This window comes from Arthrobacter koreensis, from assembly GCF_035792275.1.
Taxonomy (GTDB): Bacteria; Actinomycetota; Actinomycetes; order Actinomycetales; family Micrococcaceae; genus Arthrobacter_B; species Arthrobacter_B koreensis_A.
Genome location: NZ_JAMWKK010000003.1, coordinates 1 through 55,577 on the forward strand (window position 1 = coordinate 1; position 55,577 = coordinate 55,577).

The following is a 55,577-nucleotide window of genomic DNA, read 5'->3' on the forward strand; positions in this document are numbered from 1 at the left end:
CGTGGCCCAGAAGCTCAACGGACGCCCACGTAAAACGCTCGACTGGGACAGCCCAGCCGAGCGTTTACGTGATCTACTTCTAAGCACCTAACAACCCAAGGTGTTGCAACCACCCCCAGAATCCGCCAGTCTCATACGGGCAGTTTCTGTATGTTCGGGATGTGGACAGACGCTAGCGGTCGTCGCCGGACTCATTCGGAGCGTCCTCGCGGGGAGCGCTGTCCCCCTCGGCGGGCTGCCGGCGCGTTCCTGCCTGCGGAGCCTGTTCCGGAGCGGGTCCGGCCGGTTCCTGGCCCTGTGGAACCGGCTGGCCCTGTGCAACCGATTGCTGCTGGGGGGCTGACTGCTGCTGGGGGGCTGACTGCTGCTGGGCCGCAGGAAGCCGCACGCCGTAACGCGGGCGTCCGTCGGGCAAGTCGGGGAACTGTCCCCGAGGGGTGCCCGTCGCTGTGGCAGCAGGCTGCGGTGCCTGCTGCGCCGGACCGGCGGCAGGCTGGCCGGATACGGGCTGATCGGCAGGCTGTCCGGATACGGCATGCGCACCGGGCTCCCCGGCCGCCGGAGCAGCACCAGGGCGTGACGCCCCGCGGGTTCCGTAGGGATCAGCCCAGGTGGAGGGCCGCTCGGGCGCCTGACCGGCGTAGGGCGGCTGCTGCTGGTAGGGCGGCTGCTGCTGGTACGGCGGCTGTCCCGACGGCGGAGCCGGGTGCCCGCTCTGCCCCACCATGGGGAGCTGCGACAGCAGGCGGCGCGCCTCATTGGCCGCCTCCGGTGCCACGACGACGTCGTAGCTGGTGGCGATCACCTGGCTCGTGGACGTGAAGTCGCGGCGGCCGCGCTGGAAGGCGTAGGCCAGGACGCCGAAAAGCAGCCAGAAGATGGCGCCCAGTGCCATGGAAGGGATCAGCGAAAGATAGGAGTCGCCGCCGCCGAAGAGCATGAGCGCCAGGCCCACGAACAGGCCGAACCACGCACCGGTGGCAGCGCTGGACATGGCAACGCGCGGATAGGTCAGCCGGCCGGTTACCCGTTCAACGGACTTCAGCTCATTGCCCACGATGCTGACCAGGTGGACGGGGAACTTCGAATCCGCCAGGTAGTCGACCGCCTTCTGGGCGTCCAGGTAAGCCGTGTAACGGCCCACCAGCTCACCCCTGGGAAGAGTTCGTCCGGGGTCCCGCTGCGATGAGGCGCCAAATAGGTTCGACATTCCCCTATTCTTTCGCAGTTAGGGCGTTAATGGGCCTATGTATCGCTGGCAGTGAACGTCCCGCGCCTGTGCGGCCGTTCGAATGCGCCGAAGACGCTGCCGCCAAGTAGCCTAAGTAGGGTGAGCACTAATCCTACGCGCGTCTTTATTGCACGGCTGCTGGGCCTGGATGTCTTCGACCCCCTTGGCGACAGGCTTGGCCGCCTCCGGGATGCCGTGGTGCTGGACCGCGGGGCCGGCCGCCCGCCCCAGGCCGTCGGCATCGTCGTCGAGGTGCCCGGTAAGAAACGCGTCTTTGTGCCCATCACCCGCATCACCTCCATGGACCCCAGCCAGATCATCTGCACCGGCCTGGTCAACCTGCGGCGGTTCCAGCAGCGCGGTGCCGAGATGCTGGTGGTTGCCGAGCTGTTCGACAGCCGGGTGGTGCTGGCAGACGGCAGCGGCGAGGCGACGGTGGAGGACATCGCCATTGAACAGAACCGCGCCGGAGACTGGCATGTCTCAAGCCTCTTCGTGCGCCGCGGAGGCGGCGGGTCCCGCCTGCGCGGGCTGCGCCGGCGCGGCGAACTGCTGATCATCGAATGGTCCGAGGTGGGCCACTGGGACATCACCGGCCCGCAGGCCGCCACACAGTTCGTTGCCCAGCACGACGACCTCAAGGCCGCCGACTTCGCTGAGGCCCTGCACGAAATGAGCGGCAAGCGCCGCATCGAGGTGGCCAGCGAACTGCAGGACGAACGCCTCGCCGACGTGCTGCAGGAACTGCCCGACGACGACCAGGTGCAGATCCTGCAGTCCCTTGACGTTGAGCGTGCCGCGGACGTCCTGGAGGAAATGGATCCCGACGACGCCGCTGACCTGCTCAATGAGCTCCCCGAAGAGCAAAAAGAGGAACTCCTGCAGCTCATGGAGCCGGAAGACGCCCGTGACGTGCGCCGGCTCCTGCAGTACGAGGAGGACACCGCCGGTTCGCTGATGACACCGGTCCCCGTAATCCTGCCTCCTGAGGCGACTGTCGCCGAAGCCCTGGCCCACGTGCGGCGGGAGGAACTCACCCCTGCCCTCGCGTCCTCCATCTATGTCTGCCGGCCTCCGCTGGAGACGCCCACGGGACGCTACCTCGGCGTCGTCCACATCCAGCAGCTGCTGCGCACCGCTCCCCCGGAAGCACTGGGCAACATCCTGGATACCGATCTCGAGCCCGTGCGGGACTTCGCCAACATCGCGGAAATCTCCCGGATGCTGGCAACCTACAACTTGAACTCGCTGCCGGTGGTCAACGACACCGGACGCCTGGTGGGTGCAGTGACAGTCGACGACGTCCTGGACCACCTGCTCCCGGATGACTGGCGTGCCTCCGAAGACACCGGCCCCATAACGTGGCAGGGAAGGAAGAATGGCTGAGAAGAACCGCCCCCGTACTGACGGCCTCGACACTCCGCGCACCGCCCGAACCAGGTGGTTCCCCCGGCTGAGTCCAAACCCTGACGCCTTCGGCCACGCTACGGAGAATTTCGCCCGGTTTATGGGCACCCCGCAGTTCCTGCTGTACATGACGGTTTTCTGCGTTGTGTGGCTTGTCTGGAACACCTGGGGACCCGAGCCGCTGCGCTTCGACAGCGTGGCCCTGGGCTTCACGCTGCTCACGCTGATGCTCTCCCTGCAGGCTTCCTACGCCGCTCCCCTGCTGCTCCTGGCGCAGAACCGGCAGGACGACCGGGACCGCGTGTCCATGCGGCAGGACCGCGAACGCGCTGAACGGAACCTGCTGGACACCGAATACCTCACCCGGGAGATCGCCGAGCTGCGCATCGCTTTGCGGGAAGTCGCGACCCGCGACTATGTCCGTTCGGAAATCCGGGGCCTCCTCGAGGAACTCCTCGAGGCCAATGACAACCGTGACGACGGCCAGCGGCGCAGCACCCGCCGCCGCGGCCAGGACGGCAGCACGCCGCCGCCGTCCAAAGCCACCTCAGGTGCAGGAGAAGACTAGGCAGTGCCGGAAACACAAGAACACCTGGCCCAGCTGGCCCGTGCGGCCATGGAACGGGTCATCGACCCCGAGCTGCGCCGCCCCATCACCGAACTCGGCATGCTGCGCAGCGTGGAAGTCGACGGCGCCGGCAGCGCCCGGATCGGTGTCCTGCTCACCATCGCCGGCTGCCCGCTGCGCGGAACCATCACCGCCGACGTCGAACGCGAGCTGGCCGCCGTGCCGGGAATTACGTCCGTGCACGTCGACCTGGACGTCATGAGCCAGGAACAGCGCGAGGAACTCAAGGAGAAGCTGCGCGGGCCCGGCGGTGCCCGCGGCGTCCCGTTCAGCCGGCCGGGCTCGCTGACGAAGGTCTACGCCGTTGCCAGCGGCAAGGGCGGGGTGGGCAAGTCCACCGTGACCGTAAACCTGGCCGCGGCGATGGCTGCCTCCGGCCTGCGCGTGGGTGTGGTCGACGCCGATGTGCACGGCTTCTCCGTCCCGGGCCTGCTGGGCATCACGGCACCGCCCACCCGGGTGGATGAAATGATCCTGCCGCCGGTCGCACACGGCATCAAGACAATCTCCATCGGCATGTTCCTGGACAAGAACCAGCCGGTGGCCTGGCGCGGTCCCATGCTGCACCGTGCCCTCGAGCAGTTCCTCACCGACGTGTATTTCGGTGACCTGGACGTCCTGCTGCTGGATCTGCCTCCGGGGACGGGAGATATCGCGATTTCGGTCGGGCAGCTGCTGCCGTCCTCGGAAATCCTGGTAGTCACGACTCCGCAGGCTGCCGCGGCTGAGGTTGCTGAACGCGCCGGGACAGTGGCAGCGCAGACCGGGCAGAAGGTGGCCGGTGTCATCGAAAACATGTCCTGGCTCGCTTTGCCCACCGGGGAACGCATGGAACTCTTCGGCTCAGGCGGCGGCGCGTTGGTATCCAAACGCCTGGGATCGGTCCTGGGTTATGACGTTCCGCTGCTGGGCAGCATTCCGCTGGATGTACGCCTCCGCAAGGGCGGGGATGCCGGACTTCCCGTGGTCCTGGATGAAGCAGCTGCCGGGCCGGACACTGCCGGGGGCGAACTCCGCCGGATTGCAGCGGAACTGGCGGGACGGCCGCGGGGCCTGTCCGGGCTTAGCCTTTCGGTGACTCCGCGGAGCTAGACGCCAACGGGGCCGGGCACAGGATCTAGGTGGCCTCGACGTCGAACGGTGCCCGTTCGCCTGCGCCAAGACGCTCAATGCGCTGGACAGGAGGAGGCGGAGCGGCGGCGGTCCGTGCAGGTGCGGGGGCCGCATCAGTTCCGGTGCGGGCAGGGGCGGGACGCGCGGATCCGTTACTGCGCGCAGTCGCCGGGCGCACCGCTTCCTCGACGTCGTCGAGCAGGGCTTCCTTGATAATCCGCCGGGGATCGTACTGGCGGGGATCCAGCTTCCGCCAGTCCACCTCATCGATTTCCGGGCCCACCTCTTCGCGCAGCTGTTCGCGGGCTCCGGAGGCCATTCGGCGCAGCTCGCGGACCAGGCGGGCCAGCTGGGAGGCGTATTCGGGCAGGCGTTCGGGGCCAAGAATGGCCACGGCGAGGATCGCCAGGATGATCAGCTCATAGCCGTTAATTCCGAACACTTTTGAAGGGTACCTTTTCCGGCTGGATTAGGGCCACTTTGGGAACGGGCTCAAAGCGAACGCCCCGTGCCGGCCAGGAGCGCGAGTCCGTGGAGAACACGGTCAACGGCGCCGGAATCCGGGTCCCTGGCGGGAACCAGCAGGCGCGCGGACTCGCTGATGGAGAGTTCGCCCACTACGGATGAGAGGGTTTCTTCGGGCACCGAGGACTTAAGGGTGTAAGTAACATTGCGTGCAGAGAGCACAACTTCACCGGGCCGGGCTTCATCCCGCCAGATCCTCGGGGTGGTTGCGGGCGCACCGGAAGGGGTGCTGAAACCTTCGCTGCCTACCGGCTCTCCGCTGACTGCATGCAGGACTTCGGGGCTGGGGCCGCCCTGGCGCGGACGCTGCTCATAGACGGTGAGGCTCTGCCCGTTGCGGGTCAGCTCCATGGCCACTGCCGGGTGCCCGGCCACCTGCAGGGTCCGGGCCGAGACGAGCGTGAAACCAAGCGCACCGAGTTCCGGACAGGACCATCCTGCGTCCCGGAGTTCCTGGACGTCATCCGGCGTCAGGTTCCCGGGGCGCTGTTCTGCCAGCTGGTTCCAGCCTGCAAGCAGGTGTGCCTGCTGCGGGGCCGAAAGCGGTTCCTCCGCGATGCTCCCTAGGATGTACGCACCGGCCAGGACAACGCCGGAAACCAGCGTCAGGATTCCCCCGACCGCAACGGCGTACCGTCCCCGGCTACGGCCGGCGGCAGATTCCGGACGCCCTGCTGCCGCATTGTCTGCGACGATCCGGCTTGCGAGGTCTTCCCTCGGTGCCGGCACCCTCATGGCCTTCAGCCTGCTGCGGAGGCGGCGCTCTTCTTCCACGGTGCAGCGGCAGGCAGCGCAGCGTGAAAGGTGGGCCTGGACGGCGGCACGCCTGCGGGCCGGCAGTTCTTCGTCCAGGAACTCACGAAGGTGGCGTTTGGGGTGGCGCATATGCTCTAGCTGGCTCCTGCCACGCGGGGAAGCTTCAGGCTGACGGAAGGCGTTCGGCGCTGGGCCGGATCGCGGTGCGCCAGCTTCTCCTTCAGCATGCTCCGGCCCCTGTGGATGCGGGAGCGGACCGTGCCCAGCTTCACGCCAAGGGCGTTCGCCACTTCATCGTAGGAGAGGCCTTCCAGGTCACAGAGCACGACGGCGGCACGGAAGTCGGGCGGCAGTTCCTCCAGCGCCCGCTGGATGTCCACGTCAAGGTTGTTGAATTCGAAGCTGCGTTCCGGGCCCGGCCCCTGGCTGGGCAGCCTGCTCTCGGCTTCCTCGCTCATGCCGTCGAACCGGATGCGGCTTCGCCGGCGGGCCTGGTCCAGGAACAGATTGGTGGTGATCCGGTGCAGCCAGCCGTCCAGCGTTCCGGGCTGGAAGTTGGCAAGGGAGCGGAAGACGCGGACAAAGACTTCCTGGGTGAGGTCTTCAGCGTCGTGTTTGTTGCCGGTCAGCCGGTAAGCCAGCCGGTACACCTTGGCAGAGTGGGTTTCCACCACTTCCTGCCAGGTCGGACGCACCCAGTCAGTTCCCGCGGATGCTTCAGCAGCAACGTCAAGTGTCCCCGTCACGGTCTTCCTCCCTTCGTAACGTATTCCTGCCTCCCGCAGCGCAAGGCTGTGAACGGTGCGGGCCGGCGATCGTCAGTAGGTTCACCATCCATGTTTGCGCATATTTCTGGGAGTTCGCTGTTAGCACGCCCTGCGCAGGGAGACAAGTGCGTCCCGGGCATTGCCCCGGTCCGGGTACGCCGCGCACGGAGTCAGGCTGGCGGCAAACGGGCACTCGTGGCCTTAAGCTTGTAATGCCGCAGTGCCCGCCGCGGAAACCGCAGCACCTCGCGGCTGGCGGCCCGGTTGTTGAGCCGGGCCAAGGCCACGATCCGCCCGGACGCGGAACCCCTGGATTATTTGAGTGAAAGAGACTGTGCACCCATGAGCGCCGACAAGCAGAGCACGTGGTCCTACACGGAGGCGCTGCCCTTCGAGGACGAAGTCCTGCTCCGCGCGCGGGAACGTTCCCACGAGCTGGGTGTTACCCCGGTCAGTACCGGCGTAGGCGCGGCACTGACCGTGCTGGCGGCGTCGTCGAAGGCACAGACAGTGGTGGAGATCGGAACCGGCGCCGGAGTATCGGGTGTCTGCCTGCTCCGCGGTCTGGGCCCGGGCTCGGTGCTCACCACCATCGACTCCGATGTGGACCACCTCCGGGCTGCGCGCCAGGCATATTCGGAAGCGGGGATTCCGGGCAACCGGACCCGCACCATTTCGGGCAGGGCCGCACAGGTCCTGCCGCGGCTGACGGACAACGCCTACGACCTCGTTTTCATCGACGCGGACAAGCCGTCCTTCCTCCTGTACGCTGAGCAGGCAGTACGCCTGCTCAAGGCCGGAGGACTGATGATCATCAACGGCGCCCTGGACAACGGGCGGGTTGCCGATCCCGCTGCCCGCGAGCCGCTGACCGTGACCATGCGCCAGGTGGGCCGGTTCATCCGGGACAACGAGTCCCTGGTGTCGTCCCTGCTGCCTACCGGCGACGGCCTCCAGCTTGCCGTAAAGACTGTCCCCGGGCGCTAGGCGCTCTGCGCGCGTGCCCGTGCAGCCCGCGCGCGGAGGAACGCAATCAGCAGACGGGCACCGAATCCCGTAGCCCCCTTGGAGTATTCGTGGGTGTCCGAGGACACTTCCATGGGACCGGCAATGTCCAGGTGGATCCAGGGCGTTCCGTCCACGAACTTTTCCAGGAAAAGGGCGCCCAGGATCGCTCCGGCGCCGGCCTTCGCGCCAACCGGGGCAACGTGCGCCAGGTCCGCGGAAGCGGACTCAAGCAGATAGTCGTACTCGGGAACCAGCGGCAGCTGCCAGAGCGGTTCACCGCTGCTGCTGGCGGCGGCTTCCAGTGCGCTGAGCAGCTGGGGGTCGTTGCCGAAAAGCGCCGCATGGCGCTTGCCAAGGCCAAGTGCGGCCGCGCCGGTGAGGGTCGCGACGTCGATCAGCGCTGACGGATGAAGATCCTGCACTGCGTAGGCCAGTGCATCGGCAAGGACCATCCGCCCCTCGGCATCCGTGTTCCCGATCTCCACCGTGGTGCCGTTGTAGGTGCGCACAATGTCGCCGGGTCGGTAGGAAGCTCCGCCCAGCGCGTTTTCCGCGAGGGCCAGGAGTCCGGTCACTTCGAAGGGCACCTGAAGTTCCGCTGCGGCCTGCACTGCGGCAAGAACGACGGCGGAGCCCGCCATGTCCATCTTCATCGCAGGCATTGATTCCCGCGGCTTCAGGGAGATCCCGCCGGAGTCGAAGGTGATGCCCTTTCCTACGAGCACTACGCGGTCCTCCACGGCACCGGCACCCGGCCGGTAGGTGACCCGTACCAGGCGCGGACCATTGGCGGAACCGGAGCCGACGGCGCTTAGCCCGCCGAATCCTTCGGCTGCCAGCCGCTGCGGGTCCCAGACTTCAATGTCCAGGCCGTGGCCGGCAGCGACGGCTGCGCCCTGGGCTGCCATCCATTCCGGGGTTGCGGTGTCCGGCGGGGTGTTGGTCAGGTCCCGTGCCAGCCATGCGGCCCGCGCCGAGATTTCCGCTAGTTCCAGTGCCTGCGGCACCAGTCCCGTGACTTCCATGTGGGCAGCCATCGGCTTTCCGGCAGCATTCAGCCCGGTCCGCGGCGCGCGGTATCCGCCCAGGAAGAAGCCTTCGAGGAACGCCTGCTGCGCCTGTGCAGTCAGTGAATCAATGACGCTCATGCGGATTTTCTGTGCGCCGGATGTTGCGCGGGCCAGGGTTGCGCCGGCCCGCCTCATGCTCTGGTGGGATTCATCCCCTACCCCGAGGTAGATGAGTTTGCCGGGAAGATCCGTGGACCCCCGGGGCGGTTCGACAACCAGGTGTTCGCCGGCCTTGCCGGTGATGCCCGCAGCTTCGGCGCGGGCAGCGACGTCGATCCCGTAGCGCACTGCAGCTTCCACTGCCCCGCGCCTGGGTTCAGGAACCGTCCGGTCCCCGGGCGGCCCGGGAGCTATGGCAACGGCCAGGACGTCGACGCCTTCGCCCGGGAGAGCCTGCAGGCCCTGAGCCGGGTCTCCGGGGCGCTCCGCCAGCGGAGCGAGCCCGGATACCGTCGTCATGGACAACCTGCGGGTAGCCTGCGGGGCACCCGCAGGCTTGGAGTTCTGCCTGGAAGGACGCATGCTTCCAGCCTAGCTGGTGACGCCGAGGAGGCATTCCTTGAGCTTGCCCGCTTCTTCGGCATTCAGTTCAACGACCAGCCGTCCGCCGCCGTCGATGGGCACCCGCAAGATAAGGCTGCGCCCTTCTTTGGTGACCTCCATGGGTCCATCACCCGTACGCGGTTTCATCGCAGCCATATTGAAGTTCCCCTTTCAAAAGTGCACTGCGGGGTTATTCCCCGAGTAATCACCGTCCCTGCTGCAGCCGGTTCCCGATTGTTGTTAGGGTGCCGAGCCGCATTTGGTGCCATTATTCCGTACAACCGTAAGCAGGCGAAATTTCGGTGTGTCTGAGGACACACCGGTGCGGTCGGGCTAGCCCCGTGACCTGAATTCGCAGTCCGCCAGGTGATCATTCACGTACCCGGTGGCCTGCAGCATTGCATAGGCGGTCACCGGGCCCACGAAGCGGAACCCGCGGCGCCGAAGCTCCTTGGAGAGGCTGCGGGATTCCCCGGTCTCTGCCGGGACCTCCGCCAGTTCCTTTGGGGCGGATTTCCCGGGCGGCCGGTGCTTCTCCAGCAGCGCATGGAGCGACTCCCCCTCCGGCAGCGCCAGCAGCGCCCGGGCATTGCCGATCGTGGCGCGGATCTTGGCCTCGTTGCGCACAATGCCCGGGTTGCCCATCAGCGCGGCGACGTCGTCCTCGCCGTAAGCTGCTACCCGGTGCGGGTCGAAAGCCGAGAAGGCCTCGCGGAAGGCTTCCCGCTTACGCAGTATCGTGATCCAGCTCAGCCCGGCCTGGAAGCCCTCAAGACACAGCCGCTCAAACAGGGCCGCCTCGCCGCTCACAGGCCGGCCCCATTCGGTGTCGTGGTAGGCCAGGTAGTCCGCGCTGCCAAGCGCCCAGGGGCAGCGGAGGCGCCCGTCAGGCCCGGGGAGCGCCGTCACGGTTCCTGCCGTCCGGCCGGGTCCTCTGGCGGAACCTGCGCGTGGCGGCCGGTTCCCGGCTGCGTGGCGCCGTGGCTCCGGAGCTGGGCCAGGGCGGCGTCCCGCTCCAGCAGCGCCTGCGCCAGCCGCGCAAGGACTGCGTCCACTTCATCCATGCGGTATCCGCGCAGCGCAACGGAGAACTTCAGGTCCGCTATGTCTGCGGCGCCGGGCTGCTCCGGAAGAAGCACCGGCGGAAGCCGGGGGTCAGGCTCGCCGAGGGCAGCTGCCGGCCCCGGGAGGTACGGTTCCGCTGCGCCGGCCCCGCGCGGGCGCAGCCCGGCCCACCCGGCCGCAAAAACGGCTGCCGCGCCCACGGCGGCTATGGCAAGGAACGCAAGCAGGATCATCACGGCACCATCGTCGCAGATCCCCGCCTTCAGTCAGAGCGAGAGATGCCCGGCGCTGTCGGCAATGATGAGTTTCACGGCCTCGGCCGGATCATCCACCACGTGGACCAGTTCAAGGTCCTTGGCGGAGATCATTCCTTCCTTCAGCAGCGAACCCCGGACCCAGTCCAGCAGCGGGATCCAGAATTCGGTGCCAATGAGCACGATTGGGAAAGACGTGACTTTCTGGGTCTGGACCAGCGTCATTGCTTCGAAGAGTTCATCCAGTGTTCCAAAACCGCCCGGAAGGACAATGAATCCCTGGGCATACTTCACGAACATTGTCTTCCGCACGAAGAAATAGCGGAAGTTGATGCCGAGGTCCACCCACTCGTTAAGTCCGGTTTCGAAGGGCAGTTCGATTCCCAGGCCGACTGACACTCCCCCGGCTTCCACTGCACCCTTGTTTGCGGCTTCCATGGAGCCCGGGCCGCCGCCGGTAATCACGGCCAGCCCTGCTTCTGACAGCAGCCTGCCCACCGCCTCGCCGGTCTCGTACCAGCGGGATCCGGGAAGGGTGCGCGCCGAACCGAACACGCTGACGGCCGGACCGAGTTCCGAGAGCGTTCCAAAGCCTTCCACGAACTCGCTCTGGATGCGCAATACCCGCCACGGGTCGGTATGGGTGAAGCTCGTTCCGTCTGCGGTGTCCAGGAGGAACCGGTCCGACTGCGGTACGCGGGCCTGCCCGCGGCGCAGTTCCACCGGACCCCGCCGTTTAGCGGATGCGGGACGGTTGAAGCCTTCTTCGCCGCTGATAGCCATCTACCAAGGCTAGCGTCACCGGCGTGATGGGCACCGCATCACGGCACGGCCGGTACGGGTCATTTGGTTTCTCTTGAATCACGATTTGTCCACGTCGGAGTGATCGGGGACACGGGGGGTTGATTTGTTCGCTATCTTCTTCCTATGACCAGTGACACAACATCAGGGCAGCCGGTGCCTGAGCAAGCAGCACCCCTCGTCTCGCTGAAGAACGTAAACAAGCACTTCGGGGACCTCCATGTGCTGCGGGACATCAACCTTGATGTGGCGCGCGGCGAAGTGGTGGTGGTGATCGGCCCGTCCGGGTCCGGCAAGTCGACTCTGTGCCGTGCCATCAACCGCCTGGAGACCATCGACGACGGCGAGATCACCATCGACGGCAAGGCCCTGCCCGCAGAAGGCAAGGCACTCGCCAAGCTGCGTGCGGACGTCGGCATGGTCTTTCAGTCGTTCAACCTCTTTGCGCACAAGTCCATCCTGGACAACGTGGCCCTCGGTCCCATCAAGGTCAAGCGGACCAAGCCGGCTGTGGCCAAGGAAAAGGCGATGGCGCTGCTGAAGCGCGTCGGCGTCGACAACCAGGCCAACAAGCTTCCGGCCCAGCTCTCCGGCGGCCAGCAGCAGCGTGTCGCAATCGCCCGGGCCCTGGCCATGAAGCCGAAGGTCATGCTTTTCGACGAGCCGACTTCCGCCCTTGACCCGGAAATGATCAACGAAGTCCTGGACACCATGGTGGAGCTCGCCCAGGAGGGCATGACCATGATCGTGGTAACCCACGAAATGGGCTTCGCGCGCAAGGCTGCAGACCGCGTCATCTTCATGGCCGACGGCCAGATCGTGGAGCAGGCTGCACCGGAAGAATTCTTCACCAACCCCAAGAGCGACCGGGCCAAGGACTTCCTCGGCAAGATTCTCGCGCACTAGAGCAACCACCGGTTTTCATCCACCCTTTGAGGCAAGGCTGCGGCCCTTCGCGGGCCCTGGCCGCAATGCAAGGAGAAAAAATGCGCAATACCCGTTACGCAGTTGCCGCCATGGCAGCAGCTGCCGCACTGACCCTGTCCGCCTGCGGCGGCGACTCCGGCAGCGATTCGGCCGATTCCGGCGACGCAGAGACCATCCGCATTGGCATTAAGTTCGACCAGCCGGGCCTCGGCTTCGATGAGGGCGGCTCCTACAGCGGCTTCGACGTTGACGTAGCCAAGTACGTAGCCAACGAACTGGGCTACGGCGAAGACCAGATCGAATGGGTCGAGACCCCCTCCGCCCAGCGCGAGAACATGCTCGAAAACGACCAGGTCGACATGATCTTTGCGACCTACTCCATCACGGACACCCGCAAGGAAAAGGTCGCTTTCGCCGGACCGTACTTCGTTGCCGGCCAGGACCTCCTGGTCCGCGCCGACGATTCCGAGATCAAGGGTCCGGAAGACCTCAACGGCAAGATCCTGTGCTCGGTCACCGGTTCCACCTCCGCGCAGAAGGTCAAGGACACCCTGGCCAACGAAGCAGAGCTGGTTGAGCAGCCGAGCTACGCCGAGTGCGTCACGGCCATGCAGGGCGGCGCCATTGACGCCGTCACCACCGATGACATCATCCTTGCCGGCCTTGCTTCCACGGATGCAAACAAGGGCCAGTTCAAGGTTGTCGGCAACACCTTCTCCGAAGAGAAGTACGGCGTTGGCATCCAGAAGGACAGCGACAAGTGTGAAGACATCAACGCTGCCATCGAGAAGATGATCGAAGACGGCGCGTGGGAAGAAGCCATCAAGAAGAACACAGAGGGTGCTGACTACACGTTCAACGCCGATCTGAACCCACCGACCATGGACGCCTGCGCCTAAGCGATCCGCCTCCGCTAGGTTTCGGCGGCAACGTTCGGGGCAGGGCTGCGGCCCTGCCCCGAACTCCGCTCCACACATTTTTACGGAAGAGGTGACATATGGAAGGTTTCCTCGAGCTCTTCGGCGAATACGACGTCGTCGGGGCCTTCTGGGTCAACATCCAACTGACATTCTGGGCCGCAATCTGGTCCCTGGTGCTTGGCACCATCCTGGCCGTGATGCGTATTTCGCCGATTGCCAGCCTGCGCTGGTTCGGCACTGCCTACGTGAACATTTTCAGGAACACTCCGCTGACCATCATCATGGTCTTCGGCACCCTGGCTCTCTGGTCCCAGCTCCAGGTCAGCCTCTCCAGCGATTTCAACCTCAACTTCTTCCGGCTCGCTGTCCTGTCCCTGTCGGTCTACCACGCGGCGTTCGTCTGCGAGGCGATCCGAAGCGGCGTGAACACCGTGCCGCTGGGGCAGGCTGAAGCTGCCCGTTCCATCGGACTGTCCTTCCTGCCCGCAGCGTGGCTGATCATCCTGCCGCAGGCTTTCCGCGGTGCTGTTGCCCCGCTGGGCAATGTCCTGATTGCACTGGCGAAGAACACCACTGTCGCCGCCGTAGCCTCGGTGGCTGAAGCCTCCGGTCTGATGAAGACCATGATCGAGTTCCGGCCGGACCTCATGACGCAGATCTTCCTGACCTTCGCCCTTGGTTTCGTGCTTATCGTGATCCCGATCGGCCTGCTGACAACCTGGGCCTCGAAGAAACTGGCGGTGGCGCGATGAGCCAAAGTGTCCTGTTTGACGCCCCCGGCCCCCGTGCGCGCCGCCGCATCATGGTCGGCAACATCCTGGGCGTGCTGTTTATCCTCGGCGTGCTGGCCGTGATCGTGAACGGGCTGGCCGAAAAGGGCCAGTTCGACGCCGCCAAGTGGGATCCGTTCGTTGAGGGCCGCACCTGGGAGTACTTCATGCTGCCCGGCCTGCTCGAGACGCTGAAGGCGGCAGGGGTCGCGATCGTAACCTCGATCGTCTTCGGCCTGGTCTTCGGGCTTGGACGGCTCTCCTCGGTGAAGGCCATCAGCTGGGTGGCCGGCGTGATCGTGGAATTCTTCCGCGCCGTGCCGGTGCTGCTGATGATGATCTTCTTCTACCAGTTCCTCTCGAAGTCCACTCCGGTCCCCTCCTCGGACGTGCCGTTCGTGGCGGTTGTCCTGGCGCTGACGCTGTACAACGGCTCAGTGATTGCCGAACTGGTGCGCTCGGGTGTCTTTGGCCTGCCCAAGGGCCAGCGCGAGGCCGGTCTGGCGATTGGCCTGACCCGCAGCCAGTCGCTGCGCATCGTTGAGGTGCCGCAGGCCCTGGTAGCCATGCTCCCGGCCCTGCTGAGCCAGTTCGTGGTCATCCTGAAGGACTCGGCCCTGGGTACCTTCATCGGCTACACGGAGCTGCTTGGCTACGCCCGCAGGCTCGCCTCCGGTGAGGGCAATATCCTGCCCGCACTGCTGGTCACCGCGGCGATCTTCATCATCCTGAACATGATCCTGACCTTCGTGGCCCAGCGGCTCTCCCGCCGGCTTGGGGCACGTGCAGGAACCCTGCTCAGGGCCGAGGACGCCGTTGAGCCTGAAGGGGTTCCCGCGCCCGCGAAGTAATTCCCCGGTATCGAGATAACAGACAGTGCCCTTTAGAAGCGCCAGCTTCTAAAGGGCACTGTCTGTTATCACGGTGAGTGCTGTCCTAGGACGAGAGCCAGGTCTGGAGAGCGGCCAGGCACTGCCTTATGCCGCCGGCGGTGACATGCTCGTTGTCCGAGTGCGCCAGCAGGGCATCTCCCGGACCGAAGTTCACCGCAGGAATGCCCAGGGCACTGAAACGCGCGACGTCGGTCCAGCCGTACTTGGGCTTGGGCTCGGCGCCCACGGCTTCAATGAAGCTCGCAGCCGCGGGACGGTCCAGTCCGGGCCGGGCCCCGGCGGAAGCGTCGGTGCGCACCAGGTCGAACCCGTGCAGCAGGTCCCGGACATAGGCTTCGGCCTGCGTGAGGTCCTTGTCCGGGGCAAAGCGGTAGTTGATTTCCACGACGGCGGAATCCGGAATGACGTTCCCCGCGGTGCCGCCGTGGATCTTCACGGCATTGAGGGATTCCCGGTAGTCCAGCCCCTCCACCTGCACGGTAGCGGGCTCGTGGTCCCGCAGCCGCACCAGGATTTCGGCAGCCGCGTGGATTGCGTTTTCTCCCATCCAGGCCCGGGCCGAATGCGCCGCTTTTCCGGCGGTGCGCGCCTGGAACCGCATCGTGCCGTTGCAGCCGCCCTCCACTGTGCCGTCCGTTGGCTCCAGCAGGATCGCGAAGTCGGCCTTCAGCCATTCCGGGAAGGATTTCTCCAGCCGGCCCAGGCCGCTGAGGGAGGCATCCACTTCCTCATGGTCGTAGAAAACATACGTAATGTCCCGGCTCGGATCGGTAAGGGCGGCTGCCAGCGCCAGCTGCACGGCCACCCCGCCCTTCATATCGGTGGCACCGCGGCCGTAGAGGACTTCGCCGTCCCAGCTCGAAGGCACCGTCCCCCGGGAGCCGGGCACGGACGGCAGCGGAACAGTGTCCAGGTGTCCGGCCAGGATGACCCGCTCGCTGCGGCCCAGGCTGGTGCGGGCCATGATGGAATCGCCGTCGCGCACCACTTCAAGGTGGCCCAGCTCGTTCAGGGCTGCCTGTACGGCATCGGCGATGGCCGCTTCGTTCCCGGACACACTCTCAATGTCCATCAGTGCCGCGGTCAGGTCCGCGACGTCGTCGTGCAGGTTCAGGGGCTTGGCAGGTAATACGGTCACCGCTCCAGACTACCGCTCGGTAGACTGGAGCCCATGACTTCAAGCACTTCCTCAGCCCCCACCCCACGCACCGCGTCCGGTCTCGGACTGGCTACCGTAGCCGCAGACGGCACGGTCCTGGATGTCTGGTACCCCCGCCCCGCCCTGACGCCCCTGCAGAACGACGTCGAGTTGGCGGCAGAGCTCGAAAAGGCTGCGGCTGCCATGGCTGACGAGGTCCGCGGAACACGCGGCGAGGTCCTCGAACCCCAGATCGACCTTGACCAAGCCCCGGCCGGAACCGCCGATGCCTACCTCCGCCTGCACGTTCTCTCCGCCCGGCTCTCCGCTCCGAACACGGTGAACCTCGACGGTATTTTCGGTGCCCTCCCCAACGTTGTCTGGACAAACTTCGGCCCCTGCCAGGTAGCCGGCTTCGACCGGGTACGCGTTGCACTGCGCGCCCGCGGGCCCGTCACTGTCTATGGCGTAGACAAGTTCCCCCGCATGGTGGACTACGTCCTGCCCACCGGAGTGCGCATCGCCGACGCGAACCGTGTCCGCCTGGGCGCCCACCTGGCCGAAGGCACCACTGTCATGCACGAGGGCTTCGTCAACTTCAACGCCGGGACCCTTGGGACCTCCATGGTGGAAGGCCGGATTTCGGCCGGCGTTGTTGTGGGTAACGGCTCCGATGTGGGCGGCGGTGCGTCCATCATGGGTACCCTCTCCGGCGGCGGCAAGGAACGGATTACCATCGGCGAGCGTGTCCTCCTCGGCGCAAACTCCGGAGTGGGCATCAGCATCGGCGATGACAGCGTCGTCGAAGCGGGCCTGTACGTCACGGCCGGCACGCGGGTCAGCGTCACCGACCCGGAAACCAACGAGGTCCGCACCGTCAAGGCGGCCGGCCTCTCCGGTGTTCCCGGGCTGCTGTTCCGCCGCAATTCCGCGACCGGCGCTGTTGAGGCACTTCCCCGGCTGGCCCGCACGGTGGAGCTGAACGAAGCCCTGCACGCCAACTAGGACCCCGGACCAGGAAACGCGCGCTGTGGCCCGCAACCGGCAGCCGGCGGCACGGCGCAGGAGCATCAGCGTACTGCTGCTTGCCGCTGCCGCCGCAGCCGCCGTCCTGCTCTATCTCCTCGTCCTGGCTCTCGGCCGGGACGAGGAGCGGCCGGTGCGCGAACGCTGCACCGCCACCGTGAACGGCGCTTCCTGGTCCTTCAACCCGGATCAGGCGGTCAACGCGTCAACCATTGCCGCCGTCGCCGTGTCCCGCGGCCTGCCGCCGCGGGCCGCGTCAATCGCCCTGGCGACCGCTGTGCAGGAATCCGGACTGCGCAATCTCGATTACGGGGACGACGCCGGACCGGACTCGCGGGGGCTGTTCCAGCAGCGCCCGTCGCAGGGATGGGGCTCCCAGGACCAGGTGATGGACCCGGTCTATGCTTCCAATGCCTTCTATGACGCCCTCTTGGAGGTGCCGGGCTACCAGGATCTGCCGATTACCGTAGCTGCACAGACCGTTCAGCGAAGCGCCTACCCGGAGGCCTACGCGGACCACGAGCCTGAAGGCCGGGCATTTGCCTCGGCTCTGACCGGACAGTCACCCGCCGCCCTGGCCTGCACGCTAAACCCGGCAGAGACGCCCGGAGACCCGAACACCGTGCTGGCAGCGATGAGCGCGCTGTACGGCGAGCAGCAGGCCATGGTGCTCGGCGAGGTGCTGGTGGTGGGAGCGTCCGGGGATTATGGATGGTCACTGGCCCAGTGGGCGGTCGCTAACGCCAAGTCTCTGAACATCAACGAAGTCTCCTATGACTCGATGACCTGGACCCGGGGAAGCGGATTGTGGAGCCCCTCCGACGCTCCGGACACTCAGGTAGCAATCCACATTGCCCCGGTGTCCGTCGGCCAGCAGGGGTAACCCGGCCGGCCCGCAGGCATGGCGGCGGGGCGAACCCGCTAGGCTGAAACCATGCGAATACTAGTCACCGGAGGAACCGGTTACATCGGCTCCCACACCACGCTTGAGCTGCTTCAGGCCGGACACGACGTTGTAGTTATGGACAACCTCGCCAACTCCAGCACCGAATCCCTGAACCGGGTCCAGGAACTCTCCGGGCGCACAGCTGCGTTCGTGCAGGCAGACCTGCTTGACCCGCAGGCACTGGAAGCAATCTTCACAGAGCACTCCCCCGAAGCCGTCATCCATTTCGCCGGCCTGAAGGCCGTCGGGGAATCCGTGGCCAAGCCGCTGCACTACTACCGGAACAACGTTGCCGGCACGCTCAATCTGCTGGATGCCATGGACCGGCACGATGTGCGCACCATCGTCTTCAGCTCCTCCGCCACGGTTTACGGAGCTTCGGAAGAAGTGCCGCTGGCAGAGGACATGCCCATGGACGCGGTAAACCCCTACGGGCGCACCAAGGAGCAGATCGAGGACATCCTTGCGGACCTCGGTGCCTCGGACGAGCGCTGGAGCATCGCCCTGCTGCGTTACTTCAACCCGGCGGGCGCCCACGAGTCCGGGCGCATCGGAGAGGATCCCACGGGTATTCCCAACAACCTGCTTCCCTTCGTGGCCCAGGTTGCTGTCGGACGCCGGGACAAGGTCATGGTCTTTGGCAACGACTACCCCACTCCGGACGGCACCGGTGTGCGCGACTACATCCATGTCATGGACCTGGCGTCCGGCCACCTCGCCGCCCTCGACTACATCGCGGCCCGCAAGGGGGTCAAGCGCTGGAACCTGGGTACCGGAAACGGATCCTCGGTGCTGGAGGTCCTGGCCGCTTTCTCCAAGGCGGCCGGAAAGGACGTTCCCTACGAGTTCGCACCCCGCCGTCCCGGTGACGCCGCCGTCAGCTATGCCGATCCCTCGGCAGCCCAGGCGGAGCTCGGCTGGTCTGCCGGCCGTTCCCTGGATGACATGTGCCGCGACCACTGGAACTGGCAGAAGCAGAACCCCCAGGGCTACGCCGCCCAGGCCTAGCTTCCGCTCGCCGCGGAGGTAAAGGAAAAGGACGGGCCCGCATCCTCAGTGAGGATGCGGGCCCGTCCTTTTGGTGCCTGCCTGGAACCGGCGATGCCGGGCCGGGTTTAGCGCTCCGGGTAGTTGCGTTCCTGGACACCCGTGTACAGCTGCCGCGGACGGCCGATCTTGGTCTGCGGGTCCTGCATCATTTCGCGCCACTGGGCGATCCAGCCCGGGAGGCGTCCGATCGCGAAGAGGACGGTGAACATCTTCTCGGGGAAACCCATCGCCTTGTAGATCAGGCCGGTGTAGAAGTCCACGTTCGGGTAGAGCTTGCGCTCAATGAAGTAGTCATCCGCGAGGGCCTTCTCTTCGAGGCGCATGGCGATGTCCAGCAGTTCGTCGTTGCCGCCCAGGTCCGCGAGGATTTCGTGTGCGGTGGCCTTGACGATCTTGGCGCGCGGATCGTAGTTCTTGTAGACGCGGTGCCCGAAGCCCATGAGCTTCACGCCGTCTTCCTTGTTCTTGACCTTCTCCATGAAGGTTTCCGGCTGCATGCCGGTGGACTGGATGTCCCGGAGCATGTTCAGCACGGCCTCATTCGCACCGCCGTGGAGCGGGCCGAAGAGTGCGCTGATGCCGGCCGAGATGGAGGCGAACATGTTGGCGTTGGAACTGCCGACCAGCCGAACGGTGGAAGTCGAGCAGTTCTGCTCGTGGTCCGCGTGCAGGATCAGCAGCAGGTCCAGGGCCTTGACCAGCTTCGGGTTCAGTTCGTACGGTTCGGCGGGCAGGCCGAAGGAGAGCCGCATGAAGTTCTCCACCAGGTTCATGGAGTTGTCCGGGTAGAGCATGGGCTGGCCGATGCTCTTCTTGTGCGCGTAGGCCGCGATCACGGGAAGCTTTGCCATGAGGCGAACGGTGGAGAGTTCCACCTGCTCCTCGTCAAAGGGATCCAGCGAGTCCTGGTAGAAGGTCGACAGGGCGCTGACGGCCGAGGACAGCACCGGCATCGGGTGCGCGTCGCGCGGGAAACCGCCGAAGAAGCCCTTGAGGTCCTCGTGCAGCAGCGTGTGGCGGCGGATCCGGTGGTCGAACGCCTCCAGCTCTGCCGGGGTGGGCAGGTTGCCGTAGATGAGCAGGTACGAGGTTTCAAGGAAGCTCGAGTGCTTGGCCAGCTGCTCGATCGGGTATCCGCGGTAGCGCAGGATGCCGGCATCGCCGTCGATGTAAGTGATCGCCGAGGTTGTGGCCGCGGTGTTCATAAAACCGGGGTCGAAAGTAACGGTGCCGGTCTGCTTCAGCAGCTTCGATACGTCGAAGCCGTCGTTGCCCTCGTTGGCCGCGATGCGGGGCAGCTCCAGCTTGTCCGCCGGGTCGGTCCCATAGTGCAGCTCGGCACTCGGTCGCTCAGTCATGTTTCTCCTTCAGGAGTTTGAAGAACCCACTGCTACGGGCCCGCATCCTCGTGAGAAGAGCGCCCATAGTACACATTCGTGCTTATATCTATTTCGCTAAAACGCTACCGGGTTACCGGGCGATACAACTAATCGGCGGCCATGTTGTTGTGCAAGCGCAACATGAGTGCATGATGCCACCGGCCAATCAGCCCGCGGCTGCTTCCAGCCGCCGGACTGCCGCAGCGATCCGCTCGTCGCTTCCCGTCAGCGCAACCCGCACGTAGCCTGCGCCTGCATCACCGTAGATAACGCCGGGGCCGACGACGATGCCCAGGGCAGCGAAACGTTCCACTGTGGTCCAGGTGTCCTCGCCGGCAGTCGCCCAGAGGTAGAGCCCGGCTTCGGAGCTGCTGATCTTCAGTCCGAACGCTTCCAGCGCCGGCACCAGCATCTCGCGCCGGGCGCGGTACTTGTCCTTCTGCTCCGCCACGTGCCGGTCGTCGGACAGAGCTGCGAGCATGGCCGCCTGGACGGGAGCCGGGACAATCATGCCGGCATGCTTCCGGCTGTTGACCAGGTTCGCAATGATCGCCCCGTCGCCGGCCACGAAAGCGGCGCGGTAGCCGGCGAGGTTGGACTGCTTGCTCATCGAGTAGACGGCCAGCAGCGACTCGCTGCTGCCTCCGCTGACGCGCGGGTCCAGGACCGAGGGAACCGGGGCGCCGCCGCGTGCGGTGTCCCATTCGCCCCAGCCGAGTTCGGCGTAGCATTCATCCGACGCTACGACGGCGCCGAGGGACCGGGCCTGGGCGACCAGGGCGGCCATCGATTCGGCACCACGCACACTGCCGGTCGGGTTGCCAGGAGAGTTGATCCAGACCAGCCGTACGCGTGCCCGGGTCTGTTCATCGAGTTCGCTGAGGTCGTCTGCGGCCACGGGCGTTGCACCGGCAAGCACCGCACCCATGTCGTACGTTGGGTAGGCCACGGTCGGACGTACGACGACGTCGCCTGCGCCAAGTCCGAGCAGCAGCGGCAGCCAGGCCACCAGTTCCTTGGACCCTACCGTGGGCATAATGTCCTGCGGGTCCAGTCCGGGCACGGACCGGCGGCGGGCGAACCACTGCGCGATCCCTTCCCGCAGCTCGGGCGTGCCGTGCGTCGTGGGGTACCCGGGGGCATCCGCTGCGGCAGCAAGCGCCGCCTGGATGAAGTCCGGGGTGGGGTCGACCGGCGTGCCGATCGAAAGGTTCACAGTTCCGTCAGCGTGCGCCGAAGCCTGCTTCACGTACGGCGCCATCGCTTCCCACGGGTACTCGGGAAGGTTCAGTCCGAAGCTGCCGGAGGCTTGTGCGCTCATCCCTGGTTCTGCGGCGGAAGTGCGGCGATCAGCGGGTGATCCTTGTGGGTGTTGCCAAGCTTCGCCGCGCCGCCGGGAGATCCCAGGTCGTCGAAGAACTCGACGTTGGCCTTGTAGTAATCGGCCCATTCCTCGGGAGTGTCGTCCTCGTAGTAGATGGCCTCGACCGGGCAGACCGGTTCGCAGGCTCCGCAGTCCACGCATTCGTCAGGGTGGATGTAGAGGGAGCGTTCACCTTCGTAGATGCAGTCCACGGGGCACTCTTCGATACATGCCTTGTCTTTTACATCCACGCATGGCTGCGCAATTACGTACGTCACGTCCCTTTGCCTTCCTTGGTGTGCGGATCCCCGCGTCGCCGCAGGTCTCCACGAGGTAATGCTTCCACGTTAGTAGTCCGTACCATTATCTCCCAGCCGGGAGGGTGCCGCGTACTATGTAACGGTGAGAAGCCCATCCCCCGAGGAACGCCTGCGTGCCGCCGGTACCGGGCAGCGCGCCGTCGTGCGTTACCGGATTGACGGCGGACTGACCGACGCCCTCGGAACCATCACCGCCCTGGACGCGGAGGGATGCACCATAGAGACCCGCACCGGGCCGGTAACCATAGAGTGGTCCCGGGTGACGGCGGGAAAACCGGTTCCCCCGGCCCCGGAACGCCGCAGGCCCCGGAACCCCGGCGCTCCGGACTAGGGGTCCGCCAGCCCGGCGTATGCTGGGTTGATGCCAAACGATGATGTGATTCAGGCCCGGGGACGGGCGCTGAGCTCTCCGGTCCGCCTGCGGATCCTGCGTTTGTGCCTGCACGCGGATCGCACCAACAAGGAAATCGCCGAGGCACTGGATTTGAACCCTGCCACGGCCCTGCATCATGTGCGGACCCTGCTGGGCACCGGGTTCCTCGCCGCCGGCACGCCGCGGACCGGAAACCGCGGTGCCAAGGAGATCCCCTACCGCGCCACCGGGCTGAGCTGGAAAACCTCCCTGCCGGAGAGCGCCAACATGGTCTTCATTGAGACCTTCCTGCAGGAAATCGAGGGACTGCCCCCGTCTGACATCGAGGTCGTCCGTATGGGCCTGTGCCTTAACGAGGAAAACCGCCGCATCCTGATGGACAAGCTGCGGGCGGTTTTCGACGATTATGCTTTGCGCGGGCCGGACGCGGACGGCACGCCCACATCCCTCATGCTGGCCCATCATGCGGACCACACAAGCGAGCGGCTGGCTTCCGGAGCCGCCTAGCCGAGGGGATCCGGACCGGGCCGGTAGCCCGGGTCGGTTCCATAGGGCAGGACGGGGCTCTCGGCAGCAGCACGCTCAAAGCGGGCTTCGCGCCGAAGTACGACGGCGGTGACCAGGACCGCTGCCACCGTGGCCAGGGACTGCCCAAAGAGCCAGATAAGCCCCGCCGTTACCACCGCCAGGTCCAGTCCTGAGGACGTCCCGGTGACGATCAGCGGACCACTGAAGACATCCAGGGAAAAGGCACCGAGCAGGACGTAGGTCAGCACGCCGGTGGCAGCGCTGACTGCCACTGACCGTGCCCACAGGCCGGCAAAGACCGCGACGGCGGCGCTGAAGACCAGCGCTCCGACCGCACCCAGCGGCAGCGGGGTATCCCCTGCGTACAGCACCTGGGCGTGCAGTGACGTTCCCAGGATGCCGGCGGCGAGGGCACCAAGCACCACGGCCACAGGGCCCCGCCAGCGCGGGACCCCGTGGCCTGGTGCCTGGAACTGGACGATTGGACTAGGCCTTCGCGCGGGCGCGGTTGGCCTTGGCACGCTCGTTGGCGTCCAGGATGAGCTTGCGGATGCGGATCGCTTCGGGGGTGACCTCCACGCACTCGTCCTCGCGGGCGAATTCGAGGGATTCCTCGAGGGTCAGCTTGCGCGGCGGGGTCAGGTTCTCGAAGGTGTCCGAGGATGCTGCACGCATGTTGGTGAGCTTCTTTTCCTTGGTGATGTTCACGTCCATGTCATCGGCGCGGGAGTTCTCGCCGACGATCATGCCTTCGTATACCTCGGAGGTGGGCTCCACGAAGAAGGAACCGCGTTCCTGCAGGTTGATCATCGCGAACGGCGTGACGACGCCGGCGCGGTCAGCGATCATCGAACCGTTGGTGCGGTATTCGATCGGACCGGCCCACGGCTCGTAGCCCTCGGCGATGGATGCGGAGATGCCGGCGCCGCGGGTTTCGGTGAGGAAACGGGTGCGGAAGCCGATCAGGCCGCGGGCGGGAACGATGAATTCCATGCGGACCCAGCCGGTGCCGTGGTTGGCCATGTTGACCATGCGGCCCTTGCGGGCTGCCAGCAGCTGGGTCACGGCGCCAAGGTATTCCTCGGGCACGTCGATGGTCATGTGTTCCATCGGCTCGTGGACCTTGCCGTCAACCAGCTTGGTTACAACCTGCGGCTTGCCGACGGTGAGTTCGAAGCCTTCACGGCGCATCTGCTCAACCAGGATCGCCAGGGCAAGCTCGCCGCGGCCCTGGACTTCCCAGGCATCCGGACGCTCGGTGGGCAGGACGCGCAGGGAAACGTTACCGATCAGTTCCTTGTCCAGGCGGTCCTTCACCTGGCGTGCGGTGACCTTCGCACCCTTGACCTTGCCGGCCAGCGGGGAGGTGTTGATGCCGATGGTCATGGAGATCGCGGGATCGTCCACGGTGATCAGCGGCAGCGGCTTCGGGTTCTCCACGTCGGTGAGGGTTTCACCAATGGTGATGTCTTCGATGCCGGCGACGGCGACGATTTCACCGGGGCCTGCGGACTCGGCGGGAACACGCTCGAGGGCCTTGGTGGCCAGCAGTTCGGTGATCTTCACGGTCTTCAGGGTGCCGTCGTGGCGGGCCCAGGCGACCTGCTGGCCCTTGCGCAGGGTGCCGTTGAAGATGCGCAGCAGCGCGAGGCGGCCCAGGAAGGGGGAAGCATCCAGGTTGGTGACGTGAGCCTGAAGGACACCTTCGGGATCGTACGTCGGAGCCGGGATGTGGTCGATGATGGTCTTGAACAGCGGTTCCAGGTTGTCGTTCGCGGGAGCCTGGCCGTCTGCCGGCTGCTCCAGGGACGCTGCACCGACGCGGGCAGCGGCGTAGACGACGGGGACGTTCAGGACCAGGTCAAGATCAAGGTCGGGAACTTCGTCGGCGAGGTCGGAGGCCAGGCCAAGGAGCAGGTCCATGGATTCGCTGACAACCTCGTCGATGCGGGCGTCGGGGCGGTCGGTCTTGTTGACCAGCAGCACCACGGGCAGCTTGGCGGCCAGCGCCTTGCGCAGCACGAAGCGGGTCTGCGGCAGCGGGCCCTCGGAGGCATCAACGAGCAGTACAACGCCGTCGACCATGGACAGGCCGCGCTCGACCTCACCGCCGAAGTCGGCGTGGCCGGGGGTGTCGATCACGTTGATGGTGATGGTTTCGCCGTTGGCAGCCGGACCGTTGTAGAACACGGTGGTGTTCTTGGCCAGGATGGTGATGCCCTTTTCACGTTCCAGGTCACCTGAGTCCATCACGCGTTCTTCGACATCTCCGTGCGAAGCAAAGGAGTTCGTCTGCTTGAGCATGGCGTCGACGAGGGTCGTTTTGCCGTGGTCAACGTGGGCCACAATAGCAACGTTGCGGAGATCGCTACGCACTGCGCTGTTTACAGCCGTGTTGGTTTCTGACATGCGTGAAGACTCAATTCATAGGTAACAGTTCGGGGATAATTCACAGTGGTCCGGAATCGATCCGGAGAATCCGGCAGTTCTGTACAAATGCTGCGTTGGAACACACGTGTAAGAAGTCACCGAGAGGCCGCCGTCAGCGGGCACCGTACCATTCTAGTCGTTTTGCCAAAGGTTCCCTAATGCGCTTCGGCCGCCGGCCACGCCCGGGACCGCTCATGCCGCTTCGGGAGGCAGTTCCAGGCCCGCTCCGGGGATCGCAGCGAGCAGGGCCTTGGTGTAGTCCTGCTGCGGATTGCCGAAGACTTCTTCCGTGCTTCCGGTTTCCACCACCTTTCCCTTCTGCATCACGCAGACATCGTCCGCAATCTGCCGGACAACAGCCAGGTCATGGGTGATGAACAGGTAGCTCAGGCCGAGGTCCGCCTGCAGTTCGGCGAGCAGGTTGAGGATCTGTGCCTGCACCAGGACGTCGAGGGCGGAGACCGCTTCGTCACAGATGACGACTTCCGGATCCAGGGCAAGGGCACGGGCCACTGCAACGCGCTGGCGCTGGCCGCCGGAGAGTTCGTTGGGGAACCGGCGCATCACGGACTGCGGCAATGCCACCTGGTCCAGCAGCTTGCGGACCTTCGCTGCCCGGCTGGCCGCGTCCCCGATCCCATGGACTCGCAGCGGCTCTTCGATCGTGTGGAAGATGTTGTACATCGGGTCCAGCGATCCGTAGGGGTCCTGGAAGATGGGCTGGACGCGGCGCCGGAATGCGAAGAGCTTCTTCCGGTCCAGGGTGGTCGTGTCCACTCCGTCAAAGAGGATGCTGCCGCTGGTGGGGGTTTCAAGGTTCAGCACCATACGGGCAACCGTTGACTTGCCCGAGCCGGATTCGCCGACGACGGCGGTGGTGGTCCCCCGCGGAACCGAGAAGGAAACGTTGTCCACGGCTTTGAAATCCGTGTGCCGCCCCAGTCCGCTGCGCAGCCTGAAGACCTTGGTCAGGTTGCGGACTTCGATGACGCCGGGCTTGGCCGCATCGTCCGGAACCGCCGGGGCCGGCGCCTCCAAACCCCTGTCCCGGAGGCTGTCGATCCGCTTTGACGCGAGCGACGGCGCGGATTCGACGAGCCGCCGGGTGTAGGGATGCTTCGGGTTCCGGAGGATCTCCAGCGCCGGCCCGGATTCCACGACCCGCCCCTTGTACATCACCACCACGCGCTGGGCACGTTCGGCAGCCAGGCCCAGGTCATGGGTGATCAGCAGCACGGCTGTTCCCATTTCCCTGGTCAGCGACTCCAGATGGTCAAGGATCTGGCGCTGCACCGTCACATCCAGCGCCGAAGTCGGCTCGTCTGCGATCAGCAGCCGCGGCGAGCAGGAAAGACCGATGGCGATGAGGGCCCGCTGCCGCATGCCGCCGGAGAATTCGTGCGGGTACTGCCTGGCGCGGGAGGCGGCGTCGGGCAGTCCTGCCTGGCCCAGCACCCGGGCGACGTCCGCGTCAGTGGCGGGACGGCCGTTGGCCTTCAGCGTCTCGCGTACCTGGAAGCCGATCTTCCACACCGGGTTCAGGTTGGACATTGGATCCTGCGGCACCATGCCGATCGAGTTGCCGCGGAGCTCCACGATGCGCTTGGCACTGGCGTGGGTGATGTCTTCACCGTCAAAGAAGATCTGGCCGGCGCTGACCTGTCCGTTGCCGGGCAGCAGTCCGATGGCCGCGAGCGCCGTCGTCGATTTTCCTGAACCTGACTCCCCCACGATTGCCACGGTTTCACCCGGAAGCACGGTCAGGTTCGCGTCCTGGACGGCGTTGACCGTGCCGTTGGAGGTCGTGAAGGAAATCGCGAGCGAGCGGATGTCCAGCAGCGGTGCCGGCTCGGTGGCCGGGTTTTGGGCAGTGGAGGTCATAGCTTGCGGGCTTTCGGGTCGAGGGCATCACGCACGGCGTCGCCGAGCATGATGAAACTGAGGACGGTGACGGACAGCGCCCCCGCCGGCCACAGCAGCGCTGCCGGATTGGAGCGCAGCGAGGTCTGGGCGGCGGAGATGTCATTGCCCCAGGACATGATGTCCGGCGGCAGGCCGATCCCCAGGAAGGACAGGGTGGCTTCAGCCACGATGAAGGTACCCAGCGAAATGGTGGCAATCACGATCACCGGCGCCAGGGCGTTGGGCAGTACATGCTTCACCAGGGCCTGGAACCGGGAGACGCCCAGGGCGCGGGAGGCGACGACGAAGTCCGCGTTGCGCACGGAAATCACTGCTCCCCGCGTGATGCGGGCGATTTGCGGCCAGCCGAAGACCACCAGGGTGAGGACGACGGTCCAGATGTTGCGGTTCTCGCGGAACATGGGCAGCTGCATGACGATGATGGCGCCCAGGATCAGCGGCAGCGCGAAGAAGATGTCGCCCAGCCGTGCGATTACCGCGTCCAGCCAGCCGCCGTAGTAGCCGGCGAGCGCGCCGAGGGTTCCGCCCAGCAGTACCACCGAAGCGGTGGTGATGACGCCGACCAGCAGGGAGGCACGGGTACCGTAGATCAGCCGCGAGTAGACATCGCAGCCCTGCAGGGTGAATCCGAGCGGATGCCCGGGGCTCGGTCCTGCGTTGGAGTCCGCCAGGTAGCAGGCCCCGTCCGGCGGCGTCTGGGTAAAGAGCTGTGGAAAGGCTGCCACGGCGATAATAAGCAGGATCAGCAGGGCGGAGATGATGAACAGCGGCCTGCGGCGAAGGTTCCGCCATGCCTCTCCCCACATGCTCAGCGGGGCCTTGCCGTCCTGGACGGCGTCGGTCTCCGGCAGTACGTCCGAATCCACCGGCGCAACAAAGTGCTCCTGGGTCCGGGAACTCTTACTCATAACGGATCCTTGGGTCCAGCCAGGCGTACAGCAGGTCCACCAGCAGGTTCGCCACCACATAGACAAGGACCAGCACGCTCACGATGGAGACGATGGTGGGCCCTTCGCCGCGGATGACGGCCTGGTAGAGCTTCTGCCCGACGCCGGGAACGTTGAAGATGCCTTCCGTGACGATCGCCCCGCCCATCAGCGCACCCAGGTCCGCACCCAGGAAGGTGATGACCGGGATCAGGGAGTTGCGCAGAATGTGCACGGTAACTACGCGCCCGCGGGAGAGGCCCTTGGCCGTGGCGGTTCGGACGTAGTCGGCATTCATGTTTTCAATGACTGAGGTGCGCGTCAGCCGCAGGACGTAGGCGAAGGACGCCAGGCCCAGGACGACGGCGGGAAGTATCAGGTCGCTCCAGCCGGCACTGGCCCCCACAGTGGGAGCTGTCCAGCCGAGTTTGACGCCGATGATGAACTGCAGCAGGAAACCCAGCACAAAGACCGGAATGGCGATGACCACCAGTGAAACGAAAAGCACGGTGGCATCGAAGATACGGCCCTTCTTCAAACCTGCGATCAGGCCGAAGACAATCCCGAACACTGCTTCGAAGAGCAGCGCCAGCACAGCCAGGCGCATGGTGACCGGGAAAATCTGGGCCAGGACTTCGGCCACGGGACGGCCGGAGAAGTCGTTGCCTAGGTTGAAGGTCAGCAGGTTCTTCAGGTACTCGAAGTACTGAACGATGAAGGGCTGGTCCAGGTTGTACTGTTCACGCAGCTGCGCCGCGACCACCTCGTTGACCGGCCGGTCCCCGAACAATGCGGCGATCGGGTCTCCGGGGAGGGAGAAAACGAGGAAATAGACCAGCAGCGTTGCCCCGAAGAACACCGGGATCATCTGCAGGACCCGGCGTGCAATGTATCTGGTCATCGGCGGGACCTGCCCTGGTCAGTTCGAAGGGCTGGTTTGAACATGGAAAACCATCCTGTTCCGACGGCAGGCGGCCGGGGCCGCTCCCCGCTTCCTGCCTGCCGGACAGGAAACGGGAAACGGCCGCCGGCTCGCCGGCCAGGGTTACTTGCGTGCGATGTTGTAGTAGACAGGCACGCCGTTCCAGCCGGTTTCGACGTCAGTGACGTTGCTGCTCCAGCCGGTCTGGGATACCTGGTACCACAGCGGTACTACCGGGAGGTCCTGAAGCAGGACTTCCTGGGCCTGGTTGAAGATGGCCGCACCTTCCTCAGCGGTGGGCGCGGACAGGCCCTGCGAGAGCAGGTCGTCGAATACCTGGCTCGTGTAGTCGCCGTCGTTGGACCCGGCACCGGTTCCGTAGAGCGGGCCGAGGAAGTTGTACAGCGACGGGTAGTCCGCCTGCCAGCCCGTCCGGATGGCTCCGGAGAGAGTCTTGGCAGTGGCGTCCGAACGCAGTTCCTTGAACGTCGAGTACGCCTTGCCCTGAGCGTCCACGCCGAGGACGTTCTTCAGGGAGTTGCACACTGCGTCAACCCATTCCTTGTGGTCGCCGTCGGCGTTGTAGCCGATGGTGAAGGCCTTGCCCTCGGGCCACGGGGAGATGGCTTCTGCTTCTGCCCAGAGTTCCTTGGCACGCTCGGGGTTGTAGGCCAGGACTTCCGAGCCGGCGAGCTCGGAGTTGAACCCTTCAATGACGGGCGCAGTGAAGTCCTTGGCCGGCTGCCGCGCACCGGAGAAAATGACGTCAGTGATTTCCTCGCGGTTCACTGCCATGGAGATGGCCTGGCGGCGCAGCGCACCGGCTTCCCCGGAGAACTCATCGAGGTACTGGGGAATGGTGATCGTCTGGTTTTGGGCCGTCGGCTTCTCCGAATAGCGTCCCTCGCCCAGGTCTGACGTGAAGGTCTTCTGGGCTGCGGCCGGCATCTGGTCCAGTACGTCAAGGTTGTCCGCCTGCAGGTCCGCGTACGCGGCATCGTAGGAGGAGTAGAACTTGAACGTCACACCGGTGTTCTGCGGAACGCGGGTGCCCGTGTACTCAGGGTTGGTAACCAGGTCGATCTGGACTTCATGCTGCCAGGCGTTGTCACCGGCCAGCATGTAGGGGCCGTTGCCTACCGGGTTTTCCCCGAACGCTGCCGGGTCCTCAAAGGCCTCGGCGGGCAGCGGGTAGAAGGCGGTGTAGCCCAGACGCAGCGGCCAGTCGGATTCCGGCTGGGAGAGCGTCACGGTAAAGGTCTTCTCATCGAGAACCTGCAGGCCGCTCATGGTCTCTGCGGTTGCGCCTTCGGCACTGACTTCGTCATAGCCTTCGATGCTCTCGAAGAAGTATGAGTTCAGCTGTGCGTTCTTGGCAGCAGCCCCAAAGTTCCATGCATCCACGAAGGATGAAGCCGTCACAGGTTCCCCGTTGGAGAAGGTCTTTCCGTCCTTCAGGGTAATTGTGTAGTGCTGCGAGTCCTCGGTCTCGATGGACTCGGCAATCTCATTGACGGTCTTGCCGTCGGCGTCGTAGCTCACAAGGCCTTCGAACAGAAGGTCCATGATCCGCCCGCCGCCCACCTCGTTGGTGTTGGCGGGGAGCAGCGGGTTCTGCGGCTCGGTGCCGTTGGCCGTAATACTCGTACTGGTGGCAGCGGAGTTCGTGTTCTCGGTGCCTCCGCCGCAGGCTCCCAGCGCTAGGGCGGCGACCACCGCCACGCTGACAACCTTGGATACGCGCTGTAAACGCATTCCGCCTCCTGGATAGAAAGGAAGCCGGTGTCTAGTTTCCGGCGCTGATGCCCGGGTAGCAGCTGCTGGGAGGATCCCAATGTCTCTTCCTCAGACCTCAGCAATGGTCCTTGGTTTCCCGGGGTTTTCCGGGCAACCAAAAGGGGACACGCCCGCAGGAGCAACCCGTTGTGCGGATGCCCTCGAAGCCTGTCCCCCGTGTACAAAAGTATATCGAGCAGGGCTCGGATATAACGATTCGAGGACGATGTTAGATCCGCCACGCGATTCGCTGGACAAAGAACCTTGCTTATGATCGTCAGACACTAAAAGCAGGAGGGCCCTCCGAAGAGGACCCTCCTGCTGTCTGGATTCGTACCTAGCGCGCGTCCATTGAGGAGGACGCAAGCTTGGCCCGCAGCTCGCGGCGCTCGCGCTGCTTGTCCGGGTCGGGCAGCGGCACTGCCGCGATCAGGCGCTGCGTGTACTCTTCCTGGGGGTTGCGCAGGATCTGGTCACGCGTGCCCTGTTCCACAATCCGGCCGCTGCGCATCACGCAGATGTGGTCTGCGAGTACGTCCACCACTGCGAGGTCGTGGGTCACGAACAGGCAGGCGAAGCCGAGTTCGCGCTGCAGGTTCTGGAACAGTTCCAGCACCTTGGCCTGCACTGAGACATCCAGCGCCGAGGTCGGCTCATCCGCCACCATCAGCTTGGGCTTCAGCGACAGTGCGCGGGCAATGCCCACACGCTGCTTCTGTCCGCCGGAGAGCTCATGCGGGTAACGGTTCCGGTATGCGCGGGGCAGTTCAACCTGGTCGAGCAGTTCCTCGATCCGGTTCTGCAGTGCAGCGCCCTTGGCCTCACCGGCGAGGAACATCGGTTCGCCGATGCTCTCACCAATGGGCAGGCGGGGGTTCAGCGAGGATGAAGGGTCCTGGAAGACCATTCCCACCTGGCGGCGCAGGGCGTGCATGGCCTTGGAGTTGGGCTTGAGTTCGGAAATATCCGTACCCACTACCCGCAGTTCGCCTTCGGCCACCGGCAGAAGCCCGACGGCGGCGCGGCCGATGGTGGTCTTGCCGGAACCCGATTCGCCCACCAGCCCCATGACCTGGCCGGGCAGGATGCGGAGGTTTGCTCCTTCAACGGCCCGGAAGGCAGCAACCCGGCCCTGCTTGGGGTACTCGATGGCCACATTTTCCAGGACCAGCACCGGCTCTCCGCCTGATTCTTCAAGCTTTGCGGCGGCGTCGGCCCGCAGGCCGGAGAGGACTTCCGCTTCCCGCCGCTCGAGCTCAGCGTGGTCCACGGATTCAAGCTCGACGTGAGTCGCAGCGGCCAGTGCCGCTACGACGTCGACGTCGCCGTCGCCGTCTGCGCCCTGCCCCAGGTGCGGGACGGATTCAAGCAGCGCCCGGGTGTACGGGTGCTGGGGATTCGAGAAGATCTCCTTGGCGGTCCCGGTTTCCACGATGACACCGTGGCGCATCACGGCTATGCGGTCGGCCAGGTCGGCAACCACGCCCATGTCGTGGGTGATCAGAACAATGGCCGAGTTGAGCTTGTTGCGCAGGTTGCGCATCAGGTCCAGGATCTCGGCCTGGACCGTCACGTCCAGGGCGGTGGTGGGTTCATCGGCGATGAGCAGTTTCGGATCACAGGAGAGTGACTGGGCGATCATGGCGCGCTGGCGCTGGCCGCCGGAGAGCTGGTGCGGGTAGGACCTAAAAGCCTTTTCCGGGTCCGGCAGTTCAACCATGTCCAGCAGCCTGAGGGCACGCTTCTTTGCTTCGTCCGGTGAGAGCTCATTGTGCAGTCGGAGTGTCTCCACAATCTGGAAACCCACCGTATATACGGGGTTCAGCGCAGTCATGGGTTCCTGGAAGATGACTGCGACGTCGTTGCCGCGCACCTGCCGCAGCTTGTGCTGCGAGAGGCCCAGGAGCGGTTCCCCGTCCAGCAGGACGTCGCCGGTTACCCGGGAATTCTTGGGCAGCAGCCCCAGCAGGGCCATGGAGCTGGCGCTCTTGCCCGAGCCGGATTCGCCCACGATCGCCAGGACTTCTCCGGCGTTCACATGGTAATTCAGGCCGATCGCGGCGGGAACCCATTCTTTGTCCACGCCGAAGTCCACGGAGAGGTCGCGGACCTCGAGGACCGGCGGCCGGCCCGTTGAGCTCGCCTGTGTTGTGCTGATGGTTTCAGTCATGGCGGTGGTTTCCTTCCGTCCAGGCTGCGCGCCGGCCCCGGATCACCGGGCCGATTACGGAGGCGCCTGAAAATGCTGTAACGATGGGGGTATGCCGAACCCGCAGAGCGAGCCCGTGACCGAAGTTTTCCGTCCGCGAACCACCAAGTGGTTCGTGGGCATTGCCGTTGCCCTCACGGCCGCCGCGGTTGTCTCCGCGGCCTGGACCAGCGGCGTCGGCGGCGTTTTGGCCACCGCTCCCCTGCTCCTGATTCCGGCCAGCGCGGCGTGGCTGTTCTGGTATCCCAGCGTCCGGGTATCCGAACTCGGCGTCCGGCTGGACAACCCTTTCCGGACCGTTGAGGTTCCGTGGGCTGCACTGATCCACGTGGACACCAAGTACGCGCTGAAGCTCGTGACCCCGAAGGGCTCCTACACGGCGTGGGCTGCTCCCGCTCCCGGCGTCTGGGGCACCCATGCGGGCAAACCCGAACACCTGCGGAACCTCCCCGGCACCACCTACGGCGCCGGCGGTTCGGTGCGTCCGGGAGACCTCAGCCACACGGACTCCGGCCAGGCTGCCCGCTTGGTGCGCGAACGCTGGGAAGTCCTGGTCAACGCCGGCCGGATCGATCCCGACCAGACCGACGCCGCACGGGCCGCGGTGAGTTTCAACTGGCGCTGGATGCTGGGCCTTGCCGCGGCGGCCGCGGTGCTGTTCGCCGTGGCGGGGCTGGCCTAGGACAGCCGGCCCCGCTTCGGCGGAAAGCGTCCGCATTAGTTGCCGGCCGTCTTGGTCTTGACCTTCTTGGCGTTGAACTTCTTCTGCCGCGGGTCGAAGGCATCGCGCAGTCCGTCACCAATGAAGTTGATGCACAGGCAGATTGCCACGATGAACAGGCCCGGCCACCAGAACAGCCACGGGCGCGTCTGGAAGGCTTCCTGGTTCTGGCTGATCAGCAGGCCGAGCGAAGTGTCCGGGGGCTGCACACCGAAACCGATGTAGCTCAGGGAGGTTTCCAGCAGGATTGCTGTGGACATGAGCAGCGTGGTGTTCACGATGATCACGCCGACGGCGTTCGGCAGGATGTGCTTGAAGATAATCCGGTTGTTGGAAGCTCCGGCGATCCGTGCCGCATCGACGAACTCCCGCTCCCGCAGGGAGAGGAATTCACCGCGGACCAGCCGGGCCAGTGATGTCCAGGTTGCCAGGCCAAGGAAGATGCCCAGCAGGATGACGCCGATCCCGGCGCCGACCAGGCGGTTGGCAATCTGGCCCAGGACTGCAGCCATGACGATGATCGGGATGATGATGACGACGTCGGTCAGGCGCATCAGCACAGCTTCGACCCAGCCGCGGAAGTAGCCGGCAACCGCGCCGACGACCGAGCCCACGATGCAGGCGATGATGCCCACCAGGAACATCACGATGATGGACTGCTGTGTGCCGCGCATGGTCATGGCGAACATGTCACGGCCAATGCGGTCCTGGCCGAAGGGGTGCTCACCCCAGTTGAAGAGGTTCACGAAGGTGGGTGCACCACCGTTGACCTGCTCGGTGAACTGGCGGTAGTCGTACTTCCACCAGCCGGGAATGCCTGCAAAGCCGATGGAGCTGAAGGCCAGGATGCAGATCAGCGCGAAGACAACCAGCGAAATAATCGCGGCAGTGTTGTCGAAGAAGCGCTTGCGGACAATCTGTCCCTGTGAAAGGCCCTTGGTCTTGGCCTTGCCGCGGGAGTCGGGATCCGTGCCGGGCGGGTTGGAGGGGGTTTCGGCTGAAAATGTAGTGCTCATGACTTCACCCTTACGCGCGGATCAAGGACGGTATAAACAAGGTCTGCCACCAGGTTGAACACCAGTGCCAGGATGCCGGTCACCAGGAAGAACCCCATGATCGGGTTGGGGTCAACCCGGTGGAGCGCCTGGACGAACAGCTGGCCCATGCCGCTGAACGCGAAGACCTGCTCGGTGATCACCGCACCGCCGATCAGTGCACCGATGTCGAAGGCCACGATGGTGGCCAGCGGAATCAGGGCGTTGCGGAACGCATGGCGCATCACCACGGTGCGCTCGGAGAGACCCTTTGCGCGTGCCGTCCGAATGTAGTCCATGTTCATGATTTCCAGCATCGACGCGCGGGAGTAGCGGCTGTAGCTGGCCAGGGAGGCCAGCAGCAGGGCGATGGTCGGCAGCAGCAGGTGCGTAAAAGTATCAACGCCGCTGATCCAGAAGTCCCCGTTCAGGCCGGGAGTCGAGGCACCGACGGTTGCGATCGGCCGGTCGCGGATCCGGGAGTTGTCCATGTAGGCCGGCCAGGCGTACATAAAGCGGTCCAGGACAATGAGCCCTCCGACCAGCAGACCGGTCAGGGCCGCACCGCGCATGCTCTGCCCGCGGTCGTATCCGCCCATCAGGTAGCCGACCAGGCAGCCCACGGCGACAGTGGCCAGGGCGAGCAGGAGCATCATCAGCCAGGTGGCGGAGTTCAGGAGCGGCTGCAGGGCGTAGTAGGCCACGATGCCAATGGCAACGGTAATCAGCGCCGAGTAGAGGGCCTTGCGGTTCTTCAGGCCCGCGCTGAGGAGCGTCACTCCGTAGGCGATGGCTACGCCTGTGATGGCGATGACAACCGGGCCGAGGCTCGGGGTGGCGAACCAGCCGGTGGCACCCAGGACGAAGAGCAGGCCGGCGGCGACGGCGAAGCCTGCCACGAACGCAATGATCCTGCGGCGGGCGTTTCCGCCGGCGAAGACTACCCAGATCAGGCCGCTTGCTGCTCCTACGGAGAGGACAACGGATGTAGGTATTTGCGGATCTGCCAGGAAGTTGTTGAAGCCGATGGCGCCGTATTCCTTAAGCAGGACGGCGAGCCAGAAGATCGGCAGGGAGAAGAAGAGGAACGCCATGAAGGTGACGCCGTAGTCCAGCGAGCTGTACTGGCGCAGTGCCGTGATGATGCCCAGCGAGATGCCCACGATGATGGCCAGGAGGGTGGCAGTGGTAACGAGCAGGATCGTGGCGCCCATGGCACGGGCCAGGGCATCGGTAACCTGCTCGCCCTGGATGCTCTGGCCCAGGTCGCAGGTGGCCGCGAACGGCGCCAGGCACTTGACGGCGCCGCCCAGCCAGTAGAAGTAGCGCAGGGGTGCCGGAACGTCGAGGTCAAGGAGTTCAGTCCTGGCACGGATGAGCTCGTCGCGGTTGGGTGCGGGATTCTCGCGCAGGTCTTGGAGTGGATCGCCTGACGCCGCTGTCAGGAGATAGACCAGGAACGAAGCCCCGAAGAGGATTAGCACGGCGGTCAAAAGCCGCCGGACGATGTAGGTAACCATAGAGTGTCAGCCTCATTAGAACGGGTCCGGGGGTTCTCCCGGCACTCGCTGAAGTGTAGTGCAGGTCATAAGTGCGGGGAATTTGGTTAATCCCAATCACTTGTCCGCTGCTATGGGGGTTTGGAAAAGACAGGGCGCCGGGACCGTAAAGGCCCCGGCGCCCTGCGGGTATTGCTTAGCTGTTGAGGCTAGGAATTAGTCCAGAACTTCCCATTCCCAGAAGTTCCACCAGACACCGGTCTGGTTCGGCATGTAGGAGTTGATCCCGCCAATGCTGTCGCTGTGCGCGTCAACGCCCGGCGACTGGAAGAGCGGCAGGCCGAAGGAGGAGTCCCAGATCAGCTTGTCGATCTGGATCTGCAGTTCCTTCTGCTTCTCAACATCGGTTTCCAGGATGAGCTGATCCATGAGGGCATCAGCTTCGGGGTTGGAGAAGCCGCTGTAGTTGGACGCAGCGCCGGTCTTGAACAGCTGCGGTACGCCGGTCACGCCGACACCCGAGTTGATCCAGCCGAAGATGGAGGCGTCGTAGGTGCCGGTGCCCAGGGCGGAGCCCCAGTCAGAGGCGCCCAGGCCGCCGTCGACGACCTTGAAGCCGGCTTCGGAAGCAGACTGGGCGATCAGCGTGTAGGCGTCGGAGCGGTTGGGGTTGTCCTTGTTGTACATGATGCGTACTTCAGGGGTGGCACCGGCAAGCAGTTCCTTGGCGCCTTCAACGTCAACCTCGGCGTACTCGGAGGAGCCGTTGTTGGCGGCGGAGTCTTCGTAGCCGTCCTGGTCGGACAGGAAGATCTGCGAATCCAGCGGAGCTGCATCCGGGTTGAGCTTCTTGACGATCGAGTCAACGATTGCCTGGCGCGGGATGACCTTCATGAAGGCGGTGCGCACGTTCTCGTCGGCGAAGACGCCGGAGAAGTTCAGGTCAACGTGGTCGTAGGAGAGCTGGTTGCCGGAGTTGATGGTTACACCGTCAATGGCTTCAAGCTGCTCCACGGTGTCGGCCGAAGCCTGCGGAGCAATGATGTCCACTTCACCGTTCTTCAGAGCCTGGACCTGGGCGGGAGCATCACCGATGTAACGGACGATGATCTCGTCGATCTTGGGCTCAGGACCCCAGTTGTAGTCCTCGTTGCGGGTCAGGGTCATGGAGTTCTCGGGATCGATCTCCGAGACAATGAACGGACCGTTGGAGAGGTACAGGGAGGCATCCGAGGGCAGCGACTTGGTGTCGAAGCCGGTGTTCCAGAAGTCGGCAACTGCCTTCAGCTCTTCGTTGACCGGAGCCGGGTTTGCCGGGTCGCCCGCGGGCGTGTTCTGGATGAGTTCGATCAGCGCGTCGCCGTCGGCCAGTCCGGCCTTCTCGGCAACCACGTGCGCCGGGGTGCTGACGCCGCCGTCGGTCATGGCACCAAAGGCAACTTCCCAGTCCGCGAAGGGCTCGGAGTAGGTCATGGTGATGGAGCGGCCGTCGTCGCCGATTTCGGGAACGTCGGTCAGGCTCAGGCCTGAGGTGTCACCGGCGTAGTCGAAGTAGGTGGTACCGGAAACGGTCTCGCCTTCTTCGTTCAGCGTGGCGTCGTTGAAGTGGCCGGAGTTGACGGCCCAGAGGAGCATGAGGTCGTCAGCGTCGACGGGCTCGCCGTCGGACCAGTTCACGCCTTCGTTAACGGTGTACTTAACCGTCAGGGGATCCTCGGAGACCTTTTCGTAGGTGCCGAAGTCTTCCAGCGGCTCAACCTTGAGTTCATCGGTGATGTAGTTGAACCCGGAATGCGTGGCGTACGCAATCTTGCCGTTGATATCTACGTTGCCGTTCGCCGTGTTGCTGTTGAACGAGCTGAAGGCGTTAACCTCCACAACGCGGACAGAACCGCCGGTGCTCTCGCTGTCAGTGGAACCGCCGTCGGTGGTCCCCTGATTCGCTGCACAGGCGCTCAGTGCGAGAGCAGCAACAGCTGCCACACCCACTGCTTTGGAAATACGTGCAAAACGCATTCCGCCTCCTATTTCTCAGTGCGTCATTGTCTCCGGCGGGATTACCGGAATCACGGACAGCGCAGATCCTGCGTGCCTCGTCGCATATGACTAAGAGAGTAGACCGCGGACTGCTACCGGCCCGTAACTTGGTTCCCGACGCGACACGGTTGTTACACGTTTGCAACCTGAAAATTATCATTACGCCGCATGCTCTGGTGTGATGGTATTTGAGCCGCTATTGTGCCCCCGCACACACTTCTGAGGGCCTTTTGGGCAGGGATAGGATTCAGGTGGGGCCGGGAACCTGGCCCGCACCCACTCAGCGGAGGACTCTTGTGAAGCTCACAATCATCGGCGGCTCGAAGGGAACCGGCGCCAAGCTGGCCTCCCTCGCACAGGCCGCAGGCCACGAAGTGACAGTCCTTTCCCGCAGCGGACAGGGCCCGGAAGGCGTCCGGGTACTTACCGGGGACGCCGGGGATCCCGCTGCCGCGGCGTCGGCCGTTGCCGGTGCGGACGCCGTCGTCGTCACGGTGGGCGGCGCCAAGGGAAACCCGAAGCACCGGGCAGCCGTCACCCGCACTGTCATTGACGCCATGAAGAAGCAGGGTGTGCAGCGGCTGATGGTGCAGTCCTCCCTGGGCGCCGGGGACTCCGGCTCGCTGATGCCGGCCCCGCTTCGGATCGCGATGAAAGTGGCCCTGGCAAAACCGCTTGCCGACCACAATGAGCAGGAAGCGGCTGCGCAGGGTTCCGGCCTGGATTGGACGATTGTCCGGCCCACCGGCCTGACCGACAAGGAACCGACGGGTTCCTGGCAGGTACTCCAGACTTCGGAGCCCGGTACGCTGCGCGGTTCGATTCCCCGCGCAGACCTGGCCGCCTGCATGCTGGACCTGCTCGAAGATGCGGATTCAATCGGCAAGGCAGTGGGAGTCAGCAGCTAAGCCGACGGCCCTAGCCCGCCGCCGCCGGCTGGGGAAGCGGAGCCTTCCCGGCCCTCGCCTCCTTGATCCGCGGACCCGCGAACCACAGGGCGATCCCTGCAAGTACCCACACACCCAAGGTCAGGGCAGCGCCTGCGCCGCCGACGCCGTCGAAATAGGCCACGGAGCGGACCAGCGTGCCTGCGGCCCCCGGCGGGAGCAGCTGGCCAACCAGTGCGACGCCGGCAGGAAGCCACTGGGCGCTGGTGGCAATACCGGCAAACGGGTTGCCCACAAACATCATGGACATGGCGGCAACAGTGAAGCCCTTGGTGCCGAAGCACTCGTTGAGGCCCGCCAGCGGCAGTGCCAGTGCTGCGATGCCGAGGGTGACGCTGGCGGCCACCGGGACCAGAGGGCCTTCGATACTGCCAAAGAGGTATTTAAGGACGGCCGCGACAACGAATCCGCCCGCGACTGAGAAGCCGGTGAGGCCTGCGAAGATCCACCAGCGTTTGCCGGAGAGCATGGAACGGAATGCCACGGCCGGCACGATCCCCCCGAATACCAGCGGGAAGGCAAGTCCGCCAATGCCAACGCCGGTTGGATCGCCGGAGGGCAGCGGGACTACATCAACAATCTCGGCAGTCTGTCCCATGCTTCCGGCCATGGTGGCCCCCACGTTGCTGATGGTTCCGGATACCGCAGTTGATCCTGCACTTGCTACGTAGACCGTCATGTCCGGTGCCGAGAAATCGAATCCTCCCACAATGTCCCGGTCCCGGATTCCCTGCTCCAGCGCGGCGGCACTTTCGTAGGGATGGACTACGAACGCTCCCGGAGACTGCTCCTCAAGAGTTTCGGCGATCGATTCCGCCTGCTGCTCTGGTCCAACCACGCCCAGCCCGAGGTCCCGCGGACCGGAGAGCAGGGAGGGCGAAATGAAGAGCATGAGCAGGGCCAGGAGGATCACCGAAAGTCCGACGGTAAGGCCCGCCCAGATCGCTGCGTGCCTGCGGTGAGAACCCGTTTCCGAGGTTTTGGCGGTCATGCTTAATCCTTCTTTACGGAGGGATTTCCTCCACTTCTACCGGAAGATATTCCTCCGGTTTAGACTGGAGGTCAAATCGAAGGAGTACGAATGAGGGCAGACGCCGTACGCCGAAGGCAGAACATCATTGAGCACGCCAAGCACGTCTTCGCCGAGCGTGGCGGCGACGTGGCGCTCGAAGCCGTTGCAGCTGCAAGTGGCGTGGGCATTGCCACCTTGTACCGCAACTTCCCGTCACGCGAGGACCTGGTCCGGGCCGTCGTCCAGGACACAGTGGAGCAGATCACGGGTGCCGTTGACGAGGCTGGGTCGGCCCTGGACACCGACCCGTCCGGCGCCTGGAAGGACCTGCTGTCCAGACTCATGTCAATGAAACTGGGGGCGTTGACTGATGGGCTTGCCCTCCAGGCCGGCTCCGCCCGGGATCTGGACTCCACTCCCCTGGCACAGGTGCAGCAGCCTGCTGTGGATGCCCTCAACAGCATGCTTGCGGAACTCAACCGGCATCGTGCTGTCCGGAAGGACCTCACGGCGCTGGACGTGATCGTGGCCGTCGCGACCATCACCCGCCCTCAGGTCTCACCTATCCGCGGTGCCGCTCCCGGAGTGCCGGAACAGCTGGCTGAGGCCTATCTGCTCTGGAGCCTGGGCGGAAGCTAGCCGCCTGAACTGCTGCTTCGCGGATCTGCCTGTCCGTTGGCCAGCGGGATGTAGCGGGATCGACCCTCCCAGGTTCCGTGCTCTGACAACGGGCGAAAGCGCAGCGTGGTGAATTCATGGTGGAAGTCCCGGCGTTCACGTTCGACCATTGCCGCGGCGTGGCGGCGGGCTGCCTCCCCGCTGTCCCTTCCGGACACCATGCCGGTCATCGCTCTGGTACTGGTCCAGACCGAGAACGTTGAAACGGTGCGCGGCAGCCGGATGCCTGCCAGGGCAAGGGTGGCTTCGGGGTGGTCCCGAATCTGGCTTTCCACCGGCTTCCCCCAATGGATGAAGCGCGGCAGTTCCGGAAGGCGCAGCCGGGCGAGGGTTACAGCCACGACCGGCTCGTGCGGGTTGGCCGGTTCTGTCGATTCCGGCAGCCCAGAGAGCTCAGAGACTTCGCCCCAGCGTCGAAGGAACTGCATTCTGACGTGCCAGCCTCTATCCAGCTTCTTTCCCAGCGGATTTTCCGCCAGGAAGGCGATCAGGGACTGCTCGTTGTCCCACTCCGCGAACACTGCGGTGCGTTTGAGCTGCATCCTGCGGGTTGAGACGATTGGCGCGCCCAGTTCCATGCCGGCGAACACCTCGGAGTGAGCCAGGCCCTGCGCTCTGGGCGGGCGAAGCAACGCTGCCATGGCTGTGAGCGGCGGCAGGTGTGCGAGGTGGAACGAGTAGATGCTCATGCTGCCGGCCGAGCTCACTCCCTCTCAGATGCTCCGCTGTCCGCATTACCTTCGTCGGCCTGACCGGTCAGGTTTTTTCTCTTCGATTTGAACAGCCCGGCAACGCTTCCGCCAACTGACCCTGCTTTGCCCGCAACGGCGCCAGTAACATCCTTGACTTTCGTGAGCGCCGGCGGCTCATCCGGAATGCCGTCACCGTCGATGTCCACACTTCTGAACGGCCGGGTCACCGTCCCTGCAACATTCACTGCGCCAGTTCCGACCGCTGCCGCGCCGCTGCTAATTGCTCCCCCGACCGAACCTGCCGTGTCGGTCAACCAGTGTCCCGTTGATCTTGCGGCATCTTCCAGCGCTGCGAGCGCCCGGTTGGAATCGTCGGCATCCTCGGTCGAGCCGACACTGGACCGGTCAAGGACGGCAAGGTGCGCGGGGAACTCTCCTGGTGCCTCCGGAAACGCTGACCGGGCCGCTTCTACAACTTCACGACCAAACACAAATCGTGCAACACCACCGGCGAGGGCACCGACGCCATATTCCACTGTCGCCTGCTGCTTGCCGCTAAGGGTCTCCCGCACTGTGTCCAGCTGTCCCGTCTGCATGGTCCGCACAAGGCTCTGCGCTGCGCCGCCTGGCAGGGCGTCCGACAGAGTCGTGGCCCAATGTGACCAATCCGCACGTCCGGCCGCGATCCGGTTTCCGACTCCCACTACGCCGGCCGGCCTGTCTTCGGCCAGATCCGTCGCCATCGCAGCAATCTGCTGCTGACTCACCCGCTCATTGGACAGCCCGTACACGAGCGTGTGGGCTTGGTCCTGGTCGAGTTTCATTCCATGGATCTCCGCCAGTCCAAGTGCGAAAATCGCGGTGAGTTCAAACTGCAGCTGTTCGTCTCCTGCGGGGAGGAGAGCCGCAGCTCGGGTTGCCCCACCCTTGGCAGCCATTTTGGCTGCCTGTTTAGCGGCTAGCTTGGCAGCTTCTTTGCCGCCCTTCTTCGCCGCCTGCTGGCCAGCGCTCTTTACTCCGGCAGCAGCAGCGCCGACGCCGGGAATCAGGGCAATGCCAATGTCAGCCGCAATAGCCCCGGCTGTCATGAGCGCCCCTGCGGTCGTAATCGAGGTGGCGTAATGGCGTTCCAGCATCTGAATCACCTGAGCAGGAGAAGCCTCCGGATGTCGACGCCGAATCCTCATTACATACTTGCGCGCTATCGAGTGTCTGGCGCTGACAGCTTTCGCGATGTCGCGTTCGGCGTCCTCCCCGACCAGCTCCGCTTCCACCGTGACGGCCTCGAAACCGGTCATTGCTTGCTCCTCGCTACTTCTATCTCACTGAGAGATGCGCTGAAAATGCCATTCGGGTCCGCCTTCCATATCCCGCGCACCCCCTTACTGTGACTGTAATCGCTGCTTCTGACACCAGGGGGCGGCGCGCTCAGGCATCATCGTCGTCGTCGTGCTAAATCTGCAAAACAGGCGTTGCTTCAGTTCCAGGAATTCAGTCAGCCCGCCGGTAGTGCACGGAGATCGCCCCGTTGCTCATCGGCTCGGCGTTAACAAGCTCCAGACGGCGGGCGCTGTCGAGAAGGCCTCCGTACAAGGTGGGACCATGCCCCGTGATCATGGGGTGCACCAGAAACCTGTAATCATCAATGAGGTCCAGCTGGTCCAGCACCGAGGCGAGTTTGCCGCTGCCGAGCAAGATTCCGTCGGGAGTCTTGTCTTTGAGCTCCTGCACTGCTGCGCCCAGGTCGCCTTCGAGCAGGTGGCTGTTGTTCCACGGGAAATCACTGCGCGTTGCCGAGGCTACATACTTGGGTTTGTCCTCAAGCGTCAGCGCCCACTCGCGGATCGCCGGCGGCGCCTCGACTTCTCCGCGGGCGACGAGAGGCCAGTAGCTCTCCATCAGCTCGTAGGTGGTGCGCCCCCACAGCATTGCACCGTTCTCATCCAAGAGCCGGGTGTAGTGCGTGTGGGTCTCGTCGTCGGCGATCCCTTCGAGGTGGTCTACACAGCCGTCCAGGGTGACGTTGTAGCTGAAAGTGAGGGAGCCCATGGAGCGATTCTCCGGCGGCCCGGTCCCGTGTGCAATCCGTTTGCGGAATTGGCACTTCCAGTCGCGTGAAAGACCGGTGGCCCTCCGCCGCCGCCGGCATTCTGAACCATACGGCGACGGAGGGCGATACTCGCCTTAGTCGAGAACGGAGTCTTAGTTCAGAAATGGTTCCTAGTCCAGAACCGAGCGGACGATCTCGGCGATGCGTTTCTCCGTCTCGTCGTCAATGGTTTCGAAATACCACGCAGCCGGCATAAGGGTCCCGTCCGGTCCTCCCGCTGGCCGGAACCGCGCCTTCTCCGTGACCGCCAGGTTCAAGCGTTCATCGTTGCGCAGGGTTAGCAGCGCCGGTGCGCCCGCAGCCAGCGCGTACGCTGGCATGCCGTACCAGATGCGTGGCTTGAGGCCCGGGGCCGCGTCCATGATGACGTCATGCACCTGCTGCATGAGTCCGCGCTGCGGCTCATCCATGCCCGTGATCTTGGCCTGTACCTGGGCCAGGTTCTTCTCGTCCTTCGATGACATGTTGCGTCCTTTCGCCGGCCGATGCCGCGCATCGGCAATGAAGGTGGCGCATCAGTGCGCCGCACCCCATCCGGACGTGTCCTGGAAGGCAGGCCTCTCCGCGATGATTCACGTGGTCTTCACGTGGAAGCGCAAACGGTGGCGATGCCACCGGCATCAGGGTAACTCTTTCCGGGGCCGGGTTGAAGGGCCGCGGGCCCGGCGGCGTTTGGACCCGGCAGCCGCGGACTGGTGCGTTTTAGTCTGTGTTCAGCTTCTGGGCGAGCATCACGATTATTCCGCTGGGGCCGCGGACGTAGGCGAGCCGGTAAAGGTCCTGGTAACCCGCTATCCCGCGCAGCGGGTAACAGCCATGGTTCGCGGCGATCATCAGGGCGGCGTCGAGGTCATCAACTGAGAACGCCACACGGTGCATCCCAATCTCATTCGGCGCGGTAATGCCCCGTTCGATCGCTGCAGGGTGAAGGTATTCGAAGAGCTCCACTTGCCCGTGCCCGTCCGGGGTCTGCAGCACCGCGATCTTCACATGATTACCGTCGAGCCCGACGGCGGTGTCCGCCCACTCCCCCTGCACAGTGCCGCGCCCGGTAGTTATGAGGCCAAGGTCGGTGAAGAAGGCGACGGCGCGCTCAAGGTATCGGACGGCGATACCGACATTCTCCAACCGAATGCTCATGCGCTCGATGCTAGCCAGCTGGTGTGTTTACCTGGAAGGCCCCGCAGGGAATACACCGCCCCGCACGTGGGTTGTGTCTTCGCTGGCGAACGCCGGCGTCACAGCGAAGGAAGACCAGATAATGACACGTGTAGTGATCTTTGGCGGAACCGGCTATGCGGGAAGCAACATCGCACGTGAGGCCGCTGCACGCGGCCACGAGGTCACCTCTTATTCCCGCAGGCCTCCGGAGCAGCCGCTGCCCGGAGTCGAATACCGCACCGGATCGCTGGCTTCGCCGGAAGTGGTCACCGCAGCTGCCGCCGACGCCGATGTCCTTGTTGTGGCTGTCCATGGAGCCGACGTCGATGGCTCACCGCTCTCTGCGTATGTCCCGGCGCTGATCGATGCCGCGCGCACCAACGGTGCGCGTCTTGCCTTCGTTGGGGGCGCAGGCTCCTCGCTGGTCGCCGAGGGCGGTCCGCGGCTGGTTGACACCCCTGACTTCCACGAGGACTGGAAACCCGAAGCCCTGTCCCATTCCGAGGTACTCGAAGCGCTGCGGCAGGCACCGGAGGACCTCGACTGGTTCTATGTCAGCCCCGCAGCGCTCTTCGGCGCCTTCGCACCGGGAGAGACCACCGGTTCCTACCGGACCGGCGGCGACGTCCTGGTGACCAAAGACGACGGTTCCTCGGAGATCTCGGGTACTGACTTCGCCCTCGCCTTTGTCGACGAGATCGAGAACCACGCACACCCGCGTCAGCGGTTCACTGTCGGGCACTGACAGCACGATCGGTCAGCAGGCACAGCCCTCCCCACACAGGAGAGGCCCGGGATGCGCTCAGCATCCCGGGCCTCTCTCGAGCAATCGCCCCGAACTAGACGTTGAAGCGGAACTCCACCACATCGCCGTCGGCCATAACGTAGTCCTTGCCTTCAATCCGGACCTTGCCGTGGGCCTTGGCTTCGGCCATTGAACCGGCCTCAACGAGGTCCTCGAAGGAGACAACTTCGGCCTTGATGAAGCCGCGCTGGAAATCGGTGTGGATGACGCCGGCGGCCTGGGGCGCGGTGTCGCCGCGGTGGATGGTCCATGCACGGGTTTCCTTGGGACCGGCCGTCAGGTAGGTCTGCAGGCCCAGGGTGTGGAAGCCGACGCGGGCCAGCTTGTCCAGACCGGACTCGTCCTGGCCGCTCATCTCAAGCATCTCGCGGGCTTCTTCTTCGTCCAGCTCCACCAGGTCGGCTTCGAGCTTGGCGTCGAGGAAGATGGCATCCGCCGGAGCCACAAGTTCGCGCAGCTCGGCCTGACGGTCCGGGTTGCCCAGGACGGCGTCGTCAACGTTGAAGACGTAGATGAACGGCTTGGCGGTGAGCAAGCTCAGCTCACGCAGCTGGTCCATGTCCAGCTTGTCCTTCTCAATGGAGGAGAAGATCGTGTCACCGCGCTCCAGCACAGCCTGGGCGGCCTGCATGGCAGCCAGCTGAGCGGCGTCGCGCTTCTTGATCTTCACTTCCTTCTCCACGCGCGGAATGGCCTTCTCCAGGGTCTGGAGGTCCGCGAGGATCAGTTCGGTGTTGATGGTCTCCATGTCCGAGCGCGGATCGACTTTGCCGTCCACGTGCACCACATCGGGGTCGTCAAAGACGCGGATAACCTGGGCGATGGCTTCGGCCTCGCGGATGTTAGCCAGGAACTGGTTGCCCAGGCCTTCGCCTTCGGAGGCGCCCTTCACAATGCCGGCAATGTCCACGAAGGACACGGTTGCGGGCAGGATGCGCGCTGATCCGAAGATCTCGGCAAGCTTGGCAAGCCGCGGATCCGGCAGGGAGACGACGCCGACATTCGGCTCGATCGTAGCGAACGGATAGTTCGCCGCCAGCACGTTGTTGCGGGTCAGCGCATTGAACAGGGTTGATTTGCCGACGTTGGGCAGGCCGACGATGCCAATAGTAAGAGCCACGTTAGTAAATCTTACCGGGGCAGCCCGCCAGAGCCGAACCGGGCACAGCGCCGTCCGGAAACGGGTTAGGAGCGGCGGCCGCCGAGTCCCCGGGAGGAGTCTCCCATGGCCTTGAGCGTGGCGCGGATTTCCTTGGGCAGGGAGAAGATGATGTCTTCTTCAGCCGTAACGACTTCCTCGACATCCCCGTAGCCGTATTCGGCCAGCAGGTTCAGCACGTCCTGGACCAGGTTCTCCGGAACCGAGGCACCGGAGGTGACGCCCACGGTGGAAACGCCTTCGAACCAGGACTCGTCCACCTGGTTGGCGAAGTCCACGCGGTAGGAGGCCTTGGCACCGTATTCGAGGGCCACCTCGACCAGCCGGACCGAGTTCGAGGAGTTCGCCGAGCCGACCACAATCACCAGGTCAGCGTCCGGAGAGATCTTCTTGATCGCGGCCTGGCGGTTGGAGGTCGCGTAGCAAATGTCGTCGCTGGGCGGATCCTGCAGGTTCGGGAACTTCTCCCGCAGCAGCTTCACCGTGGTCATGGTCTCGTCAACGGACAGCGTCGTCTGGGAGAGCCAGATGACCTTGTCCGGATCCCGGACCTGGACCTTGTCCACGTCTTCGGGCCCGTTGACGATCTGCATGTGGTCCGGCGCTTCCCCGTAGGTGCCTTCAACTTCTTCGTGCCCCTCGTGACCGATCAGCAGGATGTCGAAGTCGTCGCGGGCGAAGCGCACTGCCTCCCGGTGGACCTTGGTGACCAGCGGGCAGGTGGCGTCGATGGTGCGCAGGCCGCGGTCTTCGGCAGACTGCACGACGGCGGGAGAGACACCGTGGGCAGAGAAGATCAGCAGGGAACCTTCGGGCACCTCGTCCGTCTCGTCGACGAAGATGGCGCCGCGCTCTTCCAGCGTGCTGACAACGTGCAGGTTGTGGACGATCTGCTTGCGCACGTAGACGGGCGGACCGTAGTGTTCCAGCGCCTTTTCGACGGCGATCACGGCACGGTCGACGCCGGCGCAGTAGCCGCGCGGGGCGGCAAGCAGGACCCGGCGCGCTCCGGATACCGGCGCGGCGGCAGCGACCTCTTCAGGGCTGCGGCGGCGGCGTGGCACGGTGGGCATCGGCACGGAAACGGCTGTGCTGGTCATGACTCCATGCTAGCCGGTGGTCTGCCGCGCCCCGATTCCGCGGTGCGTTAGTCCGCTGTCAGCGCACTGCCCGGCGGGATCCGGCCACCAGGCGGAACACCAGCCCCAGGACAAAGGCCACGGCTCCGGCAATGAGCAGCACCAGCAGCCAGGACTGGAAGCTGGACTGCGCCAGCGGAATCAGGCCGTCGATGAACGTCGAGGCCACCGGATTAGCCGGTGTCTGTCCCTCCACAATCCGCCCAGCGGCACCGGAAGCCAGCCACAGGACACCGGCGACCACGGCGGCTCCGGCACCAATGAGCGCGAACGTAGTGGAACGGCGTCGGGCAATGAGCAGGCCAAGCAGGGCAGCCAGTGCGGCAGCGGCAGCGAACAGCGGCCAGGAGTCCGCGAGCCGCACCACGTTTTCAAGTTCTCCGCTGCGGTCCTGCCCCGAGACTGTGAGCAGCCGCTCCCCCGCGTCGGCGGGCTCCGTTCCGAGTTCACCGGAAACCTGGGCACTGACCAGATTGAGGAGCGGCCCCAGGTCAAGGGTTGGAGTGCCTGAATCGAAGGTTGCCGCATGTGAGCGCGCCAGGGTCTGGGTCCAGGCTTCGGGGTAGCCCGGTGCTTCCTGGAATCCGGAGACCACCCGTTCCACAACGGGCGCAACCAGGGAAGCGAGTCCCTCCGGCAGACCGTCAGTGACCGCGGTGCTGGCCTGCGAGGCGACTGCTGAGGAGAGTTCTGCCTGGAAAGATTCGTCCTCGCCCAGCGGCTGGGCAAGCTGCGCGAACCCCTGTGCCGACACGGCATTCTGCGCCAGCCACGCGCTGCTCACTGCGGCCCCGGTAAGCAGCAGCGCTATCAGGACCAGGACTGCCGAACCGAAAGTTCGCATAGTTCCCCAAATCGTTTTCCGCGGAGCCGGGCTGTCCGGCACTAGTTTCATTTCGGCCTGCCCGGCAGCCGCTGTCCACGTCCCCCGGCGTCGGACACGATGTGTCCCAGGCACCTGATAGACAATAACCTTAGGACCGGCACCGCAAAGGACCGGCCTGCCGCGGGACCAACAGGAGTTCGTAACATGCAGAATGACGCAGGAGCACAGCAGCCGGGCCAGACGGATGCCGGAAACACTCTCGCGCCCACGGCTGCCCTGACTTCGCCCGAGAATCCCTGGCCGCTGGCCCTGCTGTCCAAGAACCTGAAGGCCTACATCGACCGCGCGCCCGCCGCGTGGGTTGAGGGCCAGGTCATTGAACTGAACCGCCGTTCCAACGCCTCGTTCATTACCCTGCGCGACGTCGATGCCGAGGTTTCGCTCTCCCTGACGGTCTGGAGCACGGTCATGAACCGCCTGGAACTGCCGCTGGAGCGCGGGGCCCGGGTGGTGGCACTGATCAAGCCGGACTTCTACGTCAAGACCGGACGCCTCTCCATGCAGACACGGGACATCCGGCCCGTCGGGCTGGGAGACCTGCTGGCCAGGATTGAGCGCCTTCGCCAGGCCCTCGCGGCCGAGGGCCTCTTCGCTGCGTCACGGAAGCAGCGGCTGCCGCTGCTTCCCGGCCGGATCGGCCTCATTACGGGCCGGAACTCCGACGCCATGAAGGACGTGATGCGCAACGCGGCACTGCGCTGGCCGGCTGTTGCCTTCGAGGTCCGGGAAGTCGCCGTTCAGGGCGTAAACGCCGTCGGCGAAGTCACGCGCGCCCTGGCGGCCTTGGACGCGATGCCCGAAGTAGACGTAATTGTGATTGCCCGCGGCGGCGGTTCGCTGGAGGACCTGCTGCCGTTCAGCCACGAAGACCTGATCCGGGCCGTCGCTGCAGCTCAGACCCCGGTGGTCAGCGCCATTGGACATGAGGCGGACCGGCCGCTCCTGGACGAGGTCGCGGACCTGCGTGCCTCCACCCCCACGGATGCGGCGAAACGGATTGTGCCCGACGTCGGCGAAGAACTCGCGCGGATCGGCACGGCACGCTCGCAGCTGCGCCGGATCATGGAACTGATGCTCAGCCGTGAAACGGACCGGCTGGCGCATATCCGCACCCGTCCGGTCCTCTCCGCCCCGGAAACCATGCTGGCTTCCCGGGCCGAGGACATCACCCGCCTGCGGGACCGCGCGTTTTCGGCCATGCGGTCCGAAGTCCGGCGCGATGCAGACAGGATCAGCTACCTGCGTGCCCAGGTGCGCGCGCTTTCGCCGCAGAAGACCCTGGACCGGGGCTACGCCGTCGTGCAGCTCGCCGACGGCTCCGTGGTCCGCGACGCCGCCGAGGTGGAAACCGATGCCCGGCTCCGCATCCGCGTGGCCGCCGGTGAGCTTGGCGCCGTGGCAACCGGTCACCGCTAAACCGACTTCCCAACTGAGGAGAACAGCATGAATGAAGCAGCAGCCCTGCCTGCAGACATCGAAGCCATGAGCTATGAGCAGGCCCGCGACGAACTCGTAGCCGTGGTCACCCGGCTGGAGGCCGGCGGAGCCAGCCTCGAGGAATCCCTCTCCCTCTGGGAACGCGGCGAAGCGCTGGCTACCCGGTGCGAATCCTGGCTTGAAGGCGCCCGGGAGCGCCTTGAGGCCGCCCGCGCCGCACGCGAAGCCTAACCGTGCCCCTGCCACAGGCGGCAGGGGCAGCGGCATCGGCTACGGCTTGTAGGTACTCAGGAATTCGGCGAGCCGCGAAATGGCGTCTTCGATGTCTTCGAGCGCCGGCAGCGTCACCATCCGGAAGTGGTCGGGCCGGATCCAGTTGAACGCCGTGCCGTGCGAGACCAGGATCTTCTGCTGCTTGAGCAGGTCCAGCGCGAACATCTCATCCGACTCAATGGGATAGGCCTCGGGGTCCAGCTTCGGGAACAGGTACAGCGCGCCCTCCGCGTTCTCGACGCTGACACCCGGAATGTCATTGAGCATCTTGTGAGCCAGGTCGCGCTGCGCCTTCAGCCGTCCGCCGGGCAGGATCAGGTCGTTGATGCTCTGGTAGCCGCCAAGCGCGGTCTGGATCGCGTGCTGCGCGGGAACGTTGGCGCACAGGCGCATGTTGGCCAGCAGGTTGATGCCCTCGATGTAGTCCGCGGCTTCACGCTTCGGACCGGAAATCGTCATCCAGCCGCTGCGGAATCCGGCGATCCGGTAGGCCTTGGACAGTCCGCTGAAGGTCAGGCAAAGAACATCATCCCCGGTGAGGGACGCAGCGTTGATGTGCACGGCGCCGTCGTACAGGATCTTTTCGTAGATCTCATCGGCAAAGATGATCAGTCCGTGCTTCCGGGCGAGGTCCACGATCCGGCGCAGCACGTGCTCCGGGTAAACAGCGCCCGTGGGGTTGTTCGGGTTGATGAGCACAATGCCCTTGGTGCGCGGAGTGATGCGCTCTTCCATGTCCTGGACGTCCGGCCACCAGTGGTTCTCCTCATCGCAGAGGTAGTGCACTGCGGTGCCGCCGGCCAGCGAGACCGACGCCGTCCAGAGCGGGTAGTCCGGGGTGGGCACCAGGATTTCGTCGCCGTCGTCCAGCAGCGCCTGCAGGGACATGGTGATCAGTTCGCTGACGCCGTTGCCCAGGTACACGTCGTCGACGTCGATGTTCTGGATCCCGCGGCCCTGGTAGTACTGCACCACGGCAGTACGGGCCGAGAAGATACCCCGGGAGTCGCTGTACCCCTGCGCGGTGGGCAGGTGGCGGATCATGTCCACCAGGATCGCTTCGGGTGCCTCGAACCCGAACGGGGCCGGATTGCCGATGTTCAGCTTCAGGATCCGCTGTCCCGCCGCCTCCATGCGCTGGGCATGCTCAAGGAGCGGCCCGCGGATGTCATAGAGAACGTTGTGAAGCTTGTGCGACTGGGTAAATTCTGGCATCTACACAGAATGCCACAAGAGGTTGCTTCGCTCCCCAACCACTACGCCGAGAGGGCAGTTACGGCTCCTTTCGCGGGCGATTGGAGCCGTAACTGGCCTCTCGATGGAAGCGCGGGAACCAGACCCGGGAATTAGGCCAGGCCCTTTTCCTCCAGCCATGCCTTGGCGGCGTCCTTCGGGTCCTGCTTCTGGTCACCGGAGACAGCCTGGTTAAGAGCAATCAGGTCTTCGGTAGTCAGCACGGCGGAGATGCTGTTCAGCACATCCTGTGCTTCCTGCGAGACGGCATCCATGTTCACCAGCGGCACTACCTGCTGGGCAATGAAGTTGTTCTTCGGATCCTCGAGCACCACCAGGGAATTCTCCTCGATGGACGGGGTGGTGGTGTAGATGTCCGCGGCCTGCACCTTGTCCGTCAGGAGTGCCTGCAGCGTTGCTTCGCCGCCGCCGTCGTTGATCGCTTCGAAACCGGCCGGTTCGCAGCCGTACTTGTCCTTCAGCCCGGGCAGTCCGTAGGCCCGTTCCTGGAAGGTGGTGGGAGCCGCAATGGTGATCTCGCCGCAGACCTTGGCGAGGTCCTCCAGGGAAGTCAGGCTGTACTTCTCCGCGGTGGCCTGCGTGACCACCAGGGCGTCCTTGCTCTCAGCCTCGGCCGGTTCCAGGACAGCAATGTTCATGTCCGGCGACTCTTCCTTCAACGCATCCGGAAGCGCGTCCATGATCTCTTCCGCAGACTGCGCCGTGGCCTCGGTGTCCGCGAACAGGAGCAGGTTTCCGCTGTAGTCCGGAATGACCTGGACCGAGCCGTCTTCGAGGGCACGGTAGTAGATTTCACGGGACCCGATTCCGGGCTGCGTGCTGGCCTGGATACCCTCGGCGTTCAGCGCACCGGCGTAAATCTCGGCGATGATCTGGGATTCGGGGAAATCGGCCGATCCCACCACCAGCGTGGCGGAATCCTCGACGCCGGTGGGCGCGGAGGATGACTCGACGCTCTGCGGATCGGAGTTCGCGCCGCAGGCGGCGAGCATCAGGACCGTGGTCAGCCCTGCAGCGCCGGTGAGCGTTTTCCGGGTGCCCGGACGGGTAAGTGTTCTCATGCTGTTGTTCCTTCTGCGAGGCCGGCAGGGGAAGGCTGCCGGCGGCGGTGGGTGGCCGGTTTCCGGGATCTGCTGCGCAGGCCCGGCGAAAGTGCGAGGCGCTGGACGGCCGCCAGCACCAAATCAACGGCGAGGGCGAGCAGCGCGATGAGCAGCGCGCCTCCGAAGAGGCGCCCGTTATCACGCAGCTGCGTTCCCTCGATCAGGTACACGCCCAGCCCGCCCAGGGATATGAAAGCCACGACCGAGACGGTGGCCAGAACCTGCAGCACAGCGGCGCGGACACCTCCAAAGACAACCTTGAAGCCATTGGGCAGTTCAACCCGGAACAGGATCTGGAGTTCGCTCATGCCCATGGCCCGCGCTGCGTCCACGATGGTGCGGTCCACGGAGGAGATGCCGGCGTAAACACCTGCCAGCAGGGGCGGGATCGCGAGCAGCACCAGGGCCCAGATGGGCGGCATCAGGCCAATTCCGGCCAGCAGGACAAACAGGAACACCAGCCCCAGCGTGGGCAGGGCGCGCAGGATGCCGGCACCGGAAACAACGACGACGCGGCCGCGGCCGGTGTGCCCGATGTACAGGCCCAGCGGCACAGCGATCAGGGCGGCGATTCCCACGGCGAGCGCGGTGTAGCCAAGGTGCTCCACGATCCGCTGCGGAATGCTGCCGATGCCCGTCCAGGAGCTCTCGGCAGTCAGCCACTCATACATCTGGACCAGGACGTTGTCGGAAGAGTAATCCATCAGCCTGCCGCCGTCCGCGCTTCAACGGTGTTCAGCGGCAGCTTCGGTCCGCCGCGCTTCACGGCCCGGCTCCACGGTGTCAGCAGCCGCTGAGCCAGCACCAGGACCAGGTCCAGCACGAGGGCCAGGAGCAGGATCAGGACTATGCCGATCACGATTTCCGTGGGGAAATTCCGGTACAGACCGTCCATGAAGAGCCTGCCCAGGCTGTCGATGCCCAGCAGTGCCCCCACGCTCACCAGGGACATGTTGGACACCGAGATCACCCGGAGTCCGGCGAAGAGGACGGGCAGGGAGAGCGGGAGGTCGACGGCGAAGAACCGGCGCAGCGGACGGTAGCCCATGGCCGTGGCAGCCTGGCGGATGTCGTCGTCCACGGAGTTCAGCGCATCGACGGTGGAGCGGACCAGCAGTGCCACCGCGTAGATGGTCAGGGCCACCACCACGTTGGTGATGTCCAGGACCCTGGTACCCAGGATCACCGGCAGCAGGACAAAAAGCGCCAGGGACGGGATTGTGTACAGGATCGCGGAGGAGCCCAGGATCGCTCCCCCGGCGAAGCGGTGCAACCGGGCGAACTGGGCCAGCGGCACGGCGATCAGCAGGCCAAGCACCAGCGGCACCACGGCCTGGAAGAGGTGCAGCGCGGTGAGCCGGGAGATCATCTCCGTGTTGGCCCAGAACCAGTCCATGTTCAGACCGCCGAGCCGTGCAGGGCCTTGCCGCGGCGCAGCCGGGCAGCTTCAATCAGTTCGAAGATTTCACCGGCACGCACAATGCCCACGGACGCACCGGCGTCGTCCACCACCACGCCCAGGCCTGAGGGCGACGACAGCGCCGCGTCGAGTGCGCTGCGCAGGCTCTCGCCGCGGCGGTGCAGGGACCCGCCGGGCACCAGCTCGGCAGGGGTCCTCACGCTCTCCCGGCTGGAGGCCGGTACCCAGCCCAGCGGGCGTCCTGCCTCGTCAACGGCCAGCGCCCAGCCGCCGCGCACGGGGACTGCGGGATCGGCCAGCGCGGCCGGGTCCAGGGTCTCCACGGGATGCACGGGAACACCCGCGCCGGGCTGGAATCCAAGGTGGCGGAACCCGCGGTCGCGTCCCACGAAACCTGCGACGAAGTCATCGACCGGTGCGCGCAGGATGCCTTCGGGGCTGTCGAACTGGGCCAGCCTGCCGCCCACGGCGAAGACTGCCACCTTGTCTCCGAGGACGGTCGCTTCGTCGATGTCATGGGTGACGAAAACGATGGTCTTGGCGAGGTCGCGCTGCAGGCGCAGCAGTTCCTGCTGCAGTTCGCTGCGCACCACGGGGTCGACGGCGCTGAACGGCTCGTCCATCAGCAGTACGGGAGGATCCGCGGCCAGGGCACGGGCAACACCAACGCGCTGCTGCTGCCCGCCGGAAAGCTGGGCGGGATAGCGCTTGCCCATCGCCGATTCCAGGCCAACGACGTCGAGCAGTTCCGCTGCCCGCGCCCGGGCCTGCTTTCGCGGCACGCCGTTCAGGCGGGGCACGGTGGCGATGTTGTCCAGCACGGAACGGTGCGGGAGCAGTCCCGAGGACTGCATGACGTAGCCCATCGACCGGCGCAGGGCCGACGGCGCGATCTGTGAAGCGTCTTTCCCGTCGACGTGGATGGTGCCCGACGTCGGTTCCACCATCCGGTTGATCATCCGCAGCGATGTTGTCTTGCCGCAGCCCGAGGGACCCACAAAAACGGTGATGGCTCCCTTTGCGATGTCCAGGGAGAGGTTGTCCACGGCTGCCGTCTCCGAGTCCGGGTAGGACTTGGTGACGTTGCGGAAGCGGATCATGGGCTCGGGGGAATCCGGCCGGGCTGCTGCGGCGTCCGGAATCGACATGGCTGCCTCCGTGGTTGGGTGCGACGGGCTCGCATACGGGTGAATAAACGGCAGTATGCTGACAAGCCGTGGAAT

The 55,577-nt window shown here is 64.9% G+C and carries 56 protein-coding genes; 19 read left to right on the forward strand and 37 right to left on the reverse strand.

All coding sequences use genetic code 11. The features are described 5' to 3' along the window. Nucleotides 1-172: 172 nt before the first annotated feature. The gene (locus NGB94_RS03475) at nt 173-1,210 is read right to left on the reverse strand and encodes a general stress protein (protein ID WP_325789127.1); all 1,038 of its coding nucleotides are present in this window, start codon (nt 1,208-1,210) and stop codon (nt 173-175) included. 120 nt (nt 1,211-1,330) lie between these two features. Here NGB94_RS03475 and NGB94_RS03480 point away from each other — a divergent pair, with 120 nt between their 5' ends. The 3 genes from NGB94_RS03480 to NGB94_RS03490 are packed head-to-tail and all read left to right on the forward strand — an operon-like array spanning nt 1,331 to nt 4,358. Beyond that, nucleotides 1,331-2,617 carry a magnesium transporter MgtE N-terminal domain-containing protein gene (locus tag NGB94_RS03480; RefSeq protein WP_325789129.1) on the forward strand — a complete coding sequence of 429 codons (1,287 nt, stop codon included), beginning with the start codon at nt 1,331-1,333 and terminating at the stop codon, nt 2,615-2,617. After that, nucleotides 2,610-3,206: a DUF1003 domain-containing protein gene (locus NGB94_RS03485; protein ID WP_325789131.1), complete on the forward strand. Its 597-nt coding sequence runs from the start codon at nt 2,610-2,612 to the stop codon at nt 3,204-3,206. Before NGB94_RS03480 ends, NGB94_RS03485 begins: the two co-directional genes overlap by 8 nt. A 48-nt stretch (nt 3,207-3,254) precedes the next feature. Continuing rightward, on the forward strand, nt 3,255-4,358 hold the full coding sequence (locus NGB94_RS03490; RefSeq protein ID WP_325789449.1) for a P-loop NTPase: 1,104 nt from the start codon (nt 3,255-3,257) through the stop codon (nt 4,356-4,358). 25 nt (nt 4,359-4,383) lie between these two features. Here NGB94_RS03490 and NGB94_RS03495 read toward each other — a convergent pair whose 3' ends face one another. From NGB94_RS03495 to sigE, 3 genes are read right to left on the reverse strand one after another with little or no spacing between them, the layout of a single operon-like run. Continuing rightward, entirely contained in the window at nt 4,384-4,821 is a 438-nt protein-coding gene (locus NGB94_RS03495) for a Sec-independent protein translocase TatB (RefSeq protein ID WP_325789133.1), read from the reverse strand. Nucleotides 4,822-4,871: 50 nt separating this feature from the next. Beyond that, a complete protein-coding gene (locus tag NGB94_RS03500; RefSeq protein ID WP_325789135.1) occupies nt 4,872-5,789 on the reverse strand; it encodes a zf-HC2 domain-containing protein in 918 nt (305 codons plus the stop codon). 5 nt (nt 5,790-5,794) lie between these two features. After that, entirely contained in the window at nt 5,795-6,406 is a 612-nt protein-coding gene (gene sigE, locus NGB94_RS03505; protein WP_325789137.1) for an RNA polymerase sigma factor SigE, read from the reverse strand. 363 nt (nt 6,407-6,769) lie between these two features. On the opposite strand from sigE, the gene NGB94_RS03510 reads away from it, so the two are divergent. Beyond that, entirely contained in the window at nt 6,770-7,414 is a 645-nt protein-coding gene (locus NGB94_RS03510) for an O-methyltransferase (RefSeq protein ID WP_325789138.1), read from the forward strand. Here the strand turns inward: NGB94_RS03510 and NGB94_RS03515 are convergent. The 5 genes from NGB94_RS03515 to NGB94_RS03535 form a co-directional block, all read right to left on the reverse strand. Beyond that, a complete protein-coding gene (locus NGB94_RS03515) occupies nt 7,411-9,027 on the reverse strand; it encodes a leucyl aminopeptidase family protein (RefSeq protein ID WP_325789139.1) in 1,617 nt (538 codons plus the stop codon). The genes NGB94_RS03510 and NGB94_RS03515 overlap by 4 nt on opposite strands. Before the next feature lie 9 nt (nt 9,028-9,036). Next, nucleotides 9,037-9,204, reverse strand: a complete 168-nt coding sequence (locus NGB94_RS03520) for a DUF3117 domain-containing protein (protein ID WP_082413265.1) — start codon at nt 9,202-9,204, stop codon at nt 9,037-9,039. Between the two features lie 177 nt (nt 9,205-9,381). Then, nucleotides 9,382-9,957 (reverse strand): DNA-3-methyladenine glycosylase I, encoded by a 576-nt coding sequence (locus NGB94_RS03525; RefSeq protein WP_325789140.1) that lies wholly within the window; start codon nt 9,955-9,957, stop codon nt 9,382-9,384. Next, nucleotides 9,954-10,346: a DivIVA domain-containing protein gene (locus tag NGB94_RS03530; protein WP_325789451.1), complete on the reverse strand. Its 393-nt coding sequence runs from the start codon at nt 10,344-10,346 to the stop codon at nt 9,954-9,956. Before NGB94_RS03530 ends, NGB94_RS03525 begins: the two co-directional genes overlap by 4 nt. A 33-nt stretch (nt 10,347-10,379) precedes the next feature. After that, the gene (locus NGB94_RS03535; protein ID WP_325789141.1) at nt 10,380-11,150 is read right to left on the reverse strand and encodes a TIGR00730 family Rossman fold protein; all 771 of its coding nucleotides are present in this window, start codon (nt 11,148-11,150) and stop codon (nt 10,380-10,382) included. A 174-nt stretch (nt 11,151-11,324) separates the two neighbouring features. On the opposite strand from NGB94_RS03535, the gene NGB94_RS03540 reads away from it, so the two are divergent. From NGB94_RS03540 to NGB94_RS03555, 4 genes are all read left to right on the forward strand, one after another. Next, nucleotides 11,325-12,074, forward strand: a complete 750-nt coding sequence (locus tag NGB94_RS03540) for an amino acid ABC transporter ATP-binding protein (protein WP_418910600.1) — start codon at nt 11,325-11,327, stop codon at nt 12,072-12,074. A gap of 80 nt (nt 12,075-12,154) precedes the next feature. Continuing rightward, on the forward strand, nt 12,155-12,994 hold the full coding sequence (locus tag NGB94_RS03545) for a glutamate ABC transporter substrate-binding protein (RefSeq protein WP_325789143.1): 840 nt from the start codon (nt 12,155-12,157) through the stop codon (nt 12,992-12,994). A gap of 98 nt (nt 12,995-13,092) precedes the next feature. Next, the gene (locus tag NGB94_RS03550) at nt 13,093-13,767 is read left to right on the forward strand and encodes an ABC transporter permease subunit (RefSeq protein WP_325789145.1); all 675 of its coding nucleotides are present in this window, start codon (nt 13,093-13,095) and stop codon (nt 13,765-13,767) included. Further along, nucleotides 13,764-14,636 carry an amino acid ABC transporter permease gene (locus tag NGB94_RS03555; protein ID WP_325789147.1) on the forward strand — a complete coding sequence of 291 codons (873 nt, stop codon included), beginning with the start codon at nt 13,764-13,766 and terminating at the stop codon, nt 14,634-14,636. The genes NGB94_RS03550 and NGB94_RS03555 overlap by 4 nt, the downstream gene beginning before the upstream one ends. An 85-nt stretch (nt 14,637-14,721) precedes the next feature. On the opposite strand, the gene dapE is transcribed toward NGB94_RS03555, so the two are convergent. After that, nucleotides 14,722-15,816 (reverse strand): succinyl-diaminopimelate desuccinylase, encoded by a 1,095-nt coding sequence (dapE, locus tag NGB94_RS03560; RefSeq protein ID WP_325789149.1) that lies wholly within the window; start codon nt 15,814-15,816, stop codon nt 14,722-14,724. Nucleotides 15,817-15,849: 33 nt separating this feature from the next. Between dapE and dapD the strand changes: the two genes are divergently transcribed. Genes dapD through galE form a run of 3 tightly spaced genes read left to right on the forward strand, consistent with a single transcriptional unit; the run spans nt 15,850 to nt 18,796 of the window. Further along, entirely contained in the window at nt 15,850-16,821 is a 972-nt protein-coding gene (gene dapD / locus NGB94_RS03565) for a 2,3,4,5-tetrahydropyridine-2,6-dicarboxylate N-succinyltransferase (RefSeq protein WP_325789150.1), read from the forward strand. A gap of 25 nt (nt 16,822-16,846) precedes the next feature. Beyond that, on the forward strand, nt 16,847-17,725 hold the full coding sequence (locus tag NGB94_RS03570) for a hypothetical protein (RefSeq protein ID WP_325789152.1): 879 nt from the start codon (nt 16,847-16,849) through the stop codon (nt 17,723-17,725). Between the two features lie 51 nt (nt 17,726-17,776). Beyond that, nucleotides 17,777-18,796, forward strand: coding sequence for a UDP-glucose 4-epimerase GalE (gene galE, locus NGB94_RS03575; protein ID WP_325789153.1), 1,020 nt, complete (start codon nt 17,777-17,779; stop codon nt 18,794-18,796). Between the two features lie 107 nt (nt 18,797-18,903). On the opposite strand, the gene NGB94_RS03580 is transcribed toward galE, so the two are convergent. From NGB94_RS03580 to fdxA, 3 genes are all read right to left on the reverse strand, one after another. Continuing rightward, nucleotides 18,904-20,196, reverse strand: a complete 1,293-nt coding sequence (locus tag NGB94_RS03580) for a citrate synthase (RefSeq protein WP_325789155.1) — start codon at nt 20,194-20,196, stop codon at nt 18,904-18,906. A gap of 187 nt (nt 20,197-20,383) precedes the next feature. Continuing rightward, nucleotides 20,384-21,538, reverse strand: a complete 1,155-nt coding sequence (gene dapC, locus NGB94_RS03585; RefSeq protein WP_325789157.1) for a succinyldiaminopimelate transaminase — start codon at nt 21,536-21,538, stop codon at nt 20,384-20,386. Next, the gene (gene fdxA / locus NGB94_RS03590) at nt 21,535-21,858 is read right to left on the reverse strand and encodes a ferredoxin (protein WP_091602954.1); all 324 of its coding nucleotides are present in this window, start codon (nt 21,856-21,858) and stop codon (nt 21,535-21,537) included. The genes dapC and fdxA overlap by 4 nt, the downstream gene beginning before the upstream one ends. Nucleotides 21,859-21,982: 124 nt before the next feature. On the opposite strand from fdxA, the gene NGB94_RS03595 reads away from it, so the two are divergent. Continuing rightward, nucleotides 21,983-22,231: a hypothetical protein gene (locus NGB94_RS03595; protein WP_325789159.1), complete on the forward strand. Its 249-nt coding sequence runs from the start codon at nt 21,983-21,985 to the stop codon at nt 22,229-22,231. A 30-nt stretch (nt 22,232-22,261) separates the two neighbouring features. Beyond that, nucleotides 22,262-22,780 (forward strand): winged helix-turn-helix domain-containing protein, encoded by a 519-nt coding sequence (locus tag NGB94_RS03600; protein WP_325789160.1) that lies wholly within the window; start codon nt 22,262-22,264, stop codon nt 22,778-22,780. Here NGB94_RS03600 and NGB94_RS03605 read toward each other — a convergent pair. The 7 genes from NGB94_RS03605 to NGB94_RS03635 all read right to left on the reverse strand — a co-directional run bounded on the left by NGB94_RS03605 (nt 22,777) and on the right by NGB94_RS03635 (nt 32,948). After that, entirely contained in the window at nt 22,777-23,232 is a 456-nt protein-coding gene (locus NGB94_RS03605) for a hypothetical protein (protein WP_325789161.1), read from the reverse strand. The two genes, NGB94_RS03600 and NGB94_RS03605, sit on opposite strands and share 4 nt — an antisense overlap. A 55-nt stretch (nt 23,233-23,287) precedes the next feature. Continuing rightward, nucleotides 23,288-25,210, reverse strand: a complete 1,923-nt coding sequence (gene typA, locus NGB94_RS03610; RefSeq protein ID WP_325789162.1) for a translational GTPase TypA — start codon at nt 25,208-25,210, stop codon at nt 23,288-23,290. Between the two features lie 213 nt (nt 25,211-25,423). After that, complete coding sequence (locus NGB94_RS03615) at nt 25,424-27,112, reverse strand: ABC transporter ATP-binding protein (RefSeq protein ID WP_325789163.1); 1,689 nt, start codon at nt 27,110-27,112, stop codon at nt 25,424-25,426. After that, nucleotides 27,109-28,062: an ABC transporter permease gene (locus tag NGB94_RS03620; protein WP_325789164.1), complete on the reverse strand. Its 954-nt coding sequence runs from the start codon at nt 28,060-28,062 to the stop codon at nt 27,109-27,111. The genes NGB94_RS03615 and NGB94_RS03620 overlap by 4 nt, the downstream gene beginning before the upstream one ends. After that, entirely contained in the window at nt 28,055-28,981 is a 927-nt protein-coding gene (locus NGB94_RS03625; RefSeq protein WP_325789166.1) for an ABC transporter permease, read from the reverse strand. Before NGB94_RS03625 ends, NGB94_RS03620 begins: the two co-directional genes overlap by 8 nt. A gap of 144 nt (nt 28,982-29,125) precedes the next feature. Beyond that, nucleotides 29,126-30,757, reverse strand: a complete 1,632-nt coding sequence (locus NGB94_RS03630) for an ABC transporter substrate-binding protein (RefSeq protein WP_325789167.1) — start codon at nt 30,755-30,757, stop codon at nt 29,126-29,128. A 358-nt stretch (nt 30,758-31,115) separates the two neighbouring features. Next, entirely contained in the window at nt 31,116-32,948 is a 1,833-nt protein-coding gene (locus NGB94_RS03635; protein ID WP_325789169.1) for an ABC transporter ATP-binding protein, read from the reverse strand. Between the two features lie 91 nt (nt 32,949-33,039). Here NGB94_RS03635 and NGB94_RS03640 point away from each other — a divergent pair, with 91 nt between their 5' ends. After that, nucleotides 33,040-33,669 (forward strand): PH domain-containing protein, encoded by a 630-nt coding sequence (locus tag NGB94_RS03640; RefSeq protein ID WP_325789171.1) that lies wholly within the window; start codon nt 33,040-33,042, stop codon nt 33,667-33,669. A 35-nt stretch (nt 33,670-33,704) separates the two neighbouring features. Here NGB94_RS03640 and NGB94_RS03645 read toward each other — a convergent pair whose 3' ends face one another. The 3 genes from NGB94_RS03645 to NGB94_RS03655 all read right to left on the reverse strand — a co-directional run bounded on the left by NGB94_RS03645 (nt 33,705) and on the right by NGB94_RS03655 (nt 38,257). After that, nucleotides 33,705-34,724: an ABC transporter permease gene (locus NGB94_RS03645; protein ID WP_325789173.1), complete on the reverse strand. Its 1,020-nt coding sequence runs from the start codon at nt 34,722-34,724 to the stop codon at nt 33,705-33,707. After that, nucleotides 34,721-36,262 carry an ABC transporter permease gene (locus NGB94_RS03650; protein WP_325789174.1) on the reverse strand — a complete coding sequence of 514 codons (1,542 nt, stop codon included), beginning with the start codon at nt 36,260-36,262 and terminating at the stop codon, nt 34,721-34,723. The genes NGB94_RS03645 and NGB94_RS03650 overlap by 4 nt, the downstream gene beginning before the upstream one ends. Nucleotides 36,263-36,457: 195 nt before the next feature. Further along, nucleotides 36,458-38,257: an ABC transporter family substrate-binding protein gene (locus tag NGB94_RS03655; protein WP_152226623.1), complete on the reverse strand. Its 1,800-nt coding sequence runs from the start codon at nt 38,255-38,257 to the stop codon at nt 36,458-36,460. A gap of 317 nt (nt 38,258-38,574) precedes the next feature. On the opposite strand from NGB94_RS03655, the gene NGB94_RS03660 reads away from it, so the two are divergent. Next, nucleotides 38,575-39,186 (forward strand): NAD(P)-binding oxidoreductase, encoded by a 612-nt coding sequence (locus NGB94_RS03660; RefSeq protein ID WP_325789176.1) that lies wholly within the window; start codon nt 38,575-38,577, stop codon nt 39,184-39,186. A 10-nt stretch (nt 39,187-39,196) separates the two neighbouring features. Here the strand turns inward: NGB94_RS03660 and NGB94_RS03665 are convergent, their stop codons facing one another. Then, nucleotides 39,197-40,216, reverse strand: a complete 1,020-nt coding sequence (locus NGB94_RS03665; RefSeq protein WP_325789177.1) for a hypothetical protein — start codon at nt 40,214-40,216, stop codon at nt 39,197-39,199. A gap of 90 nt (nt 40,217-40,306) precedes the next feature. On the opposite strand from NGB94_RS03665, the gene NGB94_RS03670 reads away from it, so the two are divergent. Further along, nucleotides 40,307-40,876 carry a TetR/AcrR family transcriptional regulator gene (locus NGB94_RS03670; RefSeq protein ID WP_325789179.1) on the forward strand — a complete coding sequence of 190 codons (570 nt, stop codon included), beginning with the start codon at nt 40,307-40,309 and terminating at the stop codon, nt 40,874-40,876. On the opposite strand, the gene NGB94_RS03675 is transcribed toward NGB94_RS03670, so the two are convergent. The 5 genes from NGB94_RS03675 to NGB94_RS03695 all read right to left on the reverse strand — a co-directional run bounded on the left by NGB94_RS03675 (nt 40,873) and on the right by NGB94_RS03695 (nt 44,857). Next, entirely contained in the window at nt 40,873-41,604 is a 732-nt protein-coding gene (locus NGB94_RS03675) for a hypothetical protein (RefSeq protein WP_325789181.1), read from the reverse strand. The genes NGB94_RS03670 and NGB94_RS03675 overlap by 4 nt on opposite strands. Before the next feature lie 14 nt (nt 41,605-41,618). After that, on the reverse strand, nt 41,619-42,905 hold the full coding sequence (locus NGB94_RS03680) for a hypothetical protein (RefSeq protein WP_325789183.1): 1,287 nt from the start codon (nt 42,903-42,905) through the stop codon (nt 41,619-41,621). A gap of 193 nt (nt 42,906-43,098) precedes the next feature. Beyond that, the gene (locus NGB94_RS03685) at nt 43,099-43,656 is read right to left on the reverse strand and encodes a dihydrofolate reductase family protein (protein WP_325789184.1); all 558 of its coding nucleotides are present in this window, start codon (nt 43,654-43,656) and stop codon (nt 43,099-43,101) included. Nucleotides 43,657-43,827: 171 nt separating this feature from the next. Beyond that, the gene (locus NGB94_RS03690; protein WP_325789186.1) at nt 43,828-44,181 is read right to left on the reverse strand and encodes a DUF1801 domain-containing protein; all 354 of its coding nucleotides are present in this window, start codon (nt 44,179-44,181) and stop codon (nt 43,828-43,830) included. A 238-nt stretch (nt 44,182-44,419) separates the two neighbouring features. Further along, nucleotides 44,420-44,857 (reverse strand): VOC family protein, encoded by a 438-nt coding sequence (locus tag NGB94_RS03695; RefSeq protein ID WP_325789188.1) that lies wholly within the window; start codon nt 44,855-44,857, stop codon nt 44,420-44,422. A 121-nt stretch (nt 44,858-44,978) separates the two neighbouring features. Here NGB94_RS03695 and NGB94_RS03700 point away from each other — a divergent pair, with 121 nt between their 5' ends. Continuing rightward, complete coding sequence (locus tag NGB94_RS03700; RefSeq protein ID WP_325789189.1) at nt 44,979-45,623, forward strand: NAD(P)-dependent oxidoreductase; 645 nt, start codon at nt 44,979-44,981, stop codon at nt 45,621-45,623. Nucleotides 45,624-45,717: 94 nt separating this feature from the next. Here NGB94_RS03700 and ychF read toward each other — a convergent pair whose 3' ends face one another. The 3 genes from ychF to NGB94_RS03715 all read right to left on the reverse strand — a co-directional run bounded on the left by ychF (nt 45,718) and on the right by NGB94_RS03715 (nt 48,825). After that, nucleotides 45,718-46,803: a redox-regulated ATPase YchF gene (ychF, locus tag NGB94_RS03705; protein WP_325789191.1), complete on the reverse strand. Its 1,086-nt coding sequence runs from the start codon at nt 46,801-46,803 to the stop codon at nt 45,718-45,720. A gap of 65 nt (nt 46,804-46,868) precedes the next feature. Further along, a complete protein-coding gene (locus NGB94_RS03710; RefSeq protein ID WP_325789192.1) occupies nt 46,869-47,942 on the reverse strand; it encodes a 4-hydroxy-3-methylbut-2-enyl diphosphate reductase in 1,074 nt (357 codons plus the stop codon). Between the two features lie 58 nt (nt 47,943-48,000). Further along, nucleotides 48,001-48,825, reverse strand: a complete 825-nt coding sequence (locus tag NGB94_RS03715) for a hypothetical protein (protein ID WP_325789194.1) — start codon at nt 48,823-48,825, stop codon at nt 48,001-48,003. Between the two features lie 186 nt (nt 48,826-49,011). Between NGB94_RS03715 and xseA the strand changes: the two genes are divergently transcribed. After that, nucleotides 49,012-50,283 carry an exodeoxyribonuclease VII large subunit gene (xseA, locus tag NGB94_RS03720; protein WP_325789196.1) on the forward strand — a complete coding sequence of 424 codons (1,272 nt, stop codon included), beginning with the start codon at nt 49,012-49,014 and terminating at the stop codon, nt 50,281-50,283. Between the two features lie 27 nt (nt 50,284-50,310). Beyond that, nucleotides 50,311-50,535, forward strand: coding sequence for an exodeoxyribonuclease VII small subunit (locus NGB94_RS03725; RefSeq protein WP_325789197.1), 225 nt, complete (start codon nt 50,311-50,313; stop codon nt 50,533-50,535). 39 nt (nt 50,536-50,574) lie between these two features. On the opposite strand, the gene NGB94_RS03730 is transcribed toward NGB94_RS03725, so the two are convergent. The 5 genes from NGB94_RS03730 to NGB94_RS03750 form a co-directional block, all read right to left on the reverse strand. Next, nucleotides 50,575-51,792 (reverse strand): pyridoxal phosphate-dependent aminotransferase, encoded by a 1,218-nt coding sequence (locus NGB94_RS03730; RefSeq protein WP_325789198.1) that lies wholly within the window; start codon nt 51,790-51,792, stop codon nt 50,575-50,577. 131 nt (nt 51,793-51,923) lie between these two features. After that, nucleotides 51,924-52,892, reverse strand: coding sequence for an ABC transporter substrate-binding protein (locus tag NGB94_RS03735; protein ID WP_325789199.1), 969 nt, complete (start codon nt 52,890-52,892; stop codon nt 51,924-51,926). Continuing rightward, complete coding sequence (locus tag NGB94_RS03740) at nt 52,889-53,638, reverse strand: ABC transporter permease (protein WP_418910601.1); 750 nt, start codon at nt 53,636-53,638, stop codon at nt 52,889-52,891. Before NGB94_RS03740 ends, NGB94_RS03735 begins: the two co-directional genes overlap by 4 nt. Further along, on the reverse strand, nt 53,638-54,330 hold the full coding sequence (locus NGB94_RS03745) for an ABC transporter permease (protein WP_325789200.1): 693 nt from the start codon (nt 54,328-54,330) through the stop codon (nt 53,638-53,640). Before NGB94_RS03745 ends, NGB94_RS03740 begins: the two co-directional genes overlap by 1 nt. A 2-nt stretch (nt 54,331-54,332) precedes the next feature. After that, complete coding sequence (locus NGB94_RS03750; RefSeq protein WP_418910602.1) at nt 54,333-55,502, reverse strand: ABC transporter ATP-binding protein; 1,170 nt, start codon at nt 55,500-55,502, stop codon at nt 54,333-54,335. Between the last annotated feature and the right edge of the window lie 75 nt (nt 55,503-55,577).

Coding starts and splice junctions, on each gene's coding strand:
- NGB94_RS03475 (WP_325789127.1), bottom strand. CDS start 1,210: ATGTCGAACCTATTTGGCGCCTCATCGCAGCGGGACCCCGGACGAACT.
- NGB94_RS03485 (WP_325789131.1), top strand. CDS start 2,610: ATGGCTGAGAAGAACCGCCCCCGTACTGACGGCCTCGACACTCCGCGC.
- NGB94_RS03490 (WP_325789449.1), top strand. CDS start 3,255: ATGGAACGGGTCATCGACCCCGAGCTGCGCCGCCCCATCACCGAACTC.
- NGB94_RS03500 (WP_325789135.1), bottom strand. CDS start 5,789: ATGCGCCACCCCAAACGCCACCTTCGTGAGTTCCTGGACGAAGAACTG.
- NGB94_RS03510 (WP_325789138.1), top strand. CDS start 6,770: ATGAGCGCCGACAAGCAGAGCACGTGGTCCTACACGGAGGCGCTGCCC.
- NGB94_RS03515 (WP_325789139.1), bottom strand. CDS start 9,027: ATGCGTCCTTCCAGGCAGAACTCCAAGCCTGCGGGTGCCCCGCAGGCT.
- NGB94_RS03520 (WP_082413265.1), bottom strand. CDS start 9,204: ATGGCTGCGATGAAACCGCGTACGGGTGATGGACCCATGGAGGTCACC.
- NGB94_RS03530 (WP_325789451.1), bottom strand. CDS start 10,346: ATGATCCTGCTTGCGTTCCTTGCCATAGCCGCCGTGGGCGCGGCAGCC.
- NGB94_RS03535 (WP_325789141.1), bottom strand. CDS start 11,150: ATGGCTATCAGCGGCGAAGAAGGCTTCAACCGTCCCGCATCCGCTAAA.
- NGB94_RS03545 (WP_325789143.1), top strand. CDS start 12,155: ATGCGCAATACCCGTTACGCAGTTGCCGCCATGGCAGCAGCTGCCGCA.
- NGB94_RS03550 (WP_325789145.1), top strand. CDS start 13,093: ATGGAAGGTTTCCTCGAGCTCTTCGGCGAATACGACGTCGTCGGGGCC.
- NGB94_RS03555 (WP_325789147.1), top strand. CDS start 13,764: ATGAGCCAAAGTGTCCTGTTTGACGCCCCCGGCCCCCGTGCGCGCCGC.
- dapD (WP_325789150.1), top strand. CDS start 15,850: ATGACTTCAAGCACTTCCTCAGCCCCCACCCCACGCACCGCGTCCGGT.
- galE (WP_325789153.1), top strand. CDS start 17,777: ATGCGAATACTAGTCACCGGAGGAACCGGTTACATCGGCTCCCACACC.
- NGB94_RS03580 (WP_325789155.1), bottom strand. CDS start 20,196: ATGACTGAGCGACCGAGTGCCGAGCTGCACTATGGGACCGACCCGGCG.
- dapC (WP_325789157.1), bottom strand. CDS start 21,538: ATGAGCGCACAAGCCTCCGGCAGCTTCGGACTGAACCTTCCCGAGTAC.
- NGB94_RS03600 (WP_325789160.1), top strand. CDS start 22,262: ATGCCAAACGATGATGTGATTCAGGCCCGGGGACGGGCGCTGAGCTCT.
- typA (WP_325789162.1), bottom strand. CDS start 25,210: ATGTCAGAAACCAACACGGCTGTAAACAGCGCAGTGCGTAGCGATCTC.
- NGB94_RS03615 (WP_325789163.1), bottom strand. CDS start 27,112: ATGACCTCCACTGCCCAAAACCCGGCCACCGAGCCGGCACCGCTGCTG.
- NGB94_RS03620 (WP_325789164.1), bottom strand. CDS start 28,062: ATGAGTAAGAGTTCCCGGACCCAGGAGCACTTTGTTGCGCCGGTGGAT.
- NGB94_RS03625 (WP_325789166.1), bottom strand. CDS start 28,981: ATGACCAGATACATTGCACGCCGGGTCCTGCAGATGATCCCGGTGTTC.
- NGB94_RS03630 (WP_325789167.1), bottom strand. CDS start 30,757: ATGCGTTTACAGCGCGTATCCAAGGTTGTCAGCGTGGCGGTGGTCGCC.
- NGB94_RS03635 (WP_325789169.1), bottom strand. CDS start 32,948: ATGACTGAAACCATCAGCACAACACAGGCGAGCTCAACGGGCCGGCCG.
- NGB94_RS03640 (WP_325789171.1), top strand. CDS start 33,040: ATGCCGAACCCGCAGAGCGAGCCCGTGACCGAAGTTTTCCGTCCGCGA.
- NGB94_RS03645 (WP_325789173.1), bottom strand. CDS start 34,724: ATGAGCACTACATTTTCAGCCGAAACCCCCTCCAACCCGCCCGGCACG.
- NGB94_RS03650 (WP_325789174.1), bottom strand. CDS start 36,262: ATGGTTACCTACATCGTCCGGCGGCTTTTGACCGCCGTGCTAATCCTC.
- NGB94_RS03655 (WP_152226623.1), bottom strand. CDS start 38,257: ATGCGTTTTGCACGTATTTCCAAAGCAGTGGGTGTGGCAGCTGTTGCT.
- NGB94_RS03665 (WP_325789177.1), bottom strand. CDS start 40,216: ATGACCGCCAAAACCTCGGAAACGGGTTCTCACCGCAGGCACGCAGCG.
- NGB94_RS03670 (WP_325789179.1), top strand. CDS start 40,307: ATGAGGGCAGACGCCGTACGCCGAAGGCAGAACATCATTGAGCACGCC.
- NGB94_RS03675 (WP_325789181.1), bottom strand. CDS start 41,604: ATGAGCATCTACTCGTTCCACCTCGCACACCTGCCGCCGCTCACAGCC.
- NGB94_RS03680 (WP_325789183.1), bottom strand. CDS start 42,905: ATGACCGGTTTCGAGGCCGTCACGGTGGAAGCGGAGCTGGTCGGGGAG.
- NGB94_RS03685 (WP_325789184.1), bottom strand. CDS start 43,656: ATGGGCTCCCTCACTTTCAGCTACAACGTCACCCTGGACGGCTGTGTA.
- NGB94_RS03690 (WP_325789186.1), bottom strand. CDS start 44,181: ATGTCATCGAAGGACGAGAAGAACCTGGCCCAGGTACAGGCCAAGATC.
- NGB94_RS03695 (WP_325789188.1), bottom strand. CDS start 44,857: ATGAGCATTCGGTTGGAGAATGTCGGTATCGCCGTCCGATACCTTGAG.
- NGB94_RS03700 (WP_325789189.1), top strand. CDS start 44,979: ATGACACGTGTAGTGATCTTTGGCGGAACCGGCTATGCGGGAAGCAAC.
- NGB94_RS03710 (WP_325789192.1), bottom strand. CDS start 47,942: ATGACCAGCACAGCCGTTTCCGTGCCGATGCCCACCGTGCCACGCCGC.
- NGB94_RS03715 (WP_325789194.1), bottom strand. CDS start 48,825: ATGCGAACTTTCGGTTCGGCAGTCCTGGTCCTGATAGCGCTGCTGCTT.
- xseA (WP_325789196.1), top strand. CDS start 49,012: ATGCAGAATGACGCAGGAGCACAGCAGCCGGGCCAGACGGATGCCGGA.
- NGB94_RS03725 (WP_325789197.1), top strand. CDS start 50,311: ATGAATGAAGCAGCAGCCCTGCCTGCAGACATCGAAGCCATGAGCTAT.
- NGB94_RS03730 (WP_325789198.1), bottom strand. CDS start 51,792: ATGCCAGAATTTACCCAGTCGCACAAGCTTCACAACGTTCTCTATGAC.
- NGB94_RS03735 (WP_325789199.1), bottom strand. CDS start 52,892: ATGAGAACACTTACCCGTCCGGGCACCCGGAAAACGCTCACCGGCGCT.
- NGB94_RS03740 (WP_418910601.1), bottom strand. CDS start 53,638: ATGGATTACTCTTCCGACAACGTCCTGGTCCAGATGTATGAGTGGCTG.
- NGB94_RS03745 (WP_325789200.1), bottom strand. CDS start 54,330: ATGGACTGGTTCTGGGCCAACACGGAGATGATCTCCCGGCTCACCGCG.
- NGB94_RS03750 (WP_418910602.1), bottom strand. CDS start 55,502: ATGTCGATTCCGGACGCCGCAGCAGCCCGGCCGGATTCCCCCGAGCCC.